The sequence below is a fragment of the Pseudomonas sp. B21-059 genome (assembly GCF_026016285.1).
Lineage (GTDB): Bacteria > Pseudomonadota > Gammaproteobacteria > Pseudomonadales > Pseudomonadaceae > Aquipseudomonas > Aquipseudomonas danubii.
Genome location: NZ_CP087201.1, coordinates 1,552,265 through 1,607,391 on the forward strand (window position 1 = coordinate 1,552,265; position 55,127 = coordinate 1,607,391).

A 55,127-nucleotide genomic window follows, 5' to 3' on the forward strand; every position below is an offset into this window, starting at 1 on the left:
TGATTGCCCTGAGCTTCCTGGGCGGCCTCGGCGCTTACGCTATTCTCATCGGCGTGGTGGGTGCGCGGCAGGTACGCAGTTGGTATCAGCGTCACGAGCTGGCGATCACCCGGGTCTGCGGGGTGATGTTCATCGGTTTCGCGATCAATGCCCTGCTGCATGCGGTGCCGGGGCTGATCGGCAACAAGGCATAACGCCGCTCGCGGAGTGCGAGGGTGGTGTTCAGCCGGTGTTCGTCACTGGCTGACCGGGCTCAAGGGATGGGTACTCAGTGCATTTTTCATGGGTAGTAGCTTTCTCTGATGGCAACCAAGAACTCCGCGCCTCTGGCGAGTTTCATCGATCTGCTTCTGGACGTCGTGTGCGCCGTAGATAGCCAGGGTCGTTTCGTATTTGTCAGTGCCGCCTGCGAGCGGGTCTTCGGCTACACCGCCGACGAGCTGATCGGCCGGCCGATGATCGAGCTGGTGCACCCGGCCGATCGTGAGCGCACCCTGCAGGCCGCCCGGGAAATCATGGGGGGCGTGCCCAAGCCCAATTTCGAGAACCGTTACCTGCGCAAGGACGGGCGGGTGGCGCACATCCTCTGGTCGGCGCGCTGGTCGGAAGTGGACCAGTTGCGCATCGCCGTGGCCCGGGACATTACCGAGCGCAAACAGGCCGAATCGAAACAGGCGGCGTTGTATGCCATTTCCGAAGCGGCCCACGCCACCGAGGACCTGCTGGTGCTGTTCAAGCATGTGCATCGGATCATCGGTGAGTGGCTGCCGGCGCTCAATTTCGTTCTGGCGCTGTACGACGAGCGCAGCGATAGCCTGAACTTTCCTTATCACGTCGATGACTGCGAAAGCAGCCCGGAACTGCCCGGGACCCTGATCGGGCGTTTCTGCGCGCAGGTGCTGCGGCACGGCCAGTCCTTGCTGCTGGCACCGGAGTGTCCGTTGAGCCGGGATTTGTGGAACCAGTTCGCCGTCGTTCAAGGTCCTCGCTGCTGGTTGGGCGTGCCACTGAATTCGCAGAAGGGCACCATCGGCGTGCTCATGGTCAAAAGTGCACCCGGTGCCCAGGGCTACGGGGAAGCAGAGCTGGAATTGCTGCAGTACGTCAGCGCCCAGCTCGCCGCGGCCATCGAACGGGCGCAATTGCATGCGCGCCTGCATTACATGGCTGAGTACGATCAACTGACTCACCTGCCTAACCGCGAGCTGCTGCGCGAGCGCTTGCGTTCAGCCCTGGCTCGGGCCCGGCGCGACTCGGGACGCATGGCCTTGCTGTATGTCGACCTGGACAAGTTCAAGGAGGTCAACGACACCTGCGGGCATGCTGTGGGCGACATGCTGCTGCAAGCGGTGGCCAATCGCCTCAAAGGCTGCGTACGGGAAACCGACACCGTGGCACGCATGGGCGGCGATGAGTTCGTGGTGCTGCTGGAGAGCGTGCAGCACAGCGACGATGCCCAGCATGTCGCCGAGAAGATTCGCCGCGCGCTCAACGAGCCGCTGCGCCTGGATGGCCATTCGCTGAACATCCTGCCGAGTATCGGCATTGGCCTGTACCCCGAACATGGCCTGGAAGAAAAGCAGCTGTTCAAGCACGCCGATGAGGCGATGTACGCGGTCAAGCGCGAGCGCAAAAGCCGCTCCAGCGCCTGAGGTCCTGGCCAGGGGCGAGGCTCTGCTTCCGGCCTGTACGACTCGCCATTCGTCGTTCCACCGGCGATTTTTCTAAACCTTTGCGGCTTCGGGTTTTCCCTATGCAGGCGGGTGCTGTGGCTCCCGCCGTACTGACTTGCAAGAGGAGACTCCCAGCATGAACCCCATGGCCACCATCCTCGGTCGTGCCGGCCTGGCCCTGTTGCTCGGCCTTGGCGCCAGCAACGCCCTGGCCCAGTCCCCCGCGGCCTTTATCGACGACGCCTCGGCCAAGGGCATGGCCGATATCGAAGCCAGCCGCCTGGCGCATCGGCACACCTCGTCCAGGGCGGTAAAGGAATACACCATTCAGGTGATCAACGATCGCACCACGGCCAACCAGCACTTGGCCAAAATCGCCAGGCAACTGGACCTGCCGGTGGCCCCCCGAGAGCAGGTCATGGACCAGGCCAAGCGCTTGATGCCGCAGCTACCCGAGGGGACGGATTTCGACCGCGCCTATGCCGCCAACCAGATCAAGGCCACTGAAGCGGCGATCCGACAGATCCAGCAACAGGCGCAAACCAGTAACGTGCCGCAACTCAAGGCCTTCGCCGAGGAAACCCTGCCCAAGCTGGAGAACCACCTGCAAATGGCCAAGGCCATCCAGGCCGGACGTCACACCGAGCGTATGGATGGTTGAGTGATGATCAGCCACTCCTGATCGTTGGAGGAGCGCAAAGCGGCTGTTCAGCGTTCCTCCCGAACCTCTGTCTGTTTATGAGAATTGCTGATGCATCGTTGATGTCGTCTGCGGTTTAGTGCTGCCCTTGACTGAAGTGCGCCTCACTTGATGTGGATGTCTGTCTAGGTGACGGTTTGTGTCTAGTATCTATTGGCGGTCAAAGTGCCAGCACGCTAACTCACGGATCGGTATCAGTCAGAGGTCGCTCATGGAATTTTTCGAAAAACTAACCAGTCTTGCTGCCAAGGTGCGTTTGCAAGGCGCAGCCATTCAAACTGAAGAGGCAACGAAGAACGCTTTCGTCATGCCCTTTATCAATACGGTTCTGGGTTATGACGTCTTCGATCCCATGGAGGTGACCCCTGAATTCGTCTGTGATGTTGGAACCAAGAAGGGCGAGAAGATCGATTACGCGATCATCAAGGATGGCGAGGTGCAGATACTCATCGAGTGCAAGAAAATCGGTGAGCCGCTGCACATCAATCATGCTTCTCAGTTGTTTCGTTATTTTCATGTCACCAGTGCGCGCATTTCCATTCTTACTAATGGTCAGGTCTACAAGTTCTTCACCGATCTGGATGCGCCGAACAAGATGGATGAAAAGCCCTTCCTTGAACTTGATCTGCTGGATATCGACGAATACTCCGTCCCTGAATTGATCAAGTTGACCAAGTCGGCGTTTGACGTTGAATCGGTTCTTAGTGCAGCGGGGGAGTTGAAGTACGTCAGCCAGATCAAGAAGGTCATTGCGTCTCAGGTGAGCAAACCCGACGACGACTTGGTGAAGGTTTTTGCGTCCCGGGTCTATGAAGGTGTGATCACCCAAAAAGTGCGGGAGCAGTTTTATGAATTGACCCGCAAGGCGCTCGGTCAGTTTCTCAATGACCAGATCAATGATCGTCTCAAGTCGGCAATGAGTGGCTCCAGCCAGGTGGTCATTAATCAGCACTCGGCACCTATCAACGATGTGCAGGAGACCACTGAGACGGACGGATCTGAGGAAAAGATCTTCACTACGCTGGAGGAGCTGGAGGCGTATCACATTGTGCGGGCGGTGGTGCGTTCAGTGGTTGATGCCAAGCGTATTGTCCAGCGCGATACCCAGAGCTACTTCGGTATTTTGCTCGACGATAACAATCGCAAGCCCATCTGCCGTTTGCATTTCAATCGAGCCCAGAAGTACATCGGCATTTTCGACCAGGACAAAGTCGAGACACGTCATCCGATCAGTTCCGTCGACGAAATCTACGAGTATGCGGATCACTTGAAGAAGACTGTGGGTTATTACGAATAGGCCGTCCGTGCGCTGAGAACTGCACTGTTGCAGCTCATGTGGCGGCGGAACTCGCCACATGAGCAAGGCGCTCCGCTTTTTGCTTACACCTCAGAACATCCCTTCGCACAATAAAACAGGATTGTGCTGGAGCCGCTGGGCCTGTGGGCTTAACGTGGCCCGGGTCAGGCGGCGCATGGCGCGTCGCGAGGCTCAAGGAGGTAGCAGATGGTGCAGGTGCCCAGCGCGTCGATCATCGATCTGTATCACCAGGCGGAAGACTATTTCTTCGTTTCCATCTCGCAGTTCCATCGGCGCTTCGGCGCCGATCTGAGTGCCTATTGCACCGGGCTTGAAGCCAGCAGCCTGAATCTGTTGATGATGAAGGACCGGCCTGGCGACAACAGCCAGCAACTGGCCGAGGGCGTGGCGTTCCTGCAGCGAACCGGCATGCCGTTCTGTGTGGTGATCCCTCAGGCGCAGGTGTCGCGGGTCAGTCTGCAGTTGCAACAGCAGCACCTGATGGCCGCGGACAAGACCACTTGCATGGTGCTGGATCTGGCGACCTACGAAGTGCAGGAGGGACTGGCGCCACTGGCGGATGTGCGTTGCACCGATGAGCATCTGGAGGATTGGGGGCTGCCGGTGCAGAGCGCGTTCGAGCCCGATGGCGGAGGCATTGAGCTGTACCTGGAACGGCACCGGGCGGCGTTGCTGGACGGCAGGGCCCTGCGCCATTTCACTTTGTATGTCGACCAGCGTCCGGTGAGTGCCCTGACGCTGTCCCTGGGGCCGGGGGTGGCGCGGCTGGATGATATCGGCACTTTGCGGGAGTGCCAGGGGCGGGGCTATGCCACGGCGCTGATCCACTCGGTGCTGCGCCTGATCCAGGCCCAGGGCGCGAAAATCTGTGTGCTCGAGGCCTCTCTCGACGGCCTGTCGATCTACCGCAAGGTCGGCTTCACGGGCTTGTTCGACTATTGCACCTTCTGCCAGGCGTAAGTCCTGGCTACGTCGTGGCGTTGAGCCGGAACTGCCGTGGGCTGAGTCCGGTCAGGGACTTGAACTGCCGGCTGAAGGCGCTGTGATCGGTGTAGCCGCATTGCAGCGCCACCTCGGTGATCGGCTCCTGGGTCAGCAGCAGCCGTGAGGCGTGCTCCAGGCGTGCCTTGTGGATCATCTGCCGGGGCGTGAGGTGGAAGATGCGCTTGCAGTAGCGTTCCAGCTGCGCCGTGGACAGGTTGGCGATGCGGGTCAGATCCTGCAGGCGGATGGCTTCGCTGTAGTGCTCGCGGATATGCCGGTCCACGGCCGCCAAACGCTCGTAGGCGGGATGGGTGTCACGGGCTGCCTGCAGGTCCAGGGAGATGCCGGCCATGCCGATGATCTGTCGGTCGTGTCCATACAGCGGCAGTTTGTGGGTCAGGCACCAGCCGGGTTCACGGCTGCCGTACAGGTGCAATTCCAGTTGGCCCTTGATGGTGATGCCCTGGCGCAGCACGCGCTGGTCCTGCTCGGTGTAGACCGGGCCGAGCACCGCCGGAAAGACTTCGGCGGAGGTCTTGCCGAGCAATGGCCGGATGTTCTTGAAGCCGCAGCGCTGGGCCAGGGTCAGGTTGGCGATCAGGTAGCGGGCCTGCAGGTCCTTGATGAAGAACACTGCGCTGGGAATGCAGTCCAGCAGGGGGGTGATCGGGGCCATGCTGGCCAGCAGGCTGTTGATGTCCCCGAGGGATTGGGCGGCGATGGCCCTGGGCAAGTGGTGGAGCTGTGCGCTATCGATCATCGTCGGCCTCTCTCTAGGGGGCTTGGGGGATGGATCTGTGTCGATAAAGCCAGGGGGTACAAAAGGGCTGTGCAAGCTGACCGGGTGTTCCCGGCCAGGGTGGGTTCAGGGGCTCAGTCTGCGGCGTCGTGGCAGGTCTCGTCGAGCATCAGGGTGGCGAGCCGGGCCGGCACCAGCGGCGTTCGCGGGGCGACTGTGGGCCAGTTGAACAGGCGCTGGGCGGCGCTGGCGCAGACCCGGCCCTGGCAGGCCCCCATGCCGCACCGGCTGTGCAACTTGGCGCTGGGCCAATCGGCTGCCGCCGCCACCGCAGCGTAGGGCACATCTTCGCAACGGCACAGCAGCGTCTCGGGTCGGGCCAGTTCGAGGATCTGCGGTTGCAGCTCGAAGTGACGCTGCAACTGCCTGGCAAAGGCCTGCCAGTGCTGGCGCTGGCGGATCAGGCCGGCGGCGCGGGCGCTCTGGCCGCTGGCGACGCAGCCGGCAATCTCGCCTTCGATCAGGGCCAGTTCGCTGCCACCGATGCCGGTGCATTCTCCGGCGGCAAGGACCTGGGGCAGGCTGCTGCGCTGCTGCTGGTCGACCGCAATGGCGCCGTGTTCCAGATGACAGCCCAGATGGCTGGCCAGACGGGTATTGGGCACCAGGCCGAAGCCGCAGGCCAGGTAGTCGCAGGGGATTTCCTCGCTGCGCCGGCCCTGGCGGATGCGTACTCCTTGCAGGTGCCGGTCCCCCAGGGCCTCCACCACATGGGCGTTGCAACGGTAGGCCGGGGTGGCCAGCTTCAGGGCCTGGGCCAGCTTGCTTGGCCAGCGCCACAGCTGGCCGGCGAAACCCAGCACGGAGGCTGCGGGGGCCTGTTCCAGCACCCGCACCACGCGGGCGCCAGCCTGGCGCGCGGTGGCGGCGCTGGCCAGCAGTAAGGGGCCGCTGCCGGCGATCACCAGGGTTTTTCCATTCACCTGCAGGCCATTCTTCAGCAGGGCCTGCAGGCCCCCGGCGCCGGTGACCCCGGGCAGGGTCCAGCCGGGAAAGGGCAGCAGCAACTCCTGGGCGCCGCAGCACAGGATCAGTTGTTCAAAGTCCACCTGCCAGGCCTGTTGCGCGTCCTCCAGCAACAGGCGTTGCGGGCCCAGGGCGGCGATGATGCGGGTGGCGCTGAGGTAGCGCAGCGCCGGGTGCTGCAGGATCTTGAAACGCTTGGTCTGGAGGGCGGTGGGCGGGTGCCCGGGGCCATTGCGCCAGATCTGTCCGCCGGGCCGCGGGTTGTCGTCGATCATCAGGATCGAGGTGGCGCTGTGGCTGGCGGCCTGGGCGGCGGCGAGCCCCGCCGGGCCGCTGCCGACTATGACGATCTGGCAGTGCAGGCGTTGGGCGCTCATTGGCTGCGCTCCACTTGCATGCCATCCCGGCACAGGGTCTGGCAGGCCAGTTGACGGCGACCGTCGATGGTCATCCGACATTCCTGGCAGATGCCCATGCCACAGAACGGCGCTCGTGGAGCACCGCTGCAGGCGGTGCGGGTATAGGGCACGCCGCTGTTGGCTACGGCAGCGGCCACCGTGAGGCCGGAGCGGACCTCCAGCGCTTGCTGATCCAGGTAGATGATCACGGGCATTCTCCAGTCAGGGCGGCGAAGCGTCCGGGCAGATAGGGGCGCGGGTCGATTGCCGGGCATTCGCAGAGCATCAGGTCCACCAGCAGCCGCGCGCTGCCGGGGGCGGTCGTCACGCCCAGGCCTTCATGCCCGACGGCCAACCACAGGCCCGGCTGTTGCGGGTGTTCACCCAGGATCGGCAGGCCGTCCGGGGTGGCGGCGCGAAAGCCGGTCCAGGCGCGGATGCCGTTGAGCGCTGCCAGCTCCGGCAGGTATTCCACTGCCCGTTGCAGCATGGGCGCCAGCACGGCCGGTTCGACTTGAGGGTTGAGGGTGTCGAATTGTCGGGACGAGCCGATCAGCAACTGGCCGGTCGGACGCGGCTGGACGTTGAAGGCCACCGAGGTGCCGTCACTGGCGTGGGCACTGGCGGCGTAGCCCAGTTCGACCAGTTGATGCTGGACCTGTTGTGGGTAGCGGTCGGTGATCAGCAGGTGGCCCTTCTTCGGCCGCAGGGGCAGGGCCGGCAGCAGTTCCCGGGCGGCGAAACCGTTGGCCAGCAGCACCCGGGGGGCGCGCAGGACCCGGCCGTCGTCCAGCTCCAGCTGATCGCCGGCCACCCTACGCACATGGCCGCACTGGCGCTGGATCAGTGGATGGCTGCTGAGCAGCCAGTGGGCGGTGGCCGGGGCGTAGAGAATGCCGTCTCCGGGGATCTTCAGGGCGCCGCCCAGGCCCGGGCGCAGCATCGGCTCCAGCGCCGCCAGCTGCGGGCCGTCGAGCAGTTGGCCGGTGACGCCGTGGTCTGCCAGGGCCTGCTGCTTGGCTCGCGCCAGGTCCATTTCCTCGCGGTCGGCGGCCAGCCACAGGGTGCCGCAGTTGCGATAGGCGCAGGCCTCGGGCAGACGTTCGCGCAACTGCTGCCACAGGCCGATGGAGTAATGACTCAGGGCCAGCTCCGCCGGGTTGTCGTCCATGGCCACCAGATGGCCCATGCCAGCCCCGGTGGCGCCGCCACGGGCGTCGTCCAGCACCTGCACCCGCAGGCCGCGGCCGGCCAGTTCATGGGCGCAGGCGGCACCGATGATGCCGGCGCCGACCACGATCACGTCGGCCTCGCCCTGGGCATTCACGAGCCGATGCCCCAGGCGAACGGGTCGCTGTCATCGAGCAGCAGGGTCGCTTCGGCGCTGATATGGGCGCTGCCACGCAGGGTGGGAATGATCCGCTCGCCGGCCTGCTCGTAGTGGGCGCTGAACTGGCTGCCGATGACGCTGGCCTGGCGCCAGGTCTGGCCCGGAGCGAGCTTGCCGTCCGCCGCCAGGCAGGCCAGCTTGGCGCTGGTGCCGGTGCCGCAGGGGGAGCGGTCGTAGGCCTTGCCGGGACAGAGCACGAAGTTGCGGCTGTCGGCCTGTGGGTCGTCGGCGAACAGTTCGATGTGGTCGATGACTTCGCCCTCGGCCCCGGTCACCCCGGCGGCTTCCAGGGCCTCGCGCACGCGCCAGGTGAATTGGGTCAGGGCTTCGACATTGTCCAGGGCAATGTCCTGGCCGTGATCGCTGATCAGGAAGAACCAGTTGCCGCCCCAGGCGATATCGCCATGCACCGTGCCGTGCCCCGGCACTTGCAGCGCCACCTGGGTGCGGTAGCGATAGGCGGGGACATTGCGCACGCTCACCGACAGATCGTCGTGCAAGGTGGCCTCCACCGTGCCCACCGGGGTTTCGATGCGGTGCACGCCGTAGTCGATGCGTCCCAGGTGGTACAGCGAACGCACCAGGCCGATGGTGCCGTGGCCGCACATGCCCAGGTAGCCGCTGTTGTTGAAAAAGATCACGCCGGCACAGGCATCCCCGGCCTGTGGCTCGCAGAGCAGGGCCCCGACCAGCACGTCGCTGCCCCGGGGCTCGAGGACGCAGGCGCGGCGCCAGTGATCGTGCTGGCTGCGCAGGGTCTGCAGGCGCTCGGCCATGGAGCCACGGCCCAGCTCGGGAAAGCCGTCGATCACCAGGCGAGTGGGTTCACCTGCGGTGTGTGAGTCGATCACGGTTATTTTTTTCATGGCGGCACCTGACGGGAAAGAGCTACAGAGTGGCCTTGGCGGGGGCGGCGTTGCTTGTGGGTTTTCGCTGTGGCGGATGACGAAATCAGCACAGTCTCGCGATGACCGCTGTGGCGCTGGAGCCGCAATGGGGTGAGGGGTGAGTGTGCCGATTTCGTCTCTTGCAGGGGCGAAAAGCCTCAAGCTGCAAGGGGGATAAAAGGCGACTCTGGTCTGGGTTTTCAACGTCAGTCGGCCCGACCGACCTCAAACAAGGACAAGACCATGAGCCGTAAAGCCATCCAATGGAGCGGTGTATTCCCCGCTGTGACCACTCAATTCAAAGCCGATTTCTCCCTCGACCTGCAGGCCACCCACAAGGTCATGCGCAACCTGGTGGACGACGGCGTATCCGGCCTGGTGGTGTGCGGCACCGTGGGGGAAAACACCTCCTTGAGCACCGCAGAAAAACTGTCGGTGATCGAAGTCGCCAAGGACGCCGCCGGCGGTCGGGTGCCGGTGATCGCCGGGGTGGCCGAATTCACCACCGAGTTCGCCCGCCATACGGTGCGCGAAGCGGCTCGGGTCGGGGTCGATGGGGTGATGGTGATGCCGGCCCTGGTGTACTCGGCCAAGCCTCATGAAACCGCGGCGCATTTTCGTGCGGTGGCCACCGGCACCGACCTGCCGGTGATGGTCTACAATAACCCGCCGATCTACAAGAATGACGTCACCCCTGAGGTGCTGATCGCCCTGCAGGACTGCGAGAACATCGTCTGCTTCAAGGATTCCTCCGGCGATACCCGGCGTTTCATCGACCTGCGCAACGCGGTCGGCGATCGCTTCGTGCTGTTCGCCGGTCTCGACGATGTGGTGGTCGAGAGCGTGGCGGTGGGGGCCGAGGGCTGGGTCTCGGGCATGTCCGTGGCCTTCCCCAAGGAGGGTGAGACCCTGTTCCGCCTGGCCAAGGAAAAACGCTTCGAGGAGGCCCTGGCCCTGTACCGCTGGTTCATGCCGCTGCTGCACCTGGACGCTCGTCCGGACCTGGTGCAGTGCATCAAGCTCTGTGAAGAACTGGTGGGCCGTGGCTCGTCCATCACCCGGCCGCCGCGTCTGGCGCTGCAGGGTGAAACCCTGGCCGAAGTCAAAGCCCTGGTCGCCAAGGCCCTGGCCACGCGCCCGAGCCTGCCGGACGTCGGCCTGTAGAAACGGGCCTGCAGGACTTGGTCGGGTGCCCTGGGTGGGGGCACCCGCTTCTGCAATACCCCATGTGCTGCAAGCGTCGAGCGGCTCCGCCGACGTGACATTCGACTTGCCTATTCCAATAACCTCAAAAAAGGCGCAGCTCCATGTCAGGCAAAGGCAAATTCAAGAAACAACTCTCTCTGGTGGACCTGACCTTTATCGGTCTGGGTGCGATCTTCGGTTCCGGCTGGCTGTTCGCGGCCAGCCACGTTTCGGCGATTGCCGGGCCGGCGGGGATCTTTTCCTGGCTGCTGGGCGGGTTCGCCGTGCTGCTGTTGGGCATCGTTTACTGCGAGCTGGGGGCCGCCCTGCCCCGGGCCGGTGGGGTGGTGCGCTACCCGGTGTTCTCCCATGGCCCGCTGCTGGGCTATTTGATGGGGTTCATCACCCTGATCGCCTTTTCCAGCCTGGTGGCGATTGAAGTGGTGGCGGCCCGGCAATACGCCGCGGCCTGGTTTCCGGCGTTGACCCACGAAGGCTCCAGCAACCCGACCATCATCGGCTGGCTGGTGCAGTTTGCCCTGTTGTGCCTGTTCTTCTGGCTCAACTACTACAGCGTCAAGACCTTCGCCAAATCCAACAACTTCATCAGCCTGTTCAAGTTCATCGTGCCGCTGCTGGTGATCGCGGTGCTGTTCACCTTCTTCAAGCCCGACAACTTCCATGTCCAGGGGTTTGCCCCGTTCGGCCTGTCGGGGATCGAGATGGCGGTCTCGGCGGGGGGCATCATCTTCGCCTACCTGGGGCTGACGCCGATTATCTCCGTGGCCAGTGAAGTGCGTAATCCGCAACGCACCATTCCCATCGCGCTGATTCTCTCGGTGCTGCTCTCGACCTTGATCTACGGCCTGTTGCAACTGGCCTTTCTGGGCAGCATTCCCACGGAAATGCTGGCCAACGGCTGGAGCGGCATCAGCAAGGAATTCTCTCTGCCGTACCGCGACATTGCTCTGACCCTCGGGGTCGGCTGGCTGGCCTATCTGGTGGTGGCCGACGCGGTGATCTCCCCCAGTGGCTGCGGCAACATCTACATGAACGCCACGCCGCGGGTGGTCTACGGCTGGGCCCGGACCGGGACCTTCTTCAAGGTTTTCACCCGCATCGATGAAGAGTCCGGCATCCCGCGTCCGGCGCTGTGGCTGACCTTCGGCCTGTCGGTGTTCTGGACCCTGCCGTTCCCCTCGTGGGAGGCGCTGATCAACGTGGTGTCAGCGGCCCTGGTGCTCAGTTATGCGGTGGCCCCCATCAGCGTCGCGGCGTTGCGCAAGAGTGCACCGCAACTGGCGCGGCCGTTTCGGGTCCGCGCCTTTGCAGTGCTGGGCCCGGTGTCGTTCGTGATCGCGGCACTGATTGTCTACTGGTCCGGCTGGGGCACGGTGTCCTGGCTGCTGGGGCTGCAGATCCTGATGTTCGTGATCTACCTGCTGTGCAAACGCCTGGTGCCCACCGACCACCTGAGCCTGGGCGAGCAGGTGCGCTCATCGCTGTGGCTGATCGCCTTCTATGGGCTGACCATTGTCATTTCCTACCTGGGTAGCTTCGGCGGCATCGGCGCCCTGACTCATCCCTACGACACCCTCACCGTCACCCTCATGGCCCTGTGCATCTACTACTGGGGCGCCAATACCGGAGTGCCCAGTGCCAAGCTGGTGCTGGACGGCGATGAGGTGGAATGACCATGACCACTTTCATGCAGACGAGGTTATCCATGACTGTTACCGGACAGATGCTGATAGGTCACACCGCCGTGCTTGGCGGCCAGGGCTCGATTCATGGGCTGGCCGCCGCCAGTGGCGAGGTGTTGCAACCGGCTTTCGGTGGCGCCTCGGCCGCTGAACTTGAGCGCGCCTGTGCCCTGGCGGAGGCGGCGTTCGATCCTTATCGCCAGTTGCCGCTTGCACAGCGGGCGGCCTTTCTGGAGAGCATTGCCAGCCATGTTCTGGGCTTGGGCGAGGAGCTGATTGAGCGCTGTCACTTGGAAACCGGCTTGCCCCGGGCTCGCCTGGAAGGTGAGCGGGGGCGCACCGTCGGCCAATTGCGCCTGTTTGCCCAGGTGGTCCGTGACGGCGGTTTTCTCGGGGTCAGGATCGACCCGGCGCAACCTGAGCGTCAGCCTCTGCCCAGGATCGAGTTGCGCCTGCGGCATATCGGCCTGGGCCCGGTGGCGGTGTTTGGCGCGTCGAACTTTCCCCTGGCGTTTTCCGTGGCCGGCGGCGACACCGCTTCGGCCCTGGCGGCGGGTTGTCCGGTGATCGTCAAGGCCCACTCGGCGCACCCCGGGACATCTGAGTTGGTGGGGCAGGCCATTGCCCGGGCCGCGCAGAGTCTGGGATTGCCCGAGGGGGTGTTTTCGCTGCTGTTCGACAGCGGCCGGGCCATCGGCCAGGGACTGGTGGCGGACCCGCGGATCAAGGCAGTGGGGTTTACCGGCTCGCGCACGGGCGGGGTCGCGCTGATGCAGATCGCCGCATTACGTCCTGAGCCGATTCCCGTGTATGCCGAGATGAGCTCCATCAATCCGGTGCTGTTGTTGCCCCAAGCCCTGGAGGCGCGGGCGGAGCAGATTGCCCCGGCGTTCGTTGCCTCGCTGACCCAGGGCGCCGGGCAGTTCTGTACCAACCCGGGCTTGATCCTGGCCCTGGAAGGCCCGGCATTGCAGCGCTTTGAAAGCGCCGCTGCCGCTGCCCTAGCCACACAGGCAGCGCAGACCATGCTTACCCCAGGCATTCACCGCAGTTACTGCCAGGGCGTTGCCGCCCTGGCGGCCCATGCCCAGGTGCAGACCTTGGCCCAGGGCTTGGCGGGGCAGGGTACTCAGGCCCGAGGCGCGTTGTTCGCCACCTCGGCCGAGGCCTTCATGGGCTGCGCTCAATTGCGGGAAGAGGTCTTTGGTCCGGCCTCGTTGATCGTTCGTTGCCCGGACTTTGCCGCCTTGCAACAGGTGCTGCAGAGCCTGGAGGGCCAGTTGACCATTGCGCTGCACTTGAGCGATGGCGATCACCCCCAGGTCCGCACGCTGCTGCCGCTGTTGGAGCGCAAGGCCGGACGTCTATTGGTCAACGGATTCGGCACTGGGGTCGAAGTGGCCCACGCCATGGTTCATGGCGGGCCGTTCCCGGCCACTTCCGACAGCCGCAGCACCTCGGTGGGCAGCCTGGCGATCCAGCGCTTTCTGCGTCCGGTGTCCTACCAGGATCTGCCCGAGGCGCTGTTGCCTGCCGAACTGTCCAGCGGCAATCGGTTGCACGTACCGCAACTGATCGATGGCCAGGGGCCGATCAGCCCCACAACACACTCTCCCACAGGAGCTTTCACTTACCGCTCATAGAGGTTCCACCATGTCTGAATACATCACCCTGTCATTGGACGAAGTCCGCAGCCTGTCCTACCAGGTGCTCAGCCGACATGGCCTGTCCGACGCTCACAGTCGGGCGATCGCCGAGGTCATTACCCAGGGCCAGCGTGACGAATGCCATTCCCACGGGGTGTATCGCCTGCTGGGCTGCGTGCGCTCGGTGCGCGAAGGCAAGATCGACCCCCGGGCCGAGCCCAGCCTGCGGCATGTGTCGCCTGGGGTGCTGGAAGTGGATGCCCATTACGGCTACTCCTTACTGGGCTTCCACACCGGCCTGCCGGTCCTGGCGGAGAAGGCTCGTAGCCAGGGGGTCGCCGCCATGGTGATCAAGCGCTGTTTCCACTTTTCCGCCCTGTGGCCCGAGGTCGAGGCGATTGCCGCCACCGGGCTGGTGGGCCTGGCGATGAACCCCAGTCATAGCTGGGTGGCTCCGGCCGGAGGCCGGCACCCGGTGTTCGGCACCAACCCCCTGGCCTTTGCCTGGCCGCGACCGGGGGGCGATCCTTTTGTCTTCGACTTCGCCACCAGCGCCATTGCCCGCGGCGATATCGAATTGCATGCACGCCAGGGCAAGCCGATTCCCAGCCATTGGGCCATCGATGCCGACGGCGAACCCACCACTGACGCCCAGGCTGCATTGCGCGGTGCCATGCAGACCTTTGGCGGTCACAAGGGCTCGGCCCTGGCGGCGATGATCGAGTTGTTGGCCGGGGCCCTGATTGGCGACCTCACCAGTGTGGAGTCCATGGCCTTCGATGAAGGCGTCGGGGCGACGCCTTGTCATGGCGAGCTGGTGCTGGCGTTCGATCCCCAGGTGTTTCTGGGGCAGGGGTATCAGGCGGGGCTGGAGCGGGCGGAGGCTTTGTTCGCGGGGATTGCCCGGGATGGAGCGCGGTTGCCGTCCCAACGCAGGTTCGAGGCCCGGGCGCGCAGCCTGGAGCACGGGGTGCAGATTCCACGGGAGTTGCTGGAGGAGATCCGGCGGTTGCTCTAGGCAGGCGTTCGCTGACAAGCCAGCTCCAACCCTCCGTAGGAGCTAGCTTGCCGGCGAAAGCATCAGAACCTGACGTTCGCCGCCAGCTCGGCAGAGCGCCCTGGCGCGACAGTGGCGAACATGCCGACGTGGGAGGCGTCGTAGTAGGTCTTGTCGGTGAGGTTGAGCACGTTGAACTGCAGGTCCAGGTTCTTGTTCACCCGATAGGCCAGCATGGCGTCGTAGCGCCAGTAGGCATCGAGGCTGCGGGTGTTTTCATCGTTGGTGTAGCGCTCGCCCACATAGTTGGCGCCGGCACCGACTTTCAGGCGGTCGGTGAGCATGTAGGTGCTCCACAGCGAGGCGCTGTTGGGGGCGATGAATTTCATCTGGTTGCCGTTGAAGTCGGTGTTCCTGCCTGAGGCGTACTTGACCGTCTTGGCATCCAGGTAGGTGTAGCCCGCCATCACCTCCCATTGATCGGTCAGGTGGCCGGTAGCCCCGACTTCAAAACCTTTCACTTCGACATCGCCATCCAGGGTCACTTCGTTGCTGATCGGGTCGTAGGTTCGGGCGTTGGTCTTCTCGGTCTTGAACACCGCTGCGGTCAGGGCCAGGCGTTCGTTGAGCAGGTCCCATTTGGTGCCCAGTTCGAGGCTGCGGCTCTTTTCCGGGTCCAGGTTGCTGAGCCGGCCGCCTGCTGCGCCATCGGCGCCGCCCGACTGCCCGGCGGTTTCGCCCGAAGGGTTGAACGAGGTGCCGTAGGACAGGTAGATGCTGCCGTAGGGCAGGGGCTTGAAGACGATACCGCTTTGGTAGGTCCACATATTGCTGCGGTTGCTCTGGCTGGGGTCCCTGACGTGATAGGCGTCATAGCGCACCCCCAGGTTCAGGTCCCATTGCTCGTGCAGGGCCAGGGTGTCCATCACATAGACGGCGCGGTTGTTGTGTTGGGTGACCGTGTGTTGGCCGTCGCCTCGTAGCACCGGGGCGAATGGGTCTTTGGGATTGGGGTGATTGAGGTCGCCCAGGTTGCTGTTCTTGGGGCTTGCATAACGATTCTTGACGTCGATCCGTTCGCGCGAGAACTCCAGGCCCGCGCTGTAGCTGTGGCCGATGGAGCCGGTGTCGAATGTGCCGAAGATGTCGGTCTGGTTGATCAGCGATTCGTTGACCACGTTGCGCCCGCGAGCCGCACGTTGCACGGTGTTCGCCTGTTCCTGCGCCGCCGTGGATATCGGCCGGCTCATGACGTAGTCCTGCATGCTGCGGCCCTGGCGGGTGGTGTTGCGCAGGGTCAGGTGGTCGTTGACGTCATGTTCCAGTTGCAAGGTCGCAAGGTCTGCCGAGGTCTTGCGGAAGTCGCGCTGGGGGAAGCCATAGAAGTTGTCGCGGTCGACCTTGATCGGCTTGCCGGAGATTTCCGACACCGGGATGCCCTGGTCGGGCATGTCGTCGGTCTGCAGGTGGTAGTAGCTCAAGGTGGCGCGGGTGTCGGTGTTCAGGCCGAAGGTCACGCTCGGTGCCACGCCCCAGCGCGACACCTGCACATGATCGCGCCCGGGGGTATCGGCTTCATGCTTCATGGCGTTCAGGCGCAGGGCCATGTTCTGTTCGGGCAGGTACTGGTTGAGGTCAAGCGTGCTGCGCCGCTGATGATCGGTGCCCAGGGTCAGGCTGCCAGCGCTGAAGTCCTCCTGCTGCGGTACTTTGCTGATCAGGTTGATGGTGCCGCCGGTGGAGCCGCGTCCCGAGTAGGCCGAACCCGGGCCTTTGACGATTTCGATCTGCTCGTAGTTGAACACTTCATGGTTCATCCGGCCGACGTCGCGGATGCCGTCGATCATGATGTCGGTGCTGGCCTCGAAGCCGCGGATGAAGGGGCGATCCCCCAGCGGCGTTCCGCCTTCCCCGGCGCCGAAGGTGATGCCCGGGGTCGTGCGCAAGGCATCGGTCAGGGTCGACACGGCACGTTCCTGCATCAGGGTGTCGGTGATGATGGTCACCGACTTCGGCGTTTCCCGCAGGGGCGCGGTGAACTTCACCGAATCCGAGGCCTCGCGCTTGTAGCCAGGCTGATGCACCCCTTGCACATGGGTTGGGGCCAGGGTGACAGGTGTCGCCTCGGTGTGACGCTTGGCGTCTTCAGCAGCGGCTCCCAGGCTGGCTTCGCTGAGGGCCATCAGACCGAGAGAGGTGGACCACAACTTCCAGGGTTGTGGGCGGGCGGGACTGGACATTGAGATAGAGCCTCCGTTTTATTTGGAAGCGATTCTCATTAGATAATTATTATCATTCAATCAGATAGTTCTGAACAATGGTGTCGAAAAGTGTATGCGTGGCTGTATACGAAGTGAGGGGGCTTGATCGGGTTTGCTGTGCGGAGCGACATATTTTCTTGCGGCGGGCTGTTTTCTTTTTCCGCCAGCCGCTGTTTCATGGTCGACCATCAACCCAGGAGATCACGGATGAATCTGCACTTCGAAACCCCCAACTTGATATTGCGCCCACGCACGCTCGAACACTTCGAGGCCTGCTTGCGCATGGACCTGGACCCTGAAGTCACGCGCTTCACTCCGGGAATCTGGGACGGTGGGCAATGGCACCGGGATTTCTTGCAGTCGCGCATGACCCAGGACTTTGGTGAGCGATGCGGTTATTGGGCGATCTTCGCTAAGGAGGCCCCGGACGATTTACTGGGCTGGGTCTCGTTCATTCCTTTCGACGCCGTGGGCCCGGAACTGGAGATGGGCTGGCGTCTGGTGCGGCGGGCCTGGGGCCGGGGGGTGGCCTCTGAGGCCGCCAGGCGCATTGTCGAGCACGCCTTTGCCGACCCGGAGGTCGAGCGGATTGTCGCTGATGCTCACATCGACAATGGCGCCTCGTTGGCGGTGGCTCGCAAGCTGGGTTTTCGTTTCACTCACGACGGCGAATTCGAAGGCCTGCCAAGCCGGTTTTTCGAAATGACCCGTGAGGATTTTCATCAGCAGACAGCGACCGGTTGAAGGGCTGCTGGCTCTGGGGAGACGGGGCGCCGTTGCGTGGCGCCCCGCAATGAAGACCGTTGCCGGTCAAAGGTGACGGCTGACCCACCACAACACCAGGAAGGCGATGACCGCGGCCAGAGCTGACAGCTGGAACAGATTGATCAGCCATTTCAGGCCCAGGGGGAAGTTCTTGTAGTCCCGTACATCCATGCCGCCATTGCGCAGAAAGAGGTGGGGCATGGCGAACATCCCGCCGATGCACACCAGCATGCACAGACGGCTGAGAGGGTCTTTGCCCAGCAGTGGCATGCGAATGGCGATGACCCGGCAGCGGGCCAGGTACTTGACCATGTCATCGATCTTGAAATAGCCCAGGTAGACCTGGATCACCAGGGACACCAGACCGGACATGACCACCAGAATCCAACCCGCGGTATAAATATCTTTGGCGTTGCACATATCTATTCAGTGACCTCCTCAAGCTTCACGACCAGGCGTTCAGCGTCGCACTCCTCCAATGAGCCCTGGCACGCAGGGCAGCCGACCACCATAGCACCCCTGGACCAAGGACGGGCGCAGGGCTCCCCTGGGGCAGGAGAGTTGTAGCGACCCTAGCCGGGGGCTGGCCCGGTTGCCATGAGACGAGTACCAAAGACCCGGGGTTGGCGTGCTGGAGGGGAGGGGTCAGAGCTTGGCGCAACGTTCCACGTCGGCCTGGGTGGTGACCTGGGTATCGATGCCCAAACGGTACTTGCAGTAGTCGATGATCATCTGCCGGTGCTCGGGAGTGAGCTTTTCCACGCGCCGGTAGTCGCCGTCATTGGCGTGGATATTGAAGAACTCCAGGCGCAGCGTCGGGGACTGCTTGATAAACCAGCGGGTGTGGGTCTCGGCTTCTTCCAGCTCGGTGTAGTAGCCGACGTTGAGCACCACCAGCAGGCCGAGGAATAGCAGGAATACGAGTTTTTTCATGGTACGGCTCCATCCATGGGCAGGGCGGCGCATGGTTCCGGCTTTGCTCATGCTTGGCAAGGGACTGTCATGAATTGTCACGCTTGCCGCCGGCAGGTTCAGCCAGCAGACAGTCGCAGGCTGTTAAAAGATTCGGACGCCCGGCAGGAGCTGGGTCGTGACAAGGGGGCAAGAAGGTCGGGACTCTGGAACTGGCCTGATGATGCAATAGCAAAGAAAGCGATCTGCGGATCGCTTTTTTTGTCTTCGCAAGGTACGCGCCTGCCGATCTGCCAGGGTTTGCAGAGAGGGGCTCGAGCAGGACGCAATGGCCGGCAAGGTCTCTTTGTCATGGGGCGCGAGCGCTCTGGAACGGTCTTTTCAAGGTCGCTATGTATTGTTCCGGGCAATACCGTTCGTCCGACGGATGGAATTGGCAAGCACTAGTCACTGCGTCATGCTGTCGATGGATGTCGTAATGCCACCATTTTGGGCTCAACCCGTTTCCAGGTGGTGTTTTCCCCCTGCGCTGCTGAGATAGGTTTTCTGATGAGTGTGTTGATCCTGCCTGAGGCGCGGTATGCCCGATAAGGCGTTGGTCGAGGAGCAGCGCCTGGCTGCTCTGTATGCCCTGGAACTGCTGGACACGGCCCGTTGTGAGCGTTTTGATCGTATTTGTCGTCTGGCGGCGCAGTACTTCAAGGTACCCACGGCCCTGATCACCCTGGTGGATCGGGATCGCCAGTGGTTCATGTCGCGGGTGGGCTTCGTCGCCGAGCAGACCCCCATCGATCAATCGTTCTGTGCCTACACCATCAAGTCCGGCGATGTGTTTGAAGTGGAAAACGCCCGCCGGGATGTGCGCTTTCATGCCAATCCCCTGGTCACCGAAGATCCATGCATCGGCTTTTATGCCGGCGCGCCGCTGATCACATCCACCGGCCACGCCATCGGCAGTTTGTGCGTCATCGATAAACAGCCCCAGCGCTTGAATGCCGTCGAGCGCCAGCAACTGCGGGACCTGGCGTGCCTGGTGATGGAGCAGATCGAGCACCGTCAGCGCCAGACCCGTCGCGATCCGGTCAGCAGCCTGCCCAATCGGGAGCAATTCCAGAGCGATCTGTACGACCTGGCGGAACAGCATCCTGGTGAAAAGCGCGTGCTGGTGCTGGTGGATGCGGTGGACATGACCGTGGCTCACGAGCTGACCCTGGCCATGGGCATGGCTCCGTTTGAAATCATCGTGCGCTTCCTGGCCCAGCAACTGCTCACCTACCTGGGGCGGCATGTCCGGGTGTATCACGTCTCGGTCAAGCGTTTTGGCTTTCTGCTACCGGCAGCGCCGGGCATCGAACGTTTTCTCGAAGGGCTGGTTCGGCGTTTGCGACGCCAGCCGCCGGGCCTTGAACTGCCGATGATTCCCGGGGTATGTGCGGGCACCGTGGAGTTCTCCACGGACCGCGACGCGGTGCCGGACGTGCTGCGCAAAGCCATGTTCGCCCTGGAGCTGGCGACCTTGAAGCGCAGCACCTGGGCGCCCTATGACGTGGTGCGGGACCAGGCCTATCGACGTGCCTTCAATCTGGCGTCGGACATCAGCGAAGCCCTCGACAGCGGACAGATCTACCTGATGTTCCAGCCGCGCTTCGCCCTGCCCGATGGTGCCCAGGTCAGCGCCGAGGCACTGATCCGCTGGGATCACCCTTGGCTGGGACCGATTTCCCCGGCGGAATTCATTCCGGTCATGGAGCGCAACGCCTTGATCCACCGGGTGACCCATTGGGTGATCAACGCGGTGCTGGACAGGCTGCACAGTTGGAGTTCCAGCGATGTACAGCGCCTGTCGATCAACCTGTCCCCCCAGGATTTCGAGGACCAGGACATTGCCGATGTACTCAGGGAGGCCTGCCAGCGTCACCGCATCGATCCCCGGCGCCTGGAGGTGGAGATCACTGAAGGTGCCTGGCTGCGCTCCAACCCCAAGGTGCTGGATCAGTTGAGCAAGATCCGCGGCCTGGGCATGGACGTGGCCATCGATGATTTCGGTACCGGCTACAGCAACTTCGCCTACCTGCATCAGATTCCCGCCAATGTGGTGAAGCTCGACAAATCCATGGTCACGGACCTTGAGAGCAGCGCCCAGCACCAGAAGATCACCCGTTCGGTCATTGCCCTGGCCAGGGAGCTGGGCTATCGCACCGTGGCCGAGGGCATCGAGAGTTTCAAATGCCTGCAGATGCTACGGGCCTTTGGCTGCGACGAAGCCCAGGGCTATTTCCTGGCCCGGCCCATGGCCCAGGAAAAATTCCTCGCTCACAGCGGGGCCCGGCGTTTTCCGTTGCAGCAGGGCGTCTAGCATGCAAGACAAGCCTGCCGAGGTGGCCGCGCAACGGCGGCCGCCTCAGCGCTGTGCGGCCACCAGCAACATCATCGGTCGCTCGCGCTCTTCTTCCAGAGCCGGTTGCTCCAGCACTTGCTGGGCGCTCGGTCCCCACTCCTCGACATGGCGAATGCTGAACCCTGTGTCGATCAGCGTATTGAGCAGAGTGCCCAGGGTCCGGTGCTGCTTGATCACGCCCTCCGCCAGCCAATGGGTCACCCGTTCGCCTTCTTGCTGGTAGCTGTCCAGCGGCCAGGATTTGCGGCCCTGGTCATCCACCTGCCAACCCGGGTTGCGCGGGGCCATGAAGATCGGGTGCTCGATGGAGAACACCAGGCGTGCCCCGGGTACCAGGGCGGCATGGACCTGGGTGAACAGCCCGCGCAAGTCCTTGATGTAGTGCAGGGCCAGGGAGCTGTAGGCCAGGTCGAAGCTGCAGGCGGGCAGGCTCAGGTGTTCCAGATCGGCCCGCTGATAATCGATGTTGGGCGCCGAGGTGCTGGCGCGGGCGGTCGCCAGCATCTTTTGCGAAACGTCCAGGCCCAGTACCTGTCGGGCCCCCTGTTCGCTGGCCCAGCGGCTGAACCAGCCATAACCGCAGCCCAGGTCCACCACCTTGAGACCGTTCATGGTGGGCAGCAGAGCTTGCAGGGCTGGCCATTCCGGTGCCGCATCGAGGCCGCCGAGGGAGCGGCCCATCTGGCTGTAGCCCTGGAAAAAGGTCGGATCGTCGTAAATATTCTGGGTCATGCAGCGTTTCCTTGAGGTTCGTGTGCAGCCGTGATGTCGGGCGGATGATGCAAAAGACGCGGCTGAGGTTTTTCCTCTGACCCGGTCACGGCGATTTTCACTCAGTGTGGGTTATGCATTATCGTGCGCCACGCCTCAAACGATCAGCGTCGTCATCGACACCAAGCCAACCGATAGCGCTGGGTGATCGTCTGTAAGGGCCAACCGAATCCCCCGAACCTGGGTCTGTACCCTAAGCGAGGCACCTTGGGCAAAGCGCGAGTGATAGGCACGACAATAGAGGCCATTCATGCTGCCGAGACGGCATTGGGGCGAACCTTGCCCAGGTCATTCGTGGACTGGCTGCTGGAGCACAACGGCAAGGCGCTGGGGGGGCTGGAAGTGTTTCCTGTCTTTGATGCGCGTGATCCCCGCAAGACCTGGGAGTCGATAGTCCGCCATTTCGAGCAAGGCTGGCGGGCTTGGCAAGACACTTTCTCCGGCATCGCGCTCGACTGCTCCAGCCTGTTGCCGTTCGCTCAATTTGGGACGGGCGACTATTACTGCTTCGATTACGCGGTACTGGGCGACGCCGGTGAGCCGGTCGTGGTGCTGTGGTCCCATGAGACGGGCCGAACCTGCGTCGTTGCGGATGGCTATGCCGCTTTTTTGGCCAATCCCGATCAGTTGTGCCACGCACCCGGCTGATAGGCCGTTGGCACAGGTCAATGCTGAAACAGCGGCGCTCCAATGATCTGCACGAGGCTTGGGCTTGGTTCGCTAGGTTTGCTGCTGGGAGGAGAGGAAATCGTTTGAATCAACGACTTGAGAAGCTTCTACAGATATCTGCGGGAGCCCGCAGATTGGGGAAGTGGAGCGGGTGAAGGGAATCGAACCCTCGTTATCAGCTTGGGAAGCTGGAGTAATGCCATTATACGACACCCGCTCGAACGGCTGACTTTGTACCAGAAGTGGCCGGGGATTTGAAGTTTTTCTTTATCTGACTTGTGCTTGCGTGTCGGTTGAGGTCGCCACAGGTGCCTCACCCGCCAGGAAAAACAGGGTTTTTCAAGGCGGGGTGACGGCCTGTGGCGACGGGGTTTCAGATGGCCCGTGCATGCTGATCATGAACATAGTGTGGACGCGAGCGGTTGTCGTACTGGGCTGGCTTGAGGAAGCCCAGGAGTGCCTGGCGACTGTCGCGGCAGGCGGCCTTGTGTTCCATGTCGAGAAAGTGCCCGGTGGCCTGGATGGTGCTGAAGCTTGCGTGCTGTACATGGTCGGCGAACAGCTTGGCGTCGTTGGCTGAGGTGTACTCGTCCCACTCACCGTTGAGAAACAGCACCGGCACCTGGATGTTCTTCGCCGCCCGCAAGTAGCACTGGCGATCACCGTTGAGCACATGGCTGATGTGGAAGTGCATCTGCCCGTACTCATGCTCCGCCAGGCTGCTGACATGGCGATAGTTGAAGCGCTTGAACAGCGATGGCAGGTGTTTGCCGATGGTGTCGTTGACCAGGTGGCCGACGCGATGGCGGTCGAGGCTGCCGAGGTAGTCGACACCGCGCTCCAGGTAGTCGCGCATGGGTTCGTTGAGCACCGGCGAGAACGAGCTGATCACCGCCTTCTCGATACGTCGAGGACGTTGGGACAAGGCCTGCAAAGCCGCGGCGCCGCCCCACGAGAACGACAGCACATGCTCGGCGGCGAAGTGCTCGATCAACTCCAGCAGGATCTGCCCTTCCACTTCCTTGGTGAGCATCCGTTCGTGCTTGTTGTGGGCCTTGGACCGGCCCGCGTAGGGCTGGTCGTAGAGCACCACGTTGAACTGCGGGTACAGATTCTTCACGGTCTGGGCAAAGGACGCAGTGGTGGCCATCGAGCCGTTGACCAGAATGATGGTCTTGTCTGCGGCATCTGCGCGATAGAACTCCGTGTAAACCCGATACTGACCCTGTATATCCAGCACAGCGATTTCTGGCCTCATGTCATAAGACTCCTGGCAAGCGGGTATGCGCGCAACGTTGAGTGTGCACGGGCAATGTGACAGGTAGGCATACGCCTGGAATCGGAGCCCATGTCGATCCGGTAATGCAGGTCGACGGGTATTGTTATAGGCGGGCGATTTACCGGGTTGAATGCAGAGCAGGCAGGGCTCAGGCCGGCAAAAGGTTTCTTAGATGTCTGTTGGTGACTCATCGGTCACATTTCGGCCGACGGACTGATTCAAGCAGGGCAACCGGGAACCTGCAAGTGCGTTGGACAAATTGTTCGACAGCTTCTGCCCAGCGGTCATTCAGTGGGACGCGGCGTCAGATCAGGCGGATTTCGTCTGCGCTGAGGGGGCGGTATTGGCCTGGGGCAAGGCATTCATCCAGTACCAGTGGTCCCATGCGTTCGCGGTGCAGGCGCACCACCTTGTTGTTGAAGTGGCCGAACATCCGTTTGACCTGGTGATAGCGCCCCTCGACGATGCTCAGCCTGGCGCTATGGGGGCCGAGGATCTGCAATTGCGCAGGCAGGGTGGTGAGGTCCTCGAAGGCGAAATACAGACCCTGGGCGAAGGTCTCGATGTACTCGGGGCCAATCTCCTGCTCGGTTTCCACGTAGTAGAGCTTGGGTAGCTTGGTCTGCGGCTGGGTCAAGCGTCGCGACCAGCTGCCGTCGTTGGTGATCAGCATCAGCCCGGTGGTGTTGTAATCCAGGCGCCCGGCGATGTGCAGGTCCTGGGGATCCGGCTCGTGGATCAGCTCCAGCACGGTCCTGTGCTCCGGGTCGCGGGTGGCGCTGACACAGCCCATGGGCTTGTGCAGCATGAAATAACGCGCCGGCTTGCCGACCTGGAGCACTTCCTCATCCAGTTCCACGCGACTGAACTCACGGACCTCGGCCTTGGGGTCGCTTACCGGCTGCCCGTCGATGCGGATGCGGCGTTGCACCAGCAGCAGGCGCACCTGCTGACGGTTGAAGCGAGGCAGGTTGCTGAGGAAACGGTCAATGCGCATGGTGATCGGCGGTTGGGGGCAAGGTGAGGAGGTTCAGGAGCGTGGCAGGGCGCCGGCGCGCAACTGCGCTTCGACCCCGGCACAACGGGGACACAGGCAGGAGCGGTCGCGCAGCTCTGGCGGCAAGGCTTCGATGATTGCCGGGTCGATGCTCACGGTGTAGCACCAGCAGGCATGGTCCGCAGTACGCGGGTCGGCCAGGGTGCAGTTGTTGCGGGCACCGCAGGCCGGGCAAAGGTCAGGTTCATTCATGGCTGGAGTGGGGCATTTCCACACAGGTTCGATTGCGTCCGCTCTGCTTGGCGCGGTACATCGCATGGTCGGCACGGGACAGCAGGCTGTGCAGGGTGTCTGCCGATTGCAGAGCGGTCAAGCCGATACTGACGGTCAGTTGCAGAGGCTGCCCTTCATAGTAGTAGCGCTGTTGTTCGGTCTGCTGGCGGATCTTCTCGGCAATGACCAGGGCGGCGCTGCTCTGGGTGTCCTTGAGCAGGACAATGAACTCCTCGCCGCCCCAGCGGCAGACGATGTCGGACTGGCGCAGGCAGTCCTGCAGGTCACGGGCAAAACCGCTGAGCACCAGGTCCCCGGCCAGATGGCCGTAGGTGTCGTTGAGGCGCTTGAAGTGATCCAGGTCCAGCAGCAGGGCGCACAGTGGCGTCATGTCCCGCCGCGCTTCCTGCAGAGCCTGGGCTGCCAGCAGATCGAAGCCGCGACGATTGGGCAGGCGGGTGAGGCTGTCGAGGGTGGCCTGGGCCTCAATCTTGCGCCGGTAGCGACGCACCACGCCGCTGAGCAGGATCAGCACGATGCTGGTGACCACCAGGCAGATCAGCAGGTTCAGGTACAGCGACTGACGGATGCTGTTGAGGGCGCCGTCTTCGCGCTTGTCGACGAACAGGTACCAGTTCAGTTCGGGAATGAATCGCACATTGAGAAAATGCCCCTGGCCCTGGGTCGAGTATTCGTAGCTGCCGCTGTGGGGCTTGGGCAGTTGGGTCATCAGCTCCTTGAGGCTGTCCAGGTCATGCAGGGACTGGCCGCTGCGGGCGCCCTGGGGCCCACCGTCGGCGCCGGTGAGGACGATGCGGCCGAAGGTGTCGACGAAGTACACACTGCGCTGGTAGCGCTGCTGGTACTTGTCGATCAGCTTGATCACCGCGTCCACCGTCAAGCCCACTCCGGCCGCACCGATGAAGCGCTCCTGATAGTCGTAGACCTTGTAGTTGATGAAGAAGGTCAGTTTGTCCTGGTTGGCCAGGTCCGGGTCGACGTTGATTTCATAGGGCGTGGCCATATCGCGTACACGAAAGTACCAGGCGTCCCGGGGCTCATCGACCTTGACCTGCTTCAGCACGCCCTTGGCCTGGTAGTAGGTGAGGCTGGTGTTGGAGACGAAGAACGCGGTGTAGGCGCCATAGTGGGTCATGACCTCGTTGAGGTAACGGGTCATCTGGGTAGGGTCGCGTTCGCCGGCCACCACCCAGTCACGCATGAAGGTGTCGCGGGCCATCATCGAGGAGATCAGGACCGGCCGTACCAGGTCCTTCTGGATTTCCGAGTACACGGTGTCGGAGGTCAGGGGCAGCTCGGTGTTGACGATGTTGTCGCGGATCGAGTCCCGGGAGGCGTAGTAGCTGAGCAGGGAAGTGGCGAGGAAGCCGCTGCCCAGCAAGGTGATCAGGACCAGTACCAGCGAACGCTGCGAATACAAGGGAGAACGAAGCGGCATGGCAATTCCGTGATAGTGGCCCGATGACGCATTCTAGTGGCACGGCGCGGAAATAACTCGTTCATCAGCGCACTGAGTTGTCTCGGAATCGACACACGGCATGGTGTTTTTCCGGCGCCGGAAATGCGGCCCCGAGTCGTCCTGACAGGGCGGTTACCGGCGGTCGAAGGACTTGTATCAACGTGTTGCCAAAATCGCACCAGAAGGGGTTTTCGCGGTCAGATATTTCGTCAGTCGACCTGTTGTCGACTGCCGCCTGCCAGCGTCGCTGGTGTGGCTTCTTCGCGGTCCAGGAGGCCGCCATGTATCGTCGACTTCTGCTTGTTGCATTACTGGGTTTGAGTCTTAGCGCGTGCGTCCCTTATTACGGTGGAGGTTCAAGCTATTACAGCTCCGAAGTCTACAGTTCTCCCACGCCGGCCTATTACTACGGTGGTGGTTCTTCCTATTACTCCACTGGCCGCAGTTACTACGCACCGCGTTACTACCAGCCGGCACCCCGTTATTACCAGTCGGCTCCGCGTTACTACCAACCGGCTCCGCGCTACTACCAGCCACCCCGGGCGGTGTACCGGCCGTATCCGAACCAGGGCTGGGGCGGGCACGATCGCCACAGCAACTGGGGCAACAACAATTGGGGCAACAATGGTGGCCATCGGGAATGGGGCGGTCACGGCGGACGTGGTGATCGTGGCCGAGGCGATCGTGACCGGGGCGACCATGGGCGAGGCGGTCGCGGCCATTGATCCCGAGTGGGCCAAAAGCCTGTAGCCGCTGTCGGCGGCTGCAGGCTTTTTAGTAATCCGTCAGGTCCGCCAGGGGATGACGGCCTTCCCAGGCCTTGTGGAAATGCGCTTGCACCACCGCCTCGGGCACGCTGTTGATATCCGACCAATGCCAATGGGGCTGATGATCCTTGTCGATCAGGCGGGCACGCACCCCTTCGGCGAATTCCGGGTGCCGGCAGCAGTTCAGGCTCAGGGTGTATTCCATCTGGAATACCTCGGCCAGGGACAGGTAGCGAGCACGGTGGATCTGCTCCCATACCAGGTGCGCGGTCAGCGGGCAGCCCTCGACCAGCGTCTTGGCCGCTCGGCTGTAGAGGGCATCGCTGTGGTTCTGCAACTGGCTGATGGCACGCCAGGCACAGGCCACGTCACTGACGTCCAGCCAGGCGTCGATCTGCTGCCGACGCGGCAGCCATTGGGCTTCGGGCAGTTGAGCCGATGCTTCCTGCTGCAAGGCCTTGAGCAAGCTGTTGAGTTGCCTTGGCGTCTGTTCCTGCCAGTTCAACTGCAACAGCCCCTCGATCAGTGCTTCCTGTTGTTCGTCCAGCAGGAAGCGGTCGGCGAGGTTCAGGTCCAGGGCATCGCGGCCATTCATGTGGGCACCGGTCAACCCCAGGAACAAGCCGAGCTTGCCGGGCATCCGCGAGAGGAACCAGCTGGCGCCGACGTCGGGATACAGGCCGATGCTGATTTCCGGCATTGCCAGGCGACTGCTGGGGGTGACGATACGAATCCCGGCACCTTGCAGCAGGCCCATGCCACCGCCCAGCACATAACCGTGGCCCCAGCAGATCAAGGGTTTGGGATAGGTGTGCAAGCGATAGTCGAGACGGTATTCCGCGGCAAAGAAATGCCCGGCCAAGGCCGGTACTTCGCCGGGGTGATCGAGGCAAGCCTGGGCCAGGCTGCGTACCTCGCCGCCGGCACAGAAGGCCTTGGCGCCGTTACCCCGCAGCAGCACACAGACCACTTGCGGGTCCTTGGCCCAAGCATCGAGACGCTCGCTCAACTGCTGGATCATGGGCAGCGACAGGGCATTCAGGGATTTTTCCGCGTCCAGGGTGGCAATGGCGATGCGTGCGCCATCGGTGCCGGTGAGTTCTTCGACGTGCAGGTTCATCGTGACCTCGAGGGGAAATAGAAGCGCTCAGTATGATCGCTGGTAGGGAAAGTGCAGGTTCCGTGTCAGATCAATTGACAAGCGAAGTCGGCTTTCCTAGGGTGCGGCCATTGTTTTTTTCACGGGCATGGCCATGACTGCTGACGATCGTATCAAACTCGAACCGAGCTGGAAGGAGGCGCTGCGTGCCGAATTCGAGCAGCCCTACATGAGCGAACTTCGCGAATTCCTGCGCCAGGAACATGCCGCCGGCAAGGAAATCTATCCGCCGGGTCCGATGATCTTCAATGCCTTGAACTCAACGCCGCTGGACAAGGTCAAGGTGGTGATCCTCGGCCAGGACCCGTACCACGGACCGGGCCAGGCCCATGGCTTGTGCTTCTCGGTACAGCCCGGGGTGCCAGCGCCGCCCTCGCTGGTGAACATCTATAAAGAGCTCAAGCGTGACCTCAACATCGACATTCCCAACCACGGCTACCTGCAAAGCTGGGCCGACCAGGGCGTGCTGATGCTCAACACCACCATGACCGTGGAGCGGGCCAACGCGGCATCCCATGCAGGCAAGGGCTGGCAGTTCTTTACCGATCGGATCATCGAAGTGGTCAGCGAGCACCAGCCGCACCTGGTGTTCCTGTTGTGGGGTGCCCACGCCCAGAGCAAGCAGAAACTGATCGACGCCACCAAGCATCTGGTACTGACCTCGGTGCATCCTTCACCGCTGTCGGCCTACCGCGGCTTCCTCGGTTGCGGGCATTTCAGCCGCACCAACAAATACCTTGAGCAGAATGGCGAGACGCCCATCGAGTGGCGCCTGCCGCCGTTGTAACTATTGCTCGATGGGGGGCTGCTTGGTGGTAAAACCACCTGCGACTTGAACCAAGGCATATCTGTAGCCGCTGCCGCAGGCTGCGAACGGCCCGTAGGGCCGCGGCGGGAAGGCTGTGGACCTTGTCGCCCCCCGCGGCAGCGGCTACAGGGAGCCTTTGTTCCAGTGGCGGAACAGGGGCTCGGCGAGAAACAGCACGAACAACAACCTCATCACCTGCATCGCGGTCACCAGTGGCACCGACAGTTGCAGGGTCTCGGCCGTCAGGCTCATTTCCGCGATACCGCCGGGCATCATGCCCAATGTCAGCGAACGTAGATCCAAGTGGGTCAACACACTCAGGCCCAGGGCCGCAAGGCCGGCGATCAGCATGCTCAGGGCGGTGCCGATCAAGGTCCGCCCCATGAACGACGGCGCTCGGCGGAAGAACTGCCGATTGAAGTGACAGCCCAGGCCGCTGCCGATCAGCCATTGGCCCACCTGACTGCCGCCCTCGGGCAGGCCGATGTGCAGGTCCCAGGCGATGCTCACCGTAGCGCTGAGCAGCAAGGGGCCGAACAGCCAGGGGTTGGGTTGGTGCAGACGCTGCCAGATCCAGGCCAGCAGCGCGCCCGCGGGAAACAGCAGGGCCAGCCACTGCCAGTCCACGCTGGTGGCATGCAGGGCGGGGGTGCCTTCCCCCAGCAGATATTTGAAGGCCGCCGGAACACAGAGCACCACGGCCAGCACCCGCAGGCTCTGCCCAGCCGCCACGCGGCTGAGCACCGCGCCATTGCGCGCGCCGAGATTGACCATCTCCCCGGAGCCGCCGGGCATGCTGGAGAAAAACGCGGTGGCCCGGTCTTCTCCGGTGCGCCGCAGCAACCACACCCCGACCACGCTGGACAGGCTGGTGACCAGGGCGCCGAAGAAGATCAGGCCAAAGTGGCTCATGACCTGTTCCATCACCTGCGGCGTGAAGTGCAGGCCAATGCCGATGCCGACCACCCATTGCCCGCATTTGCGGCCGCCGGGGATTTCCGCCAATTGCCAGGGCGTCAGGCAGCGCACCAGGATGATCGCCAGCAACGAGCCGACCATCCAGGGCAACGGCCAGCCGATCTGGCTGGCGAGATAACCGCCAGCCAGGCCCACCAGGGGCGTGCCCCACCATTGTCTGAAGCGGGCTTCAGACATCGGCCACGGCACGTTGCTGGGCCGAGCGCTTGCGCCAGATGCGCAGCAGCGGCATGAACAGCATGAGGAGGGTCAACACCCAGACCCCGACCGTGATCGGGCTCGACCAGAGGATCTCCATCGCGCCATTGGAGATCGACAGCGCCCGGCGCAGGTTCTGCTCCATCAAGCCGCCGAGGATGAAACCCAGCAATACCGGCGACAACGGGAAGTCCAGCTTGCGCAGGATGTAGCCGAAGATGCCGATGCCCACCATCAGGAACAGGTCGAAGGTGGTGGCGTGCACTGCGTAGACGCCAATCCCGGTAATGATCGCGATCACCGGCACCAGGGCCCAGTTCGGCACGGCGAGGATGCGGGTGAAGAGGCGGATCATTGGGATGTTGAGGATCACCAGCATGATGTTGGCGACGAACAGCGAGGCGATCAGGCCCCAGACAATGTCCGGCTGCTGCTGAAACAGCAGTGGGCCGGGCGTGATGTTGTACAGCGACAGGGCGCCGATCATCACCGCCGTGGTGCCGGAGCCGGGAACGCCGAGGGTCAGCATCGGCACCAGGGCGCCGCAGGCCGAGGCGCCGATGGCGGTTTCCGGCGCGGCCAGGCCGCGCTTGTCGCCTTCGCCGAAGGTGCCGCTGGCGCCGGCGATGCGTTTCTCGGTCATGTAGGCCACGGCGCTGGCCAGGGTCGCGCCGGCACCGGGCAGAACGCCCATGATGAAGCCCAGCAGGCCACAGCGGATGTTCACCACGAACACCGAGGCCGCTTCCTTGAAGTTGAACATCATGCGTCCGGTGGCTTTCACCGCTTCCTGGCCGCGATGGGTCTTCTCCAGCAGCAACAGAATCTCGCTGATGGAGAACAGGCCCAGCACCAGCACCACGAACTGGATGCCGTCGGTGAGGTGAATGTTGTCCCCGGTGAAGCGGTACACACCGCTGTTGGCGTCAATGCCCACCGCCGACAGGAACAGGCCGATCAGCGCCGCAATGAAGGTCTTCAGCGGCCGATCGCCGGCCATGCCGCCCAGGCAGACGATGGCGAACACCATCAGTACGAAGTATTCCGCCGGGCCGAAGGCGATCGCCCACTTGGCCAGCAGCGGGGCGAACAGCACCATGCCGCAGGTGGCGATGAAGGCGCCGATGAACGAGCTCCAGGCCGAGAGTGACAGGGCCACGCCCGCCAGGCCTTTGCGGGCCATGGGGTAACCGTCCAGGGTGGTCATCACGGTGGAGGCTTCGCCCGGAATGTTCAGCAGGATCGAACTGATGCGGCCGCCGTATTCGCAACCCAGGTACACCGCCGCCAACAGGATCAGCGCCGATTCCGGTGGCAGGCCCAGGGCGAAGGCAATGGGGATCAACAGCGCCACGCCATTGATCGGGCCCAGGCCCGGGAGCAGGCCGACCACGGTGCCGATCAGGGTGCCGGACAGGGCGGTGACCAGGTTGTAAGGGGTCAGCGCAACGCCGAAGCCCTGGCCCAGATAACTGAGGGTATCCATATCAATTCTCCAGAACGTCGAGCAGGCCGAGGGGCAGTGGTACGTCCATGACCCGGTCGAACAACCAGTAGAGGCCGACACTGAGCAGGCTGATGATCACCAGGCTAGGCAGCCAGCGGCCGCCGTAGAGCCGTGCCATGGGTACGCCGATGAGGACACTGGCGACGATGAAACCCAGGGGTTCGAAGGTTCCGGCGAACACCAGCAGCAAGGTCACGCAGATCGTGATCTTGGTCAGGGTTTGCCGGTCCAGGGGCGGTTCATCTTCGCTGTGCTTGATGGGTGTCGGGCGAAACAGCATGTACAGCAGGGCCAGCCCCATCAGACCGAGCATCAGCAAAGGGAAGGCCCGCGGGCCCACGGGTTCATAGGAAAAGGCCGCCTGATACGGCCAGGCCATCAGTGCCAGGCCGGCACAGGCCAGCAGCAACACCGCAGCGAAGAGACGTTGAACGAGCATGGCTAACTCCTGGGCGCGGCCCTCGATGCGCGAGGGTCGCGCCTTCAGCAAGGGACGGTCACTGGATCAGGCCGAACTCTTTGGCCAGGGTCTTGTAGTCGGCCACCTGTTTCTTCACATAGGTGTCCAACTCGGGGCCGGTCAGGGCGAAGGGGAACAGCTCGCGCTGGTCACGCAGCTTGGCGAACTCTTCGGAGGCCAGGAGCTGGTCGAAGGCGTTTTTCCACCAGGCGTATTCCTCGTCGGTGACTTTCGGCCCGAGGTAGAAACCGCGTACCACCGGCCAGACGATGTCGTAGCCCTGCTCCTTGGCGGTGGGGATGTCTTTCATTTCCGGTTCGTCCAGACGCTGTTCGGAGAACACCGCCAGCAGGCGCATGTCGCCGGCCTGGATATGGGGCATGGAGTCGGAGATGTCGGTGCTGCCCACCTGGATGTGTCCGCCCAGCAGGGCGGTGGCGATTTCACCACCGCCTTCCAGGGCGACGTAGCGCAGGTCCCGGGGGTTGATCCCGGCGGCCTTGGCGATCAGTGCGGTCTGCATCCAGTCCTGGCTGCCCACGGTGCCGCCGGAACCTATCACCACTTTGCTTGGATCTTTCTTAAGAGCCTGGACCAGATCGTCGAGGGTCTTGTAGGGCGAGTCGCTTTTCACCGCGATAGCGCCGTAGCTGGTGCCGACCGCTGCCAGCCAGCGCACCGCGCTTTCATCGAAACGGCCGAACTTGCCCTGGGCCAGGTTCAGCAGCGAGCCGCTGGACCAGGCCACCAGGGTTCCGGCGTCGGCGGGACGCTGGGCCACCACGGCGTTGTAGGCCACGGCACCGACACCGCCAGGCATGTAGGTGACGCGCATCGGCTTGGTGAGGAGTTTTTCGTTGACCAGGGCGCTTTGCACCAGCTTGCAGGTCAGGTCGAAACCGCCGCCGGGGGAGGCCGGGGCGATGCATTCCGGGCGCTTGGGCTCGGCGGTCGCGGCCAGCAGTTGGCCGGCGAACAGCATGCAGCCGGCGGCGAGGGCTAGTTTGCGCAGTGAAAGGTCCATGAACGTCTCCACAGGAGTTGTTGTTATCGGTATGTCCGGGTCATCCCCGACCCTTTTTCCGCAGGAGCCGGCTTGCCGGCGCCTACGACGCAGCGAGATACGGGTGGCTTACCACAGGGCCACGCTGTAGCTCACCAGCAGGCGTACTTCATCGGCATCGCGTGCCGAATAGTTGGAACGGTAGGTGGCGTTGCGCAGGCGCACGGCGACGTCCTTGAAGGTGCCGCTTTGCACCACGTATTTGACCTCGGTGTTGCGTTCCCACTCTTTGCCGGTGTCGCCGTTTTTCAGGGCGATGTTGTCGCCGCTGAGGTAGCGGGTCATGAAGCTCAGGCCGGGAATCCCCAGCTTGGCGAAGTCGTAGTCATAGCGGGCCTGCCAGGAGCGTTCCTCGGCCCCGGCGAAGTCGTTGATCTGCACGAAGTTCACCAGGTACGGGTCGCTGCCATCGACATAGGGGAAGGCGCTGTCGCCGGACATGTGCTGGTAGCCGGCGCTGAGTTTATGTCCGTTCAGGGCATAGCTCACCAGGCCGTTGAGGGATTTGTTGTCGATCTTGCCGCCCCGGGCCTGGCCCTGGTCGTCGCTGATGGCCAGGCGCAGGTCGGCGCCGAAGGTGCCCGGTCCCATGGGCTGGGACGCTACCAGGCCGAGGAAGTGCTGGTTGTAGACATCGTCCAGTTGGGCGAAGTGGTAGCTGCCGGTGATCTTGTCGGTGAACTTGTAGTCCAGGCCGCCGAAATTGAAGTGCTTGCCGGCCACGGTGCCGGCGAAGCGGCTGTTCTTGTTGTTGAGGCGGATGTCCTCGTAGTTGCTGTCGTCGCGGTCCTTGGCCTTGTCCAGGCGCCCGCCGGTGAAGGTCAGGTTCTTGATTTCCTTGGAGGTCAGCAGGCCGCCTTCGAAGGTCTGCGGCAGGATGCGCCCGTCGTTGGGCTTGAGGATCGGTAGCTCGGGGATCAGGCTGCCGATTTTCAGTTCGGTGGCGGAGATCTTCACTTTGCCGGTCAGGCCGAGCTTGGAGTACTGGTCGGCGGCGCGTCCGTCATCGTGGGTCGGCAGCAGGCCGGTGCCGGTGCGGTCGGGGCTGGAGTCGAGCTTGACCCCGAGCATGCCCAGGGCGTCCAGGCCGAAACCCAAGGTGCCTTCGGTGTAGCCCGACTGCAGGTTGAGCATGAAACCCTGGGCCCATTCATCGCGCTTGGATTGCTGGGCGCTGGTGCCGTCGCGAAAGTCGCGATTGAAATACATGTTGCGGGTTTCGAAGGTGGCGCTGCTGTCTTCGAAGAAGGCGGCCTGGCTTAAGGGCGCGACACCGGCGAGGGCCGCGGCGCTGGCCAGGGCAGTCGGGGTCAGACGGGAAAAAAATACAGGTGTGACGGCGTGAGGGCGCGTGGACGGCATCCAGGGGTACTCCGTTATTGTTCTTATTTTGACGAAAACGCTTCGAGGCGTTTTGCGTATCAGCGGCCATCGGGGCCAGGGCAGTCGAGACTGTCCGTAGCCGGACTCTAAAGGGCCAACCTTTCGCTAACCTTTCAACGTACTTTCACGGTTTTCGGGCTTCACAGCGGCGAATGCAGCGGTACACTCCGCGCCAAAGAGCGGCGTCGATCCCCCCGGAACGAGGTAAGAAAACATGCGAGTCCTGCTCGTCGAAGACCATCTGCAACTGGCCGAGAGTGTCGCCCAGGCGCTCAAGAGCACCGGCCTGACCGTGGATGTGCTGCACGATGGCGTGGCCGCCGACCTGGCTCTGGGCAGTGAGGAATACGCCATGGCGATCCTCGATGTCGGCCTGCCGCGCCTGGACGGTTTCGAGGTGCTGGCGCGCCTGCGGGCCCGGGGCAAGAACCTGCCGGTGCTGATGCTCACTGCCCGCAGCGACGTCAAGGATCGGGTCCACGGTCTGAACCTGGGGGCCGACGATTACCTGGCCAAGCCGTTCGAACTGACCGAGCTCGAAGCCCGGGTCAAGGCGCTGTTGCGCCGTAGCGTGCTGGGGGGAGAGCGCCAGCAGCGTTGCGGAGTGCTGGCCTATGACCTGGATACCCGGCGCTTCACCCTGGGCGAAGAACTGCTGACCCTGACGTCACGCGAGCAGGCCGTGCTCGAGGCATTGATTGCCCGTCCCGGCCGGGTGATGAGCAAGGAGCAACTGGCCTCCCAGGTGTTCGGCCTGGATGAGGAGGCCAGCCCGGATGCCATCGAGATTTACGTCCACCGCCTGCGCAAGAAGCTCGATGGCCATGCAGTGGCCATCGTGACGTTCCGCGGCTTGGGTTATCTGTTGGAAAGCCGCGATGCATAGGCCCAGCAGCCTGCGCTGGCGGTTGCTGTGGAACCTGGCGCTGCTGCTGGTGGTGCTGATGCTGGCCAGCGGCTTGAGTGCCTACTGGAACGGCCGTGAGGCCGCCGACACCGCCTACGACCGTACCCTGCTGGCCTCGGCGCGGACCATTGCCGCCGGGTTGTCCCAGCGTGACGGCAGCCTCAGCGCCAATGTGCCCTATGTGGCCCTGGACACCTTTGCCTACGACAGTGCCGGGCGCATCTATTACCAGGTCAACGATATTCACCAGCAACTGATCTCCGGTTACGAAAACCTGCCTGGTCCGCCGCCGGGTACTCCGCGTACCGATGACTATCCGGCCCTGGCGCGTTTCTACGATGCCACCTATCAGGGCCAGAACGTGCGGGTGGTGAGCCTGCTCAAGGCGGTCAGCGAGCCGAACATGAACGGCATGGCGGAAATTCGCGTGGCGGAGACCGACGAGGCGCGGGTCGCCATGGCCCGTAGCTTGATGGCCGACACCTTGCTGCGCCTGGGAATGCTGGCCATGGGGGCGTTGCTGTTGGTGTGGTTTGCGGTGAGTGCCGCCTTGCGTCCGCTGGAACGTTTGCGCGGTGCGGTGGAGGAGCGCCAGCCCGATGACTTGCGGCCGCTGCCGCTGGTTTCGGTACAGCGTGAGTTGTGGCCCTTGGTGCGGGCCTTGAACCATTTCACCGAACGCCTGCGGGGGCAGTTCGAGCGCCAGGCACAGTTTATTGCCGAGGCCGCCCATGAGTTGCGAACACCGCTGGCAGCACTCAAGGCCCGTCTGGAGCTGGGGCTGCGTTCCAGCGAGCCGGACACTTGGCGCACGACCTTGGAAAGCGCGGCTCAGGGCACCGATCGCTTGACCCACCTGGCCAATCAGTTGCTGTCCCTGGCCCGGGTGGAAAATGGCGCCCGGGCGATCGCCGAGGGGGGCGCACAGTTGCTCGATCTCAGCCAGTTGGCTCGGGAACTGGGCATGGCCATGGCGCCTCTGGCCCATGCCAGGGGGGTGGCCTTGGCCCTGGAAGCCGACGAGCCGGTGTGGCTCAAGGGCGAGCCAACCCTGCTCAATGAACTGCTGAGCAACCTGGTGGACAACGCCCTGGCCCACACGCCGTCGGGCGGCAATGTGGTGTTGCGGGTATCGGCGCCGGGGGTGCTGGAGGTGGAGGACGACGGGCCGGGTATTCCCCTGGAGGATCGCGACCGGGTCTTCGAACGTTTTTACCGGCGTAATCAGCAGGTGGCCGGTTCGGGGTTGGGGCTGGCAATCGTGGGGGAAATCTGTCGCGCCCATCTGGCACAGATCAGCCTGCACGATGGCCAGCCTTCGGGGCTCAAGGTGCGGGTGAGTTTTATCGCGGGGTTAGGATCAGTAGAGCATTGAGCGGGATTCTTGCAGCTCGTTGCACATGGCCTGGTTTTCCGGGTCGATCCCCAGCTTCTTGAACGCCGGCACGCTGAAGGCGTCAATGCGCGAGAGGGAGTGATCTGTGTCTTTGTGGCAGTACAGGGTCGCCACCTGGACCAGATCGACGTAGTCGATCCCGCTGGTCTGGCGGTTGAATTCCAGGTAGTGCCCGGGGATCTCCACCAGTTGCTCGGGGAACTCCCAGACCCGAAGCAGCTTGTCCCCCAGCAACGGGTGAATGCGTTCGATCACGTGATTGAGGCTGACCGGGTCGGAAAGCAGTTCGTAGTGGTCTTCGGCGTAGGTCAGGATCGGCAGCACGCCGATCTGGTGTACCAGTCCGCCAAGGGCTGCCTGGTCGGGCTTGAGCTGGGAGTAGCGGCGGCACAGGGCATAGCTGACCCCGGCCACTTCCAGGCTGCGGCGCCACACATCGTGCATTTTCTGTGCAACCACCTCGGAGCGGGCATTGAAGATCTGCTCCATCACCAGGCCGATGGCCAGGTTGCTGCTGTAGTTGACGCCCAGGCGGGTGATGGCGGTATGCAGGTCGGTGACTTCCTGTGCCGCCCGCAACAGGGGGCTGTTGACCACCTTGATCAGTCGCGCCGACAACGCGGTGTCGCGGCCTATCACTTTGCTCAGGGTGCTGACGCTGATTTCCGGGTCTTCGGCGGCCCGGCGAATCTGCATGGCCACCTCCGGTAGGGTTGGCAGAACCAGGTCATCGTTGTCGATGGCCTCCACCAAATCCTGTTGGACCTTTTGCGCCAGCTCAGTCATTTCAGTTCTCTAGGGTGTTGCAGGAAAGGGGGAGTCGGTCAGCGCTGGATTTCGCGATCGCGGTCCAGCTGGTACGGCAGGTCAAGCAATTGCAGACCGGGCCCTTCGAGTGCGCCCAGGTGCAGGTTGCCATCTTCTGCCGCTTCGGCCTGCAACACGGCCAGCAGTTCCACCTGGTCTTGTGCCTGGGCGGCCAGGACCACTTCACCGATGGAGCTGTTGTGGGTCGGGGAGAACAGCGGGGTGCCTGGTATGGGGAGTTCGCCGCTGGGCAATGCGAGTCGGTAGAGGCGGCGCTTGAGCTTGCCCAGGTATTGCATGCGGGCGACGATTTCCTGACCGGTGTAGCAGCCTTTCTTGAAACTGACGCCGCCCACGGCCTGGAGGTTGAGCATCTGTGGAATGAACAGTTCACGGGTCTGCGCCATGACCTGGCCGAGGCCCGCGCGGATCTGGCCTAACAGCCACTGATTGAGCTCTCCCTGGGGCAGTTGCGCAGCCAGTTGCTGGCTCAGGCTCTCGGCGCGTTCTGCTGGGACCCAGAGTTCGACGCGGTGGCTTGAGGCGCGCACGGCAATCAGGTCGTCGGCGCGGACTACGGCGCCGTCGTCCTGGGGCAGTTCAAGGCCCAGGCCGCTCAGGCTGGAGTCGGCATGGCTGAGGCCGAAGCGCACCCAGTTGGCGCTTTCATCGGTGAGCTTGGCCTTGGAGAAGACTGCGTACTTCTTCAGGTCCGCCAGTTGCGGCTCAAGCAGTTCGCTGGCCATGGCCAGCAGGCAGCCGTCACCTTCCAGGAGGATGCGGAAACTGGACTGCATGCGGCCTTTCTGGTTGCAACGGGCGCCCAGGCTGGACTGGCTGTCGCTGAGGTAATTGAGGTTGCAGGTCAACTGACCCTGAAGGAATTTGCTGGCATCAGGGCCGCGGACGGCGAGGACGCCTTCGTGGGACAGGGGGCAGAAAAAAGCGGAGTCAGCCATGGTTCATCGCAGGGTAAAAAGTCTGGGGCACATCATAAGGGGGCGCCCCTGAAATGGATAGTTCACAAAGGACAGGTGGTGACCGACCAAAGCCGACTGTTCTCGTGTTCCCCGGGCTGTATACTTGCGCTCTATTTGAGGAGCGCTCCATGGTTGAAGATGTTGAACTGAATCGCCTCTACTGGCACAGCCGTCGCGGCATGCTTGAGCTGGACGTATTGCTGGTGCCGTTCGTCAGGGAGGTGTACCCGCATCTCAATGAGACCGATCGCGAGTGCTACCGCAAGTTGCTGGAGTGTGAGGATCAGGACATGTTCGGCTGGTTCATGGAACGCAGCGAGTCCGAGGATCCTGAGCTGCAGCGCATGGTTCGCATGATTCTGGACCGTGTCCAGCCCAAGTAGGCTGTTCGAGTGCCGCTGGCGTGCTTCACGGCAACTGCTGGCGGCCTACCTGCTGGCCCAGGCATTCGCTCTGGTCGCTATTTTCCTGCTGGATATCCCGTCTTTGGCCAAGGTGCTGGGCATCCTGCTGTGCCTGTTGCACGGCGGCTGGGTGCTGCCTCGACAGATTTTGTTGACTCATTCCCGAGCATTCAGCCGCTTGCGGCATTCATCAGAGGGTTGGCAGCTGTGGAGTCCGGCCACGGGTTGGCAGGGGGTGCAGTTGCGGCCTGACAGCCTGGCATTGCCGCTGATCGTGGTATTGCGCTTCCGTCTGCAGGGCGAGCGCTGGGTGCGCTCCCTTTGTGTGCCGAGGGACGCGCAGACCGCCGATGAGCATCGGCGTCTGCGGGTGCGGCTCAAGTTCGGCCGGAGTAGGTGGGCGGCAGCAGAATAGTGTCGCGAGCTTCGGGCAGCAGCTGCGGATAGTCGAGGGTGTAGTGCAGGCCGCGGCTTTCCTTGCGCTCCATGGCCGAGAGAATCATCAATTCGGCCACCTGGGCCAGGTTGCGCAACTCGATCAAGTCACGGCTGACCTTGTAGTTGCTGTAGAACTCGTCGATTTCGTCCAGTAGCAGGCGAACCCGGTGTTGAGCCCGTTGCAGGCGTTTGTTGGTCCGCACGATACCGACGTAGTCCCACATGAATCGCCGCAGTTCGTCCCAGTTGTGCGCAATGATCACGTCTTCGTCAGAGTCGGTGACCTGGCTGGCATCCCAGGCCGGCAGGGCGATGGGAATCGAGATCTGAGGCAGCTGCTGGAGAATGTCGGCCGCTGCCGAGCGGGCGTAGACGAAACACTCCAGCAACGAGTTGCTGGCCATGCGGTTGGCTCCGTGGAGGCCAGTGAAACTGGTTTCGCCAATGGCATACAGGCCTGGCACATCGGTGCGCCCTTGTTGATCGACCATTACGCCGCCGCAGGTGTAGTGGGCGGCCGGCACCACTGGGATCGGCTGCCGGGTGATATCGATGGAAAATTCCAGGCAGCGTTCATACACGGTGGGGAAGTGGGTTTTGATGAAGGCTTCCGGTTTGTGGCTGATATCCAGGTAGACGCAGTCGATCCCCAGGCGCTTCATTTCGTGGTCAATGGCCCGGGCGACGATATCCCGGGGAGCCAGTTCAGCCCGAGGGTCGAAGCGCTGCATGAAGCGTTCGCCGTTGGGCAGCTTGAGGTGGGCGCCTTCACCGCGCAGGGCCTCGGTGATCAGGAAGCTCTTGGCCAGTGGGTGATACAGGCAGGTGGGGTGGAACTGGTTGAACTCCAGGTTGGCCACCCGGCAACCCGAGCGCCACGCCATGGCGATGCCATCGCCACAGGCACTGTCGGGGTTGCTGGTATAGAGGTAGACCTTGGCTGCACCGCCGGAGGCGAGGATCACGAAGCGGGCGCCGAAGGTGTCCACTTCACCCGTGCCGCGGTTGAGTACGTAGGCGCCCAGGCAGCGATCACCTTCCAGGCCCAGGCGTTTTTCGGTGATCAGGTCAACGGCAACCCGCTGCTCCAGCAGTTCGATATTGGGGTGTTGTCGGGCCTGGGCCAGCAGTGTCTTGAAAATGGCTGCGCCGGTGGCGTCTGCGGCATGGATGATCCGTCGGTGGCTGTGACCGCCTTCACGGGTCAGGTGGAACTCGAAGCCATTGTCATCGCTGCTGGCGTCTTCATCACGGGTAAAGGGAACCCCCTGGTCGATCAACCACTGGATGGCCTCACGGCTGTGTTCCACGGTAAATCGCACGGCATCTTCGTGGCACAGGCCGCCACCGGCGTTGAGGGTGTCATCGACATGGGATTCGACGGTATCGGTATCGTCCAGAACGGCAGCGACGCCGCCTTGGGCCCAGTAGGTCGAGCCGTTGGCCAGATCGCCTTTGCTCAGGACGGCGATACGCAAGTGGCGGGGCAGTGTCAGGGCCAGGCTCAAGCCGGCGGCGCCGCTGCCAATCACCAGAACATCGTGTTGAAACTGTTGGCTCATTTGAAGGATTCCGCTCAAAGCGACCCAATATGGGGTTGGCGCCAGACGCCTGAATCGGCGAGTCAAAGCAGCCACACAGCCCACTAGTATATAGAGGGGGGGATCGGCACAATAGTCGCGCCTTCATGGCGTTGTGCGACTTCGCTGAGCAAAAGCGTTGCTCTCGACCAGCCTCTACTCGCGGCGTTCAAGCTGCCGCGCGGGTTGATCGAAGAAGTAGGGCTGTTTTTCTCTTCACCGTTACACAATCTTCGTTCGGCGCAGCTATAAAGATTGGGAACTTTTGCCAAGGCCCCAAACTCAATAGAAGGTTGCCTGAAAGAAGGGACAGCGTCGGTTCTGGCCAGGGTTTGCAATCTGTCCCTTGGTGACAGAAATCGACGACAGGATTATTCGCGCAGCCGGCCTTGCCCGCGCTGCGTTTTTCGTGCGTGCCGGATCAGAGCCCGCAGGAAACTTGCTTGGAGGGGGAGAACTTTTGCGAAAAGCCCGAGTCTATGTTTGCAAGCCTGATCGATTAGTGATGCAAGCCTCCTCCGAGCTTATCGAGGAGTGTTCATGCTAACCCAGGAAGAGGATCAGCAGCTGGTCGAGCGCGTTCAGCGTGGCGACAAGCGAGCGTTCGATCTGCTCGTGCTGAAGTACCAGCACAAAATTCTCGGGTTGATCGTGCGTTTCGTGCACGACACCCATGAAGCCCAGGATGTCGCACAAGAAGCCTTTATCAAGGCTTACCGTGCACTAGGTAATTTTCGGGGGGACAGCGCGTTCTATACGTGGCTGTACCGTATCGCCATCAACACGGCGAAAAACTATCTGGTTTCACGCGGCCGCCGGCCGCCGGATAGCGATGTGAGTTCTGAGGATGCGGAGTTCTATGACGGCGATCATGGCCTGAAGGATCTCGAATCGCCGGAACGTGCATTGCTGCGGGATGAGATCGAGGGCACCGTCCATCGAACCATTCAGCAATTGCCTGAAGATTTGCGTACAGCCTTAACTTTACGTGAATTCGATGGTCTGAGTTACGAGGACATTGCCAGCGTCATGCAGTGTCCGGTGGGTACCGTGCGCTCCCGGATTTTCCGCGCTCGGGAAGCCATCGATAAAGCCCTGCAGCCGTTGTTGCAGGAAACCTGAGACAGCGGCGACAGCCAAGAGAGGAACCGCCATGAGTCGTGAAGCCCTGCAGGAATCGCTGTCCGCGGTGATGGATAACGAAGCGGACGAACTGGAATTGCGTCGGGTGTTGAATGCCGTCGACGAAGTAGAAACCCGTGAGACTTGGGCTCGTTATCAAATCGCCCGGGCAGCTATGCACAAGGAGTTGCTGCTTCCACGTCTGGACATCGCCGCTGCTGTTTCGGCAGCTCTGGCTGATGAGGCCGTACCAGCCAAAGCGTCCCGTGGACCTTGGCGCAGTCTGGGCCGTCTGGCGGTAGCTGCATCGGTGACTGTGGCGGTACTGGCCGGTGTGCGCCTGTACAACCAAGATGAGATCGCAGGCGTTGAACTGGCTCAGCAAGCCGCTCAACCTACCCTGGCGACTCCACAAATTAAGGGCCCTGCTGTACTGGCCGGCTACAATGAAAGCTCGGAAGCCACTGGCCCCATGGCTAATGGTGTATTGCAAGGGCAGCCAGGCTGGCACGATCAGCGTCTGCCAAGCTATCTGCGTCAGCATGCTCAGCAAGCTGCACTCAAAGGCACTGAAAGCGCACTGCCTTATGCCCGTGCGGCAAGCCTGGAAAACCGCTAAGGAGGATCATGCGCGCCATACCTCTACTCTCGCTTCTGCTTGGTGGCTGGTTTGTGGTTCCAGCCCACGCCGATGAAGCCCAGGGCTGGTTGCAGCGTCTTGGGCAAGCGGAACAGCAGCAAAGCTTTCAGGGCACTTTCGTTTACGAGCGTAACGGTAGTTTTTCTACCCATAACATCTGGCATCGCGTCCAGGGTGGAGAGGTCCGTGAGCGTTTGGTTCAGCTCGATGGATCTGCTCAAGAGGTGGTGCGTGTCGATGGTCGCACCCAGTGTGTCAGCGGTACGTTAATGGCAGGGTTGGGCGATGCCCCGGACTCTGCGGCCCGTGCGCTGGACCCGCAAAAGCTCAAGAATTGGTATGACCTTGCCGTTATCGGCAAGTCACGTGTGGCTGGGCGTCAGGCAGTGATCGTTTCGGTTACGCCCAGAGATCAACATCGTTATGGCTTTGAGTTGCATCTGGATCGGGAAACCGGCCTGCCGCTCAAATCCCTGTTGTTGAACGACAAGGGACAACTATTGGAGCGCTTCCAGTTCACTCGTCTGGATACTGCAGATGTCCCTGAAGATGCGGAGTTGCAAGCGGGTGCTGACTGCAAACCCGTGAGCCTGGACAGCGACAAGGCTTCGGCCATCAAGACTGCGCAAACCTGGCATTCCGACTGGCTACCTCCAGGTTTCGAGCTGACCAGTAGCTCCGCCCGCAAGGATCCGCAAACCAAGACCCTGGTCAACAGCTTGCTGTATGACGACGGTTTGGCGCGGTTCTCGGTGTTCCTCGAGCCACTCAATGGTGCGACGGTTACCGATACCCGCACCCAGCTCGGTCCGACTGTTGCCGTATCACGTCGCTTGACCACGCCTGAAGGCGAAATGATGGTCACCGTGGTCGGGGAAATCCCCATTGGCACTGCTGAACGTATTGCGCTGTCGATGCGTTCCGATGCCACCGCCAAGCAATGAGCCTTTGTTGGTTGTGTAAGAGGTCGGTTATGCCTACTCCACAATTGAGAAGATGAAATGTTTGGTGAGCAATTTCATTTGCAAAATCCCCAGAGTTTTTTTATAGGTCAGAACCCCTCGGTTCTGACCTTATTTGTCGTTCCTGGAGCAAAAGTACCGCCCCTGTATTTTCGGTGCGACTTGCTCCATATCGCTTAACCACGCTCGTCGTAACGGGAGCCGTATGTCGATACCACGCTTGAAGTCTTACTTCACCATTCTTGCCACCGTGCTGGTGCTGGGGCAGGCCGTGTCTGCCCAGGCCGCCGAGTTGCCTGATTTCACCCAACTGGTCGAGCAGGCCTCGCCTGCTGTGGTGAATATCAGTACAACGCAGAAGCTGCCTGATCGGCGGTTTTCCAACTCGGCACAGATGCCCGAACTGGAAGGCCTGCCGCCAATGTTGCGGGAGTTCTTCGAGCGTGGCATGCCTCAGCAGCGCTCTCCGCGAGGGGACCGCCAGCGTGAAGCCCAGTCCCTGGGCTCGGGTTTCATCATTTCCCCGGATGGCTACATCCTCACCAACAATCACGTGATCGCCGATGCGGACGAGATTCTCGTGCGTCTGGCCGACCGCAGTGAATTGAAAGCCAAGCTGATAGGCACCGATCCGCGTTCCGACGTGGCACTGTTGAAGATTGATGGCAAGGACCTGCCTGTGCTGAAGCTGGGTAAATCCCAGGACCTGAAAGCCGGGCAATGGGTCGTGGCCATCGGTTCGCCATTTGGTTTCGACCACACCGTGACCCAGGGCATCGTCAGTGCCATTGGTCGCAGTCTGCCAAACGAAAACTACGTTCCCTTCATTCAGACCGACGTGCCGATCAACCCGGGTAACTCCGGTGGCCCGCTGTTCAACCTGGCGGGGGAAGTGGTGGGCATCAACTCGCAGATCTACACCCGTTCCGGTGGCTTCATGGGGGTGTCCTTCGCGATCCCTATCGACGTGGCCATGGACGTTTCCAATCAGCTGAAAACCGGTGGCAAGGTCAGTCGTGGCTGGCTGGGCGTAGTGATTCAGGAGGTCAATAAAGACCTGGCAGAATCCTTTGGCCTGGAAAAACCTGCCGGTGCACTGGTCGCGCAGGTTCAGGACGGAGGCCCAGCGGCCAAGGGCGGCCTGCAAGTGGGGGACGTGATTCTCAGCCTCAATGGTCAACCCATTGTCATGTCGGCGGACCTGCCGCATCTGGTCGGGGCACTGAAGGCCGGAGCCAAGGCCAACCTGGAAGTGATCCGTGAAGGCAAGCGCAAGAATGTCGAGCTCACCGTGGGCGCCATTCCTGAAGAAGACAAGGATCTGAGCATGCTGCCCAAGTCCGGCGTCGAGCGCAGCAGTAACCGTCTCGGCGTAGCCGTTGTAGAGCTCAATGATGAGCAGAGAAAGGCTTTTGACCTCAAGGGTGGCGTAGTCATCAAGGAAGTCCAGGATGGCCCAGCGGCGTTGATCGGCCTGCAGCCGGGCGACGTGATCACCCACCTGAACAACCAGGCGATTACCACCGCCAAGGAGTTCACCGAAATCGCCAAGGCGCTGCCGAAGAACCGTTCGGTGTCCATGCGCGTACTGCGTCAGGGGCGAGCCAGTTTCATTACCTTCAAACTGGCCGAGTAATACGTCTGACGCCGTGCTCGCGTAGTAAAAAGCCCGCCTCGTAAGAGGCGGGCTTTTTTATGGCGCCTGGAAACATCAGCGCATCATGTCTTTGACCATCTGCTCCTGGTCCATCATCTCCCGCTGACGAGCGTCGATTCTCGACGACAGTGGGAAGTTGCTGCCGGCCCGCCGTTTGGCGAAGTCCAGTTGCTGAATGGCTTGGCGGTAGTCGCCGACCAGGGCGAAGTACTCGGCCCGGGCCTGGTGCAGGCCAATGATATTGCCCGACAGGCCGCGGGTTTCCGCCACCAGATACCAGACATCCGGATCGTCCGGACGGCTTTTCAGCAAGCCTTCCAGGGCCTTTTCCGCATCCGCGGGGCGGTTCTGCTTGAGCAGCAGGTCCACCCGGATCTGATTCAGCGGGTAGTTGCCCGGGTACAGGTTGAGCATCCGCTCCACACGAGCTTGCGCATCCGGCAGGCGGTTGTTGGCCATGTCCAATTCGATCTGGGCCAGGTTGTAGGTGACATCGTTGGGGGATTTGGCCAGCAGCGGCTTGAGGTTTTCCCGAGCCTCGTTCCACTGGCTGCCCTTGATCTGGGCGATGGCCAGACCGTAACGGGCAATGTCGTTCTTCGGGTTTTCATCGAGCTGGGCGCGAAAGCGCTTGGCGGCCAGACCAGGAGATTCTTCGTAATTCAACTGCACCCGCGCACGGATCAGTTGATAGCGCAGGCTGTCTTCGGTGCCTCCGAGTTTGGCCTGTTCTGCGCGGTTGCGGGTGTCGGCGATTCGCGATTCGGTGACCGGGTGCGTCAGGAGGAATTCCGGAGGCTTGGCATCGAAGCGGTATTGGCGCATCAAACGTTCGAACATGGTGGGCATCGAGCGTGGGTCGTAGCCGGCTTTCTCCAGATTGAGAATGCCGATGCGGTCGGCTTCCTGTTCGTTTTGCCGGGAAAAGCGCCGCTGTTCCTGGATGGCCGCGGCCTGGGTGCCGGCGATGGTGGCGATCCCCGCATCCCCGGCGCCGGCGGCAGCGATCACGATCCCGGCTAGCAAGGCGGCCATCATTGGCACCTGCATGCGCCGCTGGGCTTCAACCCCGCGGGCAAAGTGGCGTTGGGAAAGGTGCGCCAGTTCGTGAGCCATCACCGAGGCGTACTCTCCCTCGGTCTGGGCATTGAGAAACAGGCCACCGTTGACCCCGACAATCCCGCCGGGGGCGGCGAAGGCGTTGAGCTGCGGGCTGTTGATCAGGATGAACTCAAGGCGGCGGTCGTTGACCTGGCTGGTCTCCACCAGTTTGTAGACGCTGGTTTCGACATAGTCCTTGAGTTGCGGGTCGTTGAGTTGCGAGACCTGGCTGCGTAGCAACGCCAGCCAGGCACGGCCCAGCTGGTGTTCCTGTTGTGGAGAGACAATGGATGAACTGGCATCACCAAGTGACGGCAGGTCGTCGGCGAAGCCCGGTGAGGCGAGCAGGCAAGCGAGCGTCAGCAGGGTAGGGCGCAATAAATTCATGCACAAAGCCTTATTCGACAAAGGCTCTACTGTAGCTGCCCGCTGGTCCGGGGACCAGATAAAGCCAGTGAAAACTCTGCGGATAAAAAAGTGCTTTCGGGTAAATTCCGACGTCTACCTCATCGAGCTTCTATCACGGCGCTGCAGCGCTCTGGTTTCAGGCTTCTTTATTGCCGACGGCTTTGCCTTGCAGGGTATTCTAGGCGCCTTGAATTGATGATCGGAGTAAGCCAATGACCGATGTTGTCGCCCATGACGCCGAGCTCGATGCCAGTGGACTGAACTGCCCACTGCCACTGCTCAAGGCCAAGATGGAACTCAATCGCCTGGCCAGTGGCGCGGTGCTCAAGGTCATTGCCACCGATGCCGGGTCCCAGCGTGACTTCCGCACCTTCGCTCGCCTGGCCGGTCATACCCTGTTGCGCGAAGAGGACGAGGCCGGGGTCTATCGTTACTGGCTGAAAAAGGCCTGACGGCCGTTCACCGTTTTCATCTAAGGATCATTGATGTTCAAAGTGCTACGTGACTGGATACAGCGCTACTTCTCGGATGAAGAAGCGGTGGTGCTCGCTGTACTGCTGTTCCTGGCCTTTACCGCTGTGCTGACCTTGGGTGGGATGCTGGCGCCAGTACTGGCGGGCATGGTCCTGGCTTACCTGATGCAGGGGCTGGTGGTCAGTCTGGAGCGCCTGCGCCTGCCCGGTGGGGCGGCGGTGGGGTTGGTGTTCGCGTTGTTCATGGGCCTGCTGCTGGTGTTCATCCTGGTGGTGGTGCCTTTGCTCTGGCACCAGTTCGTCACCCTGTTCAACGAATTGCCGGGGATGCTCGCCAAGTGGCAGTCACTGTTGCTGCTGTTGCCCGAGCGCTATCCGCACCTGGTGTCGGACGAGCAGGTACTACAGGCCATCGAAGTGGCTCGGGGCGAGATCGGCAAGTTCGGCCAATGGGCGCTGACCTTCTCCCTGTCCAGCCTGCCCTTGCTGGTGAACATCATGATCTACCTGGTGCTGGTGCCGATCCTGGTGTTCTTCTTCCTCAAGGATCGGGCGATGATCAGCCGTTGGGTTATCGGCTACCTGCCTCAGGAGCGAACCTTGATCACTCGGGTTGCCCACGAGATGAACCGGCAGATCGCCAACTACATCCGCGGCAAGGTCATCGAGATCGTTATTTGCGGTGGTGTGACCTACATCGCCTTCGTCGCCCTGGGGCTTAACTACGCGGCCCTGCTGGCCCTGCTGGTAGGGATTTCGGTGGTGGTGCCCTATGTCGGCGCCGTTGTGGTCACCGTGCCGGTGGCGCTGATCGCCCTGTTCCAGTGGGGCTGGAGCGACCAGTTCATCTACCTGATGGCGGTCTACGGGATCATCCAGGCCCTGGATGGCAACGTGCTTGTGCCGCTGCTGTTCTCCGGTGCGGTGAACCTGCACCCGGTAGCAATCATCTGTGCGGTGCTGCTGTTTGGCGGGCTGTGGGGCTTCTGGGGGATTTTCTTTGCGATTCCCCTGGCCACGCTGTTCAAGGCTGTGCTGGATGCCTGGCCGAGGAAGGACCCGGTGGTGGCGCCTTTACTCTAGATAACGCGGGGCGGCTGATTCAGCCGCCCCGTTGGTTTCAGGCCTTGTTCAGAGCCTGGGCTGCTGCCAGTACGGCGTCGACATGGCCCGGAACCTTGACCCCGCGCCATTCCTGGCGCAGGACGCCGTCCTTGTCGATCAGGAAAGTGCTGCGGTCCACGCCCAGGTATTCCTTGCCATAGAGCTTCTTCAACTTGATCACGTCGAACAGCTGGCAGACGGCTTCGTCCTTGTCGCTGATCAGCTCGAAGGGGAACTCCTGCTTGCACTTGAAGTTCTCGTGGGACTTCAGGCTGTCGCGGGAGATGCCGAAGACCTCGGTGTTGGCGGCCTGGAAGGCGGCGTATTGATCACGAAAGCCCTGGCCCTCGGTGGTGCAGCCTGGGGTGCTGTCCTTGGGGTAGAAGTAGATCACCACTTGCTTGCCCTTGAGGCCGGACAGGCTGACGGTCTGGCCGCTGGTGGCAGGGGCCTGGAAATCAGCGACGGGTTGGTCGATAGCAACAGCCATGGGAGCTTCCTTACATGGGGTTCTGTGGGCGCCAGGGTTCGATCAGCGCATCGAGGTTCATGGCGTCGGCAAAATCCAGGAACTGGTCGCGCAACCAGCTGATCTGGGTGCCGGCGGGCAGGGTCACGGTAAAGGTGGCATTGAGCATGGTGCCGCCGGTTTGCGGAGCCTGGTAGGTATCGCAGGTGAGGTTTTCCAGTTCGACATGATGGTCGATGAAGAACTGGCACAGCTCATTGACGATGTCAGAGCGGTAGGCCGCGCTGACGTAGGCGACATAAGGCAAGGCCTGGGGACGGCTTTCCAGAGCGGCGCTGCGCACCACGTTGACCGTGAAGGCGTGCTTCTTGGCCAGGGATGGCAGGCTGCTTTCCAGGCGCGCCAGGGCGTCCCAACTGCCGGAAATCTCCAGCACCAGGGCGCTGCACTCGCCGTGTCGGGTCAGGCGCGAAGTCACCACGGCACAACGGTTTTCATGGCTGGCGCGGCACAGGACGTTGGTCAGCTCCATGGGGTTGGCGCCGAGGGCACTGATGACAAGGAATTGTTCGCGAACTGTGGGGGTGGACATGCAGCATTCCTAAAGCGATGAGCGGTCGGTACTTTTTGACAAGCCAGTAGCAGGCAAGCGTTGCAAGCTGAACTTCAGGGCCTTGAACCACAAGCCGGCGACGGGCCCCGAAACGCTCGGAACACAGTCTGGCAACGTGGGAATGGGGCTTTGCAGATCCAACAGGCAGGCGATAACCCGGTTTACATGCTTATCAGTAGCGATCAAAGCCTGAAGGGTAGCGAAAACCATCGCTCAGGGGAATGCTCACGGCAAGGGACTTCGCTTGTGCAAGGAACTTGGCGCCAGTACCATTACCGCTCTCTTTTTCCGGCAGGAGCGGTTGCATGATTGCGGGCAGTATGGTGGCACTGGTCACACCCATGGATGCACAGGGAAATCTCGACTGGGACAGCCTGAGCAAACTGGTGGACTTCCACCTGCAAGAGGGCACCAACGCCATCGTGGCGGTCGGCACCACAGGTGAATCGGCCACACTGGATGTCAACGAGCACATCGAAGTGATTCGTCGGGTGGTGGCCCAGGTTGCAGGGCGTATCCCGGTGATTGCCGGTACCGGCGCCAACTCGACGCGTGAAGCGATCGAACTGACCACCAATGCGAAGATCGCCGGCGCCGATGCCTGCCTGCTGGTGACCCCGTATTACAACAAGCCGACCCAGGAAGGCCTGTACCAGCATTTCCGCGCCATTGCCGAGGCCGTGGACATCCCGCAGATCCTCTACAACGTTCCAGGCCGTACCGCATGCGACATGCAGGCCGAGACCGTGATCCGTCTGTCCTCCGTGAAAAACATCATCGGCATCAAGGAAGCCACCGGCGACCTGCAGCGTGCCAAGGCCATCCTGGCCGGCGTGCCCGACGATTTCCTGGTGTACTCCGGCGATGACGCCACTGCCGTTGAACTGATCCTGCTGGGCGGCAAGGGCAATATCTCGGTGACCGCCAACGTCGCGCCTCGGGCCATGAGCCAGATGTGCGCCGCGGCCATGGCCGGCGACGCCGCGAAGGCCCGCGAGATCCACGAAACCCTGATGCCGCTGAACAAGACACTGTTCATCGAATCCAACCCTATTCCCGTGAAATGGGCCCTGCACGAAATGGGCTTGATGCCGGACGGTATCCGTCTGCCGCTCACCTGGCTCAGTGCCGCCTGTCACGAACCGCTGCGGCAGGCCATGCGCCAGTCCGGCGTCTTGGTTTAATTGAGGAAGTACAACGCATGAAGCGAATGGCCGGACTTTCCGCACTTGCCTTGATTATCTCCAGCACCAGTGGCTGCGGTTGGATCTGGGGCCCGGAAGGCTACTTCCGTGACCGGGGTAGCGATTACCTGCAAGCGCAACAAACAGCACCAATGCAACTGCCGCCGGATGTCCAGACCGCCAAGCGCCTGGATCCGTTGCTGCCAATCCCGCGCAACGTGGCCGACGACAACGTCAAGGGCGAGTACCAGGTGCCTCGTCCGCAGCCGCTGTCGGCGATTGCCGATGCCAGCGACTACACCCTGCAGAAAAGCGGCGACTCCCGTTGGGTCATGGCCCAGCATCCGCCGGCCGAAGTCTGGCCGGTGGCAGTGCAGTTCTTCCAGGACAACGGTTTCCGCCTGGATCAGCAACGCCCGCAAACCGGCGAGTTCAGCACCCGCTGGCAGCGTTCCGACGAGCTTTCCGCTGCCGTGGCCAAGCGCCTGAGCAGCGCCGGCGTCGCCGCCGACAGCGAAACTCGAGTGCGGGTGCGCATCGAACCGGGTGTGCAGCGCAATACCAGTGAAGTCTACGTGGTCAGTGCCGAGCGTCCCGCCGGCAGCACCGCCGATGTGGAGTTCACCAACCGTTCGGTCAACACCGGCCTGGACGCCGCGCTGGTGGATGACATGCTGGCCAGCATGAGCCGTACCTCCGAGAAGGGCGGTTCGGTGTCCCTGCTGGCTGCTCGCGATTTCGATACCCCAAGCCGGGTCAGCCTCAGCGAAGACGGCAGCGGCAACCCGGTGCTGAACCTGGGCGCCGACCTCGATCGCGCCTGGTCCAGCGTGGGCCGCGCCCTGGAGCAGGGCGAATGGCGGGTTGAGGACATCAACCGCAGCCTGGGCCTGTACTACATCAACCTGGCGGAAAAAGCCGAGAAGAAGAACGACGAGCCGGGCTTCTTCGGCAAGTTGTTCGGCAGCAAGCCGGCCAAGGAAGAGATCGAAGCCCGCGCCGAGCGCTACCAGGTGCGCCTGAGCAAGGTGGGTGACAACGTCCAGGTGACCGTCGAGAAGAACATCAACACCGTGGCGCCGGCCGATGTGGCGCGCAAGGTGTTGGGCGCGATTCAGGACAACCTGGGCTGATCAGATGCGTTTCGCCGTTCTCGGCAGTGGTAGCCAAGGGAATGGCACGCTGATCGCCAGTGCTGACACTTACATCCTGGTGGATTGTGGTTTCTCCTTGCGGGAAACCGAGCGGCGCCTGCTGCGCCTGGGAGTTCATCCCTCGCAGTTGAGCGCCATCCTGGTGACCCACGAACATGCCGACCACGTGCATGGCGTGGGTTTGCTGTCTCGGCGCTACAATTTACCGGTCTACCTCAGCCAGGGCACTTTGCGCGGGATGCGCAAGCCGGTGGAGGCTGCAGGTTTTGTCCGCGGTGGCGAGCAACTGCAGATTGGTGCCTTGTGCATTGACGTGATTGCCGTCGCCCACGACGCCCAGGAACCTACACAGTTTGTCTTCAGCGACGGTCAGCGGCGTTTTGGTCTGCTGACCGACCTGGGTTCCTACTGTACCGGCGTACTGGAAGGCTACCGTGGCCTGGATGCCTTGATGATCGAGGCCAACCATTGCCGGGACCTGTTGGCGCGCGGTTATTACCCGTACTTTCTCAAGCAGCGGGTCGGCGGTGACCAAGGGCATTTGAACAACCATCAGGCCGCAAGCCTGGTGGCCGAATTGGGATGGCAGGACTTGCAGCATCTGGTCCTTGCTCATCTGAGCAGCAAGAACAACCTGCCGCAGCTGGCCCGGCAATGTTTTGTCGACACCCTCGGGTGCGATCCGGACTGGCTGCAATTGGCCGATCAAGATTCAGGGCTCGACTGGCGCCACATCGCCTAGCCCACCTACTTAGCAAGCGGAGCCCATCATGGAAAAACGTGAAGAACTCTACCGCGGCAAAGCCAAATCGGTTTACAAGACCGACGACGCTGACCGCTTGATCCTGCTGTTTCGCAACGACACCTCGGCGTTCGACGGCAAGCGCATCGAGCAGTTGGACCGCAAGGGTATGGTGAACAACAAGTTCAACGCCTTCATCATGCAGAAACTCGAAGCCGCCGGCGTGCCGACCCAGTTCGACAAGCTGCTGGGCGACAACGAGTGCCTGGTGAAGAAGCTCGACATGATCCCGGTGGAGTGCGTGGTGCGTAACTACGCGGCCGGCAGCCTGGTCAAGCGCCTGGGTGTGGAAGAGGGCATGAAGCTCAACCCTTACACCTTCGAGCTGTTCCTGAAGGACGACGCCAAGGGCGACCCGTTCATCAACGAATCCCACGTTGTGGCATTCGGCTGGGGCACCGTCGAGCAACTGGCACGCATGAAAGAGCTGTCGCTCAAGGTCAACGAAGTCCTGAGCAAGCTGTTCGATGACGCTGGTCTGCTGCTGGTGGACTTCAAGCTGGAGTTCGGTGTGTTCAGCGACGGCTCCATCGTCCTGGGCGACGAGTTCAGCCCGGACGGCTGCCGTCTGTGGGACAAGGACACCAAGAAGAAGATGGACAAGGACCGCTTCCGCCAGGGCCTCGGTGATGTCATCGAAGCCTACGAAGAAGTCGCCCAGCGCCTGGGCGTTCCGCTGTAATCGACGCAAGCATCTGATAGCACGGAAAAAATTTGCTCGGGGGCTTCGCATCCGGCAAAGGTGCTGTTATGATGCGCGCCGTTGGAGAGATGCCAGAGTGGCCGAATGGGACGGATTCGAAATCCGTTGTACCTTCACCGGTACCTAGGGTTCGAATCCCTATCTCTCCGCCATTATTGAACAAGACTAAGCCCTCGTAATCATTGAAGATTACGGGGGCTTTTTCGTTTCTGTGGCAGTTGTCAGGGCATTTTTAGGGCAAAAGATGCGGCATGCAGGGGCGCTCTAGTCGGCATGGTCTAGCTGGCGCGCCACCCACTCGGCAGGAACCTAACTCCACAGCATCAGGCTCGCGAACGTATGGCGGCATTGGTTGGCACCGCGGTGCCAGTCGCCTTCGATAACCCAACATTCGCCAGCGGCGAACTCACCGGCAACCGGAATGCTCGGTTGGCGGGCCTGGGCTTGGGTGACATTCGTCAATCTGCAGCCTTCGGCAATAGCCAGGTAATTGCTGGCCATGATAGGTGGGGTGACGAGTAACGGATGGGACGGCCCCGCTGATAACGGGGCCGGTCTCGGGGGCTTCATGGTCATTCATGATGTACCCGATGTACCCCGGCTCGTTGCAGAAGCCGAAAATCTGCCCTGGCGTGTGCTTCAGACGCCGAGGCTTTCAAGATCCCGGGCCAGCATCACCAACTGGTGGGCCAGGGAGCTTTCGAGTTTTTCGCTGGACAGCTGAAAGCTCGGGGCGCCGCAGGTCAGGGCCATGATGCTGCCGTCGGCCAGGCGCAGCGGAACGCCCGCGCCATTGACGTTGCGGTCCCATTCTCCCAATGACAGGCAGAAGCCAAAGGCTTCGTATTCACGGAAGGAGTCCTCTAGGGACTTTTCCAGGGCCGGCCATTCATCTCCGACTTTTTTCGCCACTTCCCGCAGCAGATGGTCACGCTCGATTTTCGGCGTGGCCGCCAGGTAGGCCCGCCCCGCGGCGCTGGTGGCCAGGGGCAGGCGCAGTCCGGGTTCCATGCGCAGACTGGCGACCTCCGGCGGGCGGCTGCTGTCCACGTGAATCATCGACAGGCGATCGCGGCAGGTCAGGCTGACTGTGGTGTTGGTGCGCCGGGAGAACTCGTCCATGAAGGGTTTGCCCAACTGGCGAACTCGCAGGCTGGCGGAGTAGGCGTAACCCAGGGCCAGTACCGCCGAATCCAGCTGGTACTTCTCCAGGTCCTGGTTGTACTTGAGGTAGCCCAACTGCGTCAGGGTGTAGGTCAGGCGCGACACCGTGGGTTTGGGCAGGCCGGTGATGCGGGCGATGTCCTGGTTGCCGCGTACCGCGTGACCGTGGGTAAAGGCCCGCAGGACTTCCAGGCCACGGGCCAGGGCTTCGACGAACTTGCGGTCTTTGGGCGCTGGTTCCGGGGCGTCGTTCGGGTCGTGCATGGGGTCTTCCGGTAGGGGCTG

54 protein-coding genes and 2 tRNA genes (1 of these 56 cut by a window edge) are annotated in these 55,127 nt (G+C 62.2%); 29 read left to right on the forward strand and 27 right to left on the reverse strand.

Going from position 1 to position 55,127, the window contains the following annotated elements; translation table 11 throughout:
- From LOY69_RS07035 to LOY69_RS07055, 5 genes are all read left to right on the forward strand, one after another.
- Positions 1-194, forward strand: partial view of a LysE family translocator gene (locus LOY69_RS07035; protein WP_102878689.1) — the 3' portion only. Its footprint begins 445 nt before the window's first position; only the last 194 of its 639 coding nucleotides appear in the window; its start codon lies off the left edge, out of view; it ends in the stop codon at positions 192-194.
- Positions 195-302: 108 nt separating this feature from the next.
- Positions 303-1,652, forward strand: coding sequence for a GGDEF domain-containing protein (locus LOY69_RS07040; protein ID WP_102878690.1), 1,350 nt, complete (start codon positions 303-305; stop codon positions 1,650-1,652).
- Between the two features lie 157 nt (positions 1,653-1,809).
- Positions 1,810-2,334, forward strand: coding sequence for a DUF4142 domain-containing protein (locus tag LOY69_RS07045; protein ID WP_265074310.1), 525 nt, complete (start codon positions 1,810-1,812; stop codon positions 2,332-2,334).
- A 250-nt stretch (positions 2,335-2,584) separates the two neighbouring features.
- Positions 2,585-3,670: a type I restriction endonuclease gene (locus LOY69_RS07050; RefSeq protein ID WP_102861564.1), complete on the forward strand. Its 1,086-nt coding sequence runs from the start codon at positions 2,585-2,587 to the stop codon at positions 3,668-3,670.
- A gap of 207 nt (positions 3,671-3,877) precedes the next feature.
- Complete coding sequence (locus LOY69_RS07055) at positions 3,878-4,651, forward strand: GNAT family N-acetyltransferase (protein WP_265074311.1); 774 nt, start codon at positions 3,878-3,880, stop codon at positions 4,649-4,651.
- A 7-nt stretch (positions 4,652-4,658) separates the two neighbouring features.
- On the opposite strand, the gene LOY69_RS07060 is transcribed toward LOY69_RS07055, so the two are convergent.
- From LOY69_RS07060 to LOY69_RS07080, 5 genes are all read right to left on the reverse strand, one after another.
- Positions 4,659-5,435 (reverse strand): AraC family transcriptional regulator, encoded by a 777-nt coding sequence (locus LOY69_RS07060; protein WP_102861566.1) that lies wholly within the window; start codon positions 5,433-5,435, stop codon positions 4,659-4,661.
- A gap of 113 nt (positions 5,436-5,548) precedes the next feature.
- On the reverse strand, positions 5,549-6,817 hold the full coding sequence (locus tag LOY69_RS07065; RefSeq protein WP_265074312.1) for an FAD/NAD(P)-binding oxidoreductase: 1,269 nt from the start codon (positions 6,815-6,817) through the stop codon (positions 5,549-5,551).
- A complete protein-coding gene (locus tag LOY69_RS07070) occupies positions 6,814-7,047 on the reverse strand; it encodes a (2Fe-2S)-binding protein (RefSeq protein ID WP_110595240.1) in 234 nt (77 codons plus the stop codon). Before LOY69_RS07070 ends, LOY69_RS07065 begins: the two co-directional genes overlap by 4 nt.
- The gene (locus LOY69_RS07075) at positions 7,044-8,165 is read right to left on the reverse strand and encodes an NAD(P)/FAD-dependent oxidoreductase (RefSeq protein ID WP_265074313.1); all 1,122 of its coding nucleotides are present in this window, start codon (positions 8,163-8,165) and stop codon (positions 7,044-7,046) included. The genes LOY69_RS07070 and LOY69_RS07075 overlap by 4 nt, the downstream gene beginning before the upstream one ends.
- Complete coding sequence (locus LOY69_RS07080) at positions 8,162-9,094, reverse strand: 4-hydroxyproline epimerase (RefSeq protein ID WP_265074314.1); 933 nt, start codon at positions 9,092-9,094, stop codon at positions 8,162-8,164. The genes LOY69_RS07075 and LOY69_RS07080 overlap by 4 nt, the downstream gene beginning before the upstream one ends.
- Positions 9,095-9,358: 264 nt before the next feature.
- On the opposite strand from LOY69_RS07080, the gene LOY69_RS07085 reads away from it, so the two are divergent.
- The 4 genes from LOY69_RS07085 to LOY69_RS07100 all read left to right on the forward strand — a co-directional run bounded on the left by LOY69_RS07085 (position 9,359) and on the right by LOY69_RS07100 (position 14,667).
- Positions 9,359-10,279 (forward strand): dihydrodipicolinate synthase family protein, encoded by a 921-nt coding sequence (locus LOY69_RS07085; RefSeq protein WP_102878696.1) that lies wholly within the window; start codon positions 9,359-9,361, stop codon positions 10,277-10,279.
- A gap of 143 nt (positions 10,280-10,422) precedes the next feature.
- On the forward strand, positions 10,423-11,994 hold the full coding sequence (locus tag LOY69_RS07090) for an APC family permease (RefSeq protein ID WP_102878697.1): 1,572 nt from the start codon (positions 10,423-10,425) through the stop codon (positions 11,992-11,994).
- A gap of 32 nt (positions 11,995-12,026) precedes the next feature.
- Positions 12,027-13,646: an aldehyde dehydrogenase (NADP(+)) gene (locus LOY69_RS07095; protein WP_265074315.1), complete on the forward strand. Its 1,620-nt coding sequence runs from the start codon at positions 12,027-12,029 to the stop codon at positions 13,644-13,646.
- Between the two features lie 10 nt (positions 13,647-13,656).
- Positions 13,657-14,667 carry an Ldh family oxidoreductase gene (locus LOY69_RS07100; RefSeq protein ID WP_102878699.1) on the forward strand — a complete coding sequence of 337 codons (1,011 nt, stop codon included), beginning with the start codon at positions 13,657-13,659 and terminating at the stop codon, positions 14,665-14,667.
- Positions 14,668-14,729: 62 nt separating this feature from the next.
- On the opposite strand, the gene LOY69_RS07105 is transcribed toward LOY69_RS07100, so the two are convergent.
- Positions 14,730-16,886, reverse strand: coding sequence for a TonB-dependent receptor (locus LOY69_RS07105; protein WP_265074316.1), 2,157 nt, complete (start codon positions 16,884-16,886; stop codon positions 14,730-14,732).
- A gap of 228 nt (positions 16,887-17,114) precedes the next feature.
- Between LOY69_RS07105 and LOY69_RS07110 the strand changes: the two genes are divergently transcribed.
- Positions 17,115-17,651, forward strand: coding sequence for a GNAT family N-acetyltransferase (locus tag LOY69_RS07110; RefSeq protein ID WP_102878701.1), 537 nt, complete (start codon positions 17,115-17,117; stop codon positions 17,649-17,651).
- A gap of 66 nt (positions 17,652-17,717) precedes the next feature.
- Here the strand turns inward: LOY69_RS07110 and LOY69_RS07115 are convergent, their stop codons facing one another.
- Both LOY69_RS07115 and LOY69_RS07120 read right to left on the reverse strand, forming a co-directional pair.
- Positions 17,718-18,092: a hypothetical protein gene (locus LOY69_RS07115; protein WP_110595061.1), complete on the reverse strand. Its 375-nt coding sequence runs from the start codon at positions 18,090-18,092 to the stop codon at positions 17,718-17,720.
- Between the two features lie 225 nt (positions 18,093-18,317).
- Complete coding sequence (locus LOY69_RS07120) at positions 18,318-18,605, reverse strand: hypothetical protein (RefSeq protein WP_102878703.1); 288 nt, start codon at positions 18,603-18,605, stop codon at positions 18,318-18,320.
- 559 nt (positions 18,606-19,164) lie between these two features.
- Here LOY69_RS07120 and LOY69_RS07125 point away from each other — a divergent pair.
- Positions 19,165-20,940 carry a sensor domain-containing phosphodiesterase gene (locus LOY69_RS07125; protein WP_170002674.1) on the forward strand — a complete coding sequence of 592 codons (1,776 nt, stop codon included), beginning with the start codon at positions 19,165-19,167 and terminating at the stop codon, positions 20,938-20,940.
- A 45-nt stretch (positions 20,941-20,985) separates the two neighbouring features.
- On the opposite strand, the gene LOY69_RS07130 is transcribed toward LOY69_RS07125, so the two are convergent.
- Complete coding sequence (locus tag LOY69_RS07130) at positions 20,986-21,714, reverse strand: class I SAM-dependent methyltransferase (RefSeq protein ID WP_102861579.1); 729 nt, start codon at positions 21,712-21,714, stop codon at positions 20,986-20,988.
- Positions 21,715-21,975: 261 nt separating this feature from the next.
- On the opposite strand from LOY69_RS07130, the gene LOY69_RS07135 reads away from it, so the two are divergent.
- A complete protein-coding gene (locus LOY69_RS07135; protein ID WP_253083965.1) occupies positions 21,976-22,401 on the forward strand; it encodes an SMI1/KNR4 family protein in 426 nt (141 codons plus the stop codon).
- Positions 22,402-22,565: 164 nt separating this feature from the next.
- On the opposite strand, the gene LOY69_RS07140 is transcribed toward LOY69_RS07135, so the two are convergent.
- The 5 genes from LOY69_RS07140 to LOY69_RS07160 all read right to left on the reverse strand — a co-directional run bounded on the left by LOY69_RS07140 (position 22,566) and on the right by LOY69_RS07160 (position 26,430).
- Positions 22,566-22,639, reverse strand: a tRNA-Gly gene (locus LOY69_RS07140).
- 156 nt (positions 22,640-22,795) lie between these two features.
- Complete coding sequence (locus LOY69_RS07145; RefSeq protein ID WP_102861581.1) at positions 22,796-23,680, reverse strand: alpha/beta fold hydrolase; 885 nt, start codon at positions 23,678-23,680, stop codon at positions 22,796-22,798.
- Positions 23,681-24,005: 325 nt separating this feature from the next.
- The gene (locus LOY69_RS07150) at positions 24,006-24,698 is read right to left on the reverse strand and encodes a 16S rRNA pseudouridine(516) synthase (RefSeq protein WP_102861582.1); all 693 of its coding nucleotides are present in this window, start codon (positions 24,696-24,698) and stop codon (positions 24,006-24,008) included.
- A 33-nt stretch (positions 24,699-24,731) separates the two neighbouring features.
- Complete coding sequence (locus LOY69_RS07155) at positions 24,732-24,950, reverse strand: cysteine-rich CWC family protein (protein ID WP_265074317.1); 219 nt, start codon at positions 24,948-24,950, stop codon at positions 24,732-24,734.
- Positions 24,943-26,430 carry a sensor domain-containing diguanylate cyclase gene (locus LOY69_RS07160; protein WP_110595064.1) on the reverse strand — a complete coding sequence of 496 codons (1,488 nt, stop codon included), beginning with the start codon at positions 26,428-26,430 and terminating at the stop codon, positions 24,943-24,945. The genes LOY69_RS07155 and LOY69_RS07160 overlap by 8 nt, the downstream gene beginning before the upstream one ends.
- Positions 26,431-26,732: 302 nt before the next feature.
- Here LOY69_RS07160 and LOY69_RS07165 point away from each other — a divergent pair, with 302 nt between their 5' ends.
- A complete protein-coding gene (locus LOY69_RS07165) occupies positions 26,733-27,176 on the forward strand; it encodes a hypothetical protein (RefSeq protein ID WP_102878709.1) in 444 nt (147 codons plus the stop codon).
- A 49-nt stretch (positions 27,177-27,225) separates the two neighbouring features.
- On the opposite strand, the gene LOY69_RS07170 is transcribed toward LOY69_RS07165, so the two are convergent.
- Complete coding sequence (locus tag LOY69_RS07170; RefSeq protein ID WP_102878710.1) at positions 27,226-28,338, reverse strand: enoyl-CoA hydratase/isomerase family protein; 1,113 nt, start codon at positions 28,336-28,338, stop codon at positions 27,226-27,228.
- Between the two features lie 133 nt (positions 28,339-28,471).
- Here LOY69_RS07170 and ung point away from each other — a divergent pair, with 133 nt between their 5' ends.
- Positions 28,472-29,164 carry a uracil-DNA glycosylase gene (ung, locus tag LOY69_RS07175; protein WP_102861587.1) on the forward strand — a complete coding sequence of 231 codons (693 nt, stop codon included), beginning with the start codon at positions 28,472-28,474 and terminating at the stop codon, positions 29,162-29,164.
- A 144-nt stretch (positions 29,165-29,308) separates the two neighbouring features.
- Here ung and LOY69_RS07180 read toward each other — a convergent pair whose 3' ends face one another.
- From LOY69_RS07180 to LOY69_RS07200, 5 genes are all read right to left on the reverse strand, one after another.
- Positions 29,309-30,340, reverse strand: a complete 1,032-nt coding sequence (locus LOY69_RS07180) for an AbrB family transcriptional regulator (RefSeq protein WP_265074318.1) — start codon at positions 30,338-30,340, stop codon at positions 29,309-29,311.
- Positions 30,333-31,847: a tripartite tricarboxylate transporter permease gene (locus LOY69_RS07185; protein ID WP_102861589.1), complete on the reverse strand. Its 1,515-nt coding sequence runs from the start codon at positions 31,845-31,847 to the stop codon at positions 30,333-30,335. The genes LOY69_RS07180 and LOY69_RS07185 overlap by 8 nt, the downstream gene beginning before the upstream one ends.
- 1 nt (position 31,848) lies before the next feature.
- Complete coding sequence (locus tag LOY69_RS07190; RefSeq protein ID WP_110595067.1) at positions 31,849-32,307, reverse strand: tripartite tricarboxylate transporter TctB family protein; 459 nt, start codon at positions 32,305-32,307, stop codon at positions 31,849-31,851.
- Between the two features lie 58 nt (positions 32,308-32,365).
- Positions 32,366-33,352 (reverse strand): Bug family tripartite tricarboxylate transporter substrate binding protein, encoded by a 987-nt coding sequence (locus LOY69_RS07195; protein ID WP_102878712.1) that lies wholly within the window; start codon positions 33,350-33,352, stop codon positions 32,366-32,368.
- Positions 33,353-33,460: 108 nt separating this feature from the next.
- The gene (locus LOY69_RS07200; protein WP_265074319.1) at positions 33,461-34,753 is read right to left on the reverse strand and encodes an OprD family porin; all 1,293 of its coding nucleotides are present in this window, start codon (positions 34,751-34,753) and stop codon (positions 33,461-33,463) included.
- Between the two features lie 235 nt (positions 34,754-34,988).
- On the opposite strand from LOY69_RS07200, the gene LOY69_RS07205 reads away from it, so the two are divergent.
- On the forward strand, positions 34,989-35,660 hold the full coding sequence (locus LOY69_RS07205) for a response regulator (protein WP_102861593.1): 672 nt from the start codon (positions 34,989-34,991) through the stop codon (positions 35,658-35,660).
- Positions 35,653-37,056, forward strand: a complete 1,404-nt coding sequence (locus LOY69_RS07210) for a sensor histidine kinase (RefSeq protein WP_102878713.1) — start codon at positions 35,653-35,655, stop codon at positions 37,054-37,056. Before LOY69_RS07205 ends, LOY69_RS07210 begins: the two co-directional genes overlap by 8 nt.
- Here LOY69_RS07210 and LOY69_RS07215 read toward each other — a convergent pair.
- Both LOY69_RS07215 and LOY69_RS07220 read right to left on the reverse strand, forming a co-directional pair.
- On the reverse strand, positions 37,042-37,863 hold the full coding sequence (locus LOY69_RS07215; protein WP_213664874.1) for an HDOD domain-containing protein: 822 nt from the start codon (positions 37,861-37,863) through the stop codon (positions 37,042-37,044). The genes LOY69_RS07210 and LOY69_RS07215 overlap by 15 nt on opposite strands.
- Before the next feature lie 38 nt (positions 37,864-37,901).
- On the reverse strand, positions 37,902-38,843 hold the full coding sequence (locus tag LOY69_RS07220; RefSeq protein WP_213664875.1) for a YgfZ/GcvT domain-containing protein: 942 nt from the start codon (positions 38,841-38,843) through the stop codon (positions 37,902-37,904).
- Between the two features lie 149 nt (positions 38,844-38,992).
- On the opposite strand from LOY69_RS07220, the gene LOY69_RS07225 reads away from it, so the two are divergent.
- Entirely contained in the window at positions 38,993-39,247 is a 255-nt protein-coding gene (locus LOY69_RS07225) for a succinate dehydrogenase assembly factor 2 (RefSeq protein WP_011059785.1), read from the forward strand.
- Entirely contained in the window at positions 39,231-39,683 is a 453-nt protein-coding gene (locus tag LOY69_RS07230; protein ID WP_110595071.1) for a protein YgfX, read from the forward strand. The genes LOY69_RS07225 and LOY69_RS07230 overlap by 17 nt, the downstream gene beginning before the upstream one ends.
- Here LOY69_RS07230 and nadB read toward each other — a convergent pair.
- Positions 39,646-41,268 (reverse strand): L-aspartate oxidase, encoded by a 1,623-nt coding sequence (gene nadB, locus LOY69_RS07235; protein ID WP_110595072.1) that lies wholly within the window; start codon positions 41,266-41,268, stop codon positions 39,646-39,648. The two genes, LOY69_RS07230 and nadB, sit on opposite strands and share 38 nt — an antisense overlap.
- A 558-nt stretch (positions 41,269-41,826) precedes the next feature.
- Here nadB and rpoE point away from each other — a divergent pair.
- From rpoE to LOY69_RS07255, 4 genes are all read left to right on the forward strand, one after another.
- Entirely contained in the window at positions 41,827-42,408 is a 582-nt protein-coding gene (gene rpoE / locus LOY69_RS07240) for an RNA polymerase sigma factor RpoE (RefSeq protein ID WP_007930230.1), read from the forward strand.
- 31 nt (positions 42,409-42,439) lie between these two features.
- Entirely contained in the window at positions 42,440-43,027 is a 588-nt protein-coding gene (locus LOY69_RS07245; RefSeq protein WP_102861599.1) for a sigma-E factor negative regulatory protein, read from the forward strand.
- 8 nt (positions 43,028-43,035) lie between these two features.
- On the forward strand, positions 43,036-43,992 hold the full coding sequence (locus tag LOY69_RS07250) for a MucB/RseB C-terminal domain-containing protein (protein WP_253083894.1): 957 nt from the start codon (positions 43,036-43,038) through the stop codon (positions 43,990-43,992).
- A gap of 223 nt (positions 43,993-44,215) precedes the next feature.
- Positions 44,216-45,646, forward strand: coding sequence for a DegQ family serine endoprotease (locus LOY69_RS07255; RefSeq protein WP_102861601.1), 1,431 nt, complete (start codon positions 44,216-44,218; stop codon positions 45,644-45,646).
- A 75-nt stretch (positions 45,647-45,721) separates the two neighbouring features.
- On the opposite strand, the gene LOY69_RS07260 is transcribed toward LOY69_RS07255, so the two are convergent.
- Positions 45,722-47,155 carry a M48 family metalloprotease gene (locus LOY69_RS07260; RefSeq protein WP_102878719.1) on the reverse strand — a complete coding sequence of 478 codons (1,434 nt, stop codon included), beginning with the start codon at positions 47,153-47,155 and terminating at the stop codon, positions 45,722-45,724.
- A 233-nt stretch (positions 47,156-47,388) separates the two neighbouring features.
- Here LOY69_RS07260 and LOY69_RS07265 point away from each other — a divergent pair, with 233 nt between their 5' ends.
- Complete coding sequence (locus tag LOY69_RS07265; protein ID WP_011059792.1) at positions 47,389-47,628, forward strand: sulfurtransferase TusA family protein; 240 nt, start codon at positions 47,389-47,391, stop codon at positions 47,626-47,628.
- A 33-nt stretch (positions 47,629-47,661) separates the two neighbouring features.
- Positions 47,662-48,732: an AI-2E family transporter gene (locus tag LOY69_RS07270; RefSeq protein ID WP_102861603.1), complete on the forward strand. Its 1,071-nt coding sequence runs from the start codon at positions 47,662-47,664 to the stop codon at positions 48,730-48,732.
- A 37-nt stretch (positions 48,733-48,769) separates the two neighbouring features.
- On the opposite strand, the gene LOY69_RS07275 is transcribed toward LOY69_RS07270, so the two are convergent.
- Positions 48,770-49,243: a peroxiredoxin gene (locus LOY69_RS07275; protein WP_102861604.1), complete on the reverse strand. Its 474-nt coding sequence runs from the start codon at positions 49,241-49,243 to the stop codon at positions 48,770-48,772.
- 10 nt (positions 49,244-49,253) lie between these two features.
- On the reverse strand, positions 49,254-49,814 hold the full coding sequence (locus LOY69_RS07280) for a glycine cleavage system protein R (RefSeq protein WP_102861605.1): 561 nt from the start codon (positions 49,812-49,814) through the stop codon (positions 49,254-49,256).
- A 326-nt stretch (positions 49,815-50,140) separates the two neighbouring features.
- Between LOY69_RS07280 and dapA the strand changes: the two genes are divergently transcribed.
- From dapA to LOY69_RS07305, 5 genes are all read left to right on the forward strand, one after another.
- Positions 50,141-51,019: a 4-hydroxy-tetrahydrodipicolinate synthase gene (dapA, locus tag LOY69_RS07285; protein ID WP_102878721.1), complete on the forward strand. Its 879-nt coding sequence runs from the start codon at positions 50,141-50,143 to the stop codon at positions 51,017-51,019.
- A gap of 17 nt (positions 51,020-51,036) precedes the next feature.
- Positions 51,037-52,152 carry an outer membrane protein assembly factor BamC gene (gene bamC, locus LOY69_RS07290; RefSeq protein ID WP_102861607.1) on the forward strand — a complete coding sequence of 372 codons (1,116 nt, stop codon included), beginning with the start codon at positions 51,037-51,039 and terminating at the stop codon, positions 52,150-52,152.
- Between the two features lie 4 nt (positions 52,153-52,156).
- Positions 52,157-52,915 carry an MBL fold metallo-hydrolase gene (locus LOY69_RS07295; protein WP_102878722.1) on the forward strand — a complete coding sequence of 253 codons (759 nt, stop codon included), beginning with the start codon at positions 52,157-52,159 and terminating at the stop codon, positions 52,913-52,915.
- 28 nt (positions 52,916-52,943) lie between these two features.
- Complete coding sequence (purC, locus tag LOY69_RS07300) at positions 52,944-53,657, forward strand: phosphoribosylaminoimidazolesuccinocarboxamide synthase (protein WP_058433542.1); 714 nt, start codon at positions 52,944-52,946, stop codon at positions 53,655-53,657.
- An 83-nt stretch (positions 53,658-53,740) separates the two neighbouring features.
- Positions 53,741-53,830 (forward strand) — tRNA-Ser (locus LOY69_RS07305).
- A 487-nt stretch (positions 53,831-54,317) separates the two neighbouring features.
- On the opposite strand, the gene LOY69_RS07310 is transcribed toward LOY69_RS07305, so the two are convergent.
- Entirely contained in the window at positions 54,318-55,106 is a 789-nt protein-coding gene (locus LOY69_RS07310; protein ID WP_102861610.1) for an IclR family transcriptional regulator, read from the reverse strand.
- Positions 55,107-55,127: the final 21 nt, after the last annotated feature.

Excerpts from the sequence above, each read along its gene's own strand:
- LOY69_RS07060 (WP_102861566.1), bottom strand. The coding sequence starts at position 5,435 with ATGATCGATAGCGCACAGCTCCACCACTTGCCCAGGGCCATCGCCGCC.
- LOY69_RS07220 (WP_213664875.1), bottom strand. The coding sequence starts at position 38,843 with ATGGCTGACTCCGCTTTTTTCTGCCCCCTGTCCCACGAAGGCGTCCTC.
- LOY69_RS07050 (WP_102861564.1), top strand. The coding sequence starts at position 2,585 with ATGGAATTTTTCGAAAAACTAACCAGTCTTGCTGCCAAGGTGCGTTTG.
- LOY69_RS07105 (WP_265074316.1), bottom strand. The coding sequence starts at position 16,886 with ATGTCCAGTCCCGCCCGCCCACAACCCTGGAAGTTGTGGTCCACCTCT.
- bamC (WP_102861607.1), top strand. The coding sequence starts at position 51,037 with ATGAAGCGAATGGCCGGACTTTCCGCACTTGCCTTGATTATCTCCAGC.
- LOY69_RS07195 (WP_102878712.1), bottom strand. The coding sequence starts at position 33,352 with ATGGACCTTTCACTGCGCAAACTAGCCCTCGCCGCCGGCTGCATGCTG.
- LOY69_RS07100 (WP_102878699.1), top strand. The coding sequence starts at position 13,657 with ATGTCTGAATACATCACCCTGTCATTGGACGAAGTCCGCAGCCTGTCC.
- LOY69_RS07155 (WP_265074317.1), bottom strand. The coding sequence starts at position 24,950 with ATGAATGAACCTGACCTTTGCCCGGCCTGCGGTGCCCGCAACAACTGC.
- LOY69_RS07275 (WP_102861604.1), bottom strand. The coding sequence starts at position 49,243 with ATGGCTGTTGCTATCGACCAACCCGTCGCTGATTTCCAGGCCCCTGCC.
- LOY69_RS07295 (WP_102878722.1), top strand. The coding sequence starts at position 52,157 with ATGCGTTTCGCCGTTCTCGGCAGTGGTAGCCAAGGGAATGGCACGCTG.
- LOY69_RS07090 (WP_102878697.1), top strand. The coding sequence starts at position 10,423 with ATGTCAGGCAAAGGCAAATTCAAGAAACAACTCTCTCTGGTGGACCTG.
- LOY69_RS07150 (WP_102861582.1), bottom strand. The coding sequence starts at position 24,698 with ATGCGCATTGACCGTTTCCTCAGCAACCTGCCTCGCTTCAACCGTCAG.
- LOY69_RS07190 (WP_110595067.1), bottom strand. The coding sequence starts at position 32,307 with ATGCTCGTTCAACGTCTCTTCGCTGCGGTGTTGCTGCTGGCCTGTGCC.
- LOY69_RS07185 (WP_102861589.1), bottom strand. The coding sequence starts at position 31,847 with ATGGATACCCTCAGTTATCTGGGCCAGGGCTTCGGCGTTGCGCTGACC.
- LOY69_RS07165 (WP_102878709.1), top strand. The coding sequence starts at position 26,733 with ATGTATCGTCGACTTCTGCTTGTTGCATTACTGGGTTTGAGTCTTAGC.
- LOY69_RS07260 (WP_102878719.1), bottom strand. The coding sequence starts at position 47,155 with ATGAATTTATTGCGCCCTACCCTGCTGACGCTCGCTTGCCTGCTCGCC.
- LOY69_RS07145 (WP_102861581.1), bottom strand. The coding sequence starts at position 23,680 with ATGAGGCCAGAAATCGCTGTGCTGGATATACAGGGTCAGTATCGGGTT.
- LOY69_RS07250 (WP_253083894.1), top strand. The coding sequence starts at position 43,036 with ATGCGCGCCATACCTCTACTCTCGCTTCTGCTTGGTGGCTGGTTTGTG.
- LOY69_RS07270 (WP_102861603.1), top strand. The coding sequence starts at position 47,662 with ATGTTCAAAGTGCTACGTGACTGGATACAGCGCTACTTCTCGGATGAA.
- LOY69_RS07110 (WP_102878701.1), top strand. The coding sequence starts at position 17,115 with ATGAATCTGCACTTCGAAACCCCCAACTTGATATTGCGCCCACGCACG.
- nadB (WP_110595072.1), bottom strand. The coding sequence starts at position 41,268 with ATGAGCCAACAGTTTCAACACGATGTTCTGGTGATTGGCAGCGGCGCC.
- LOY69_RS07080 (WP_265074314.1), bottom strand. The coding sequence starts at position 9,094 with ATGAAAAAAATAACCGTGATCGACTCACACACCGCAGGTGAACCCACT.
- LOY69_RS07170 (WP_102878710.1), bottom strand. The coding sequence starts at position 28,338 with ATGAACCTGCACGTCGAAGAACTCACCGGCACCGATGGCGCACGCATC.
- LOY69_RS07200 (WP_265074319.1), bottom strand. The coding sequence starts at position 34,753 with ATGCCGTCCACGCGCCCTCACGCCGTCACACCTGTATTTTTTTCCCGT.
- LOY69_RS07280 (WP_102861605.1), bottom strand. The coding sequence starts at position 49,814 with ATGTCCACCCCCACAGTTCGCGAACAATTCCTTGTCATCAGTGCCCTC.
- LOY69_RS07215 (WP_213664874.1), bottom strand. The coding sequence starts at position 37,863 with ATGACTGAGCTGGCGCAAAAGGTCCAACAGGATTTGGTGGAGGCCATC.
- LOY69_RS07180 (WP_265074318.1), bottom strand. The coding sequence starts at position 30,340 with ATGTCTGAAGCCCGCTTCAGACAATGGTGGGGCACGCCCCTGGTGGGC.
- LOY69_RS07210 (WP_102878713.1), top strand. The coding sequence starts at position 35,653 with ATGCATAGGCCCAGCAGCCTGCGCTGGCGGTTGCTGTGGAACCTGGCG.
- LOY69_RS07065 (WP_265074312.1), bottom strand. The coding sequence starts at position 6,817 with ATGAGCGCCCAACGCCTGCACTGCCAGATCGTCATAGTCGGCAGCGGC.
- LOY69_RS07120 (WP_102878703.1), bottom strand. The coding sequence starts at position 18,605 with ATGAAAAAACTCGTATTCCTGCTATTCCTCGGCCTGCTGGTGGTGCTC.
- dapA (WP_102878721.1), top strand. The coding sequence starts at position 50,141 with ATGATTGCGGGCAGTATGGTGGCACTGGTCACACCCATGGATGCACAG.
- LOY69_RS07055 (WP_265074311.1), top strand. The coding sequence starts at position 3,878 with ATGGTGCAGGTGCCCAGCGCGTCGATCATCGATCTGTATCACCAGGCG.
- LOY69_RS07040 (WP_102878690.1), top strand. The coding sequence starts at position 303 with ATGGCAACCAAGAACTCCGCGCCTCTGGCGAGTTTCATCGATCTGCTT.
- LOY69_RS07245 (WP_102861599.1), top strand. The coding sequence starts at position 42,440 with ATGAGTCGTGAAGCCCTGCAGGAATCGCTGTCCGCGGTGATGGATAAC.
- rpoE (WP_007930230.1), top strand. The coding sequence starts at position 41,827 with ATGCTAACCCAGGAAGAGGATCAGCAGCTGGTCGAGCGCGTTCAGCGT.
- purC (WP_058433542.1), top strand. The coding sequence starts at position 52,944 with ATGGAAAAACGTGAAGAACTCTACCGCGGCAAAGCCAAATCGGTTTAC.
- LOY69_RS07225 (WP_011059785.1), top strand. The coding sequence starts at position 38,993 with ATGGTTGAAGATGTTGAACTGAATCGCCTCTACTGGCACAGCCGTCGC.
- ung (WP_102861587.1), top strand. The coding sequence starts at position 28,472 with ATGACTGCTGACGATCGTATCAAACTCGAACCGAGCTGGAAGGAGGCG.
- LOY69_RS07095 (WP_265074315.1), top strand. The coding sequence starts at position 12,027 with ATGACTGTTACCGGACAGATGCTGATAGGTCACACCGCCGTGCTTGGC.
- LOY69_RS07310 (WP_102861610.1), bottom strand. The coding sequence starts at position 55,106 with ATGCACGACCCGAACGACGCCCCGGAACCAGCGCCCAAAGACCGCAAG.
- LOY69_RS07085 (WP_102878696.1), top strand. The coding sequence starts at position 9,359 with ATGAGCCGTAAAGCCATCCAATGGAGCGGTGTATTCCCCGCTGTGACC.
- LOY69_RS07045 (WP_265074310.1), top strand. The coding sequence starts at position 1,810 with ATGAACCCCATGGCCACCATCCTCGGTCGTGCCGGCCTGGCCCTGTTG.
- LOY69_RS07255 (WP_102861601.1), top strand. The coding sequence starts at position 44,216 with ATGTCGATACCACGCTTGAAGTCTTACTTCACCATTCTTGCCACCGTG.
- LOY69_RS07265 (WP_011059792.1), top strand. The coding sequence starts at position 47,389 with ATGACCGATGTTGTCGCCCATGACGCCGAGCTCGATGCCAGTGGACTG.
- LOY69_RS07125 (WP_170002674.1), top strand. The coding sequence starts at position 19,165 with ATGCCCGATAAGGCGTTGGTCGAGGAGCAGCGCCTGGCTGCTCTGTAT.
- LOY69_RS07205 (WP_102861593.1), top strand. The coding sequence starts at position 34,989 with ATGCGAGTCCTGCTCGTCGAAGACCATCTGCAACTGGCCGAGAGTGTC.
- LOY69_RS07160 (WP_110595064.1), bottom strand. The coding sequence starts at position 26,430 with ATGCCGCTTCGTTCTCCCTTGTATTCGCAGCGTTCGCTGGTACTGGTC.
- LOY69_RS07130 (WP_102861579.1), bottom strand. The coding sequence starts at position 21,714 with ATGACCCAGAATATTTACGACGATCCGACCTTTTTCCAGGGCTACAGC.
- LOY69_RS07115 (WP_110595061.1), bottom strand. The coding sequence starts at position 18,092 with ATGTGCAACGCCAAAGATATTTATACCGCGGGTTGGATTCTGGTGGTC.